The organism is Silvimonas sp. JCM 19000 (assembly GCF_054652575.1).
Genome location: NZ_BAAIHC010000015.1, coordinates 56164 through 108934, shown reverse-complemented (window position 1 = coordinate 108934; position 52771 = coordinate 56164). Strand labels below are relative to the sequence as shown.

Here is a 52771-nt window from a genome sequence, read left to right as displayed (position 1 = left end):
TACGTGCCCGAAGTGGGCGTTTATCACCACAGGGAGGCCGGTGTCAGTAGCCCATTGAGGTCGCAGGCCCCACTTGCTCAAGCTGAACTTGCCGTCCGGGATGCGATCAAGCGTATGGGCGATGACTATGCGATGACCCAGACTCGCGTTGTAGTTGGGATCTGGCCACCGCTTGCGCTGAGTGCGCGTTCTCCAGCCTAGCGCAGCGGCGTAGTCGTTCAGCTCGCGGCATTGGACGATCCGGGTACACATGATGGGCATCGAAGATTATGGCCCGCCATTGTAGAACGATCGTTCTTTTTGAGGGGTGTAAGCGGACGAGCGTTAGCGATCGTACGGGCCAATTTTGGGCCGAAATGCGTCTAATAGGGACGAAGAGAACCGCATTAAATTAGGCCCAGATACGGGTGCATAGGGCTCATTTTCTTAGACGAAATCTGCAGCGATTTTGAGGCGGGGCGGGGGTTTTGATAGCTACACGAAGGACGGACTGTTAAACCGTCCCTCGGTACTATTCGACATTGGCCTTTCTAACTATATTCACAATAGTGATGGTCAAGGCCAGCATCTGCCAAAGGCTACTGATAAAAAGTGCAATCATTAGCAGAAAAACAGAATGGAAGGCGGTTGTGCCCCCAAAACTGAAAATAGATAAAAATGCCGTCGCCACCAAAAAGAATACAGCAATGTAATACATTAAAAAAAGGCGTTTGTGGTGACCTTTCTGTTTGTAACGTATCCAGGATGACGAATTCGTTACCGAAAAAATGATCGTAATAATGGCAGCCAAAAACCCTAGCATTGTAAACGAGTAGCTGGCGACCATATTGGCGACATCTTTAGTATTAGCGGCCAACCTCAACGGCGGCAGCCAAAACGGCGGCGTTGTTATTTTGTAAATTACCAAAAGTAGCGGGCCAGGCATTATTAATAGAATGGCCAGCAATGCATTCGATATTTTGTTTACTGGATCCTTCAGCATTTTCGAATTCCGAAATCTTCTGACTTAAGATGGCGTTAGCCTCAATGGCTTGGACTATTTTCGCTTCCAACTGACTCTCGTCGCGAGCGTCAATAATGTCCGAGAGTCCTCCGTTGCCACGGATGTACATGTCTTGTAGAGTTCCCGACTCTTCGTCTTTAGCGCGCAGAACAAGTTTGTCTAGACCTTCATCTTTTACATTATTGAGCATATTAATTACTGGCGTCTTAATATTCCGACCGCGCTTCGGCTTCATGACAATTGTGAAGCTGTCCACATCAATATAATCTGCTGCGTCGCCTCCGAATGTCTCAACAATGTTTTGCCACACACCATTCGCACTATCAACCTGAATAGCACTTTCGCCAATAAAATCTAGCGACAACGCATCGGCCCGGGTTGCAGATCTCATTAAGGGTACCAAAATCATTTTATGTGTTCTATCGTTCAACGAATAGAGTATTTTGTTAAAAAACTCTACAAACGTCGCGTGGCGTGGAGCATGCAGTTGCGAAGCAAAGGCTATATGGTAATCGCCAATATATACGTAGGACGCAAAGCCAATTTTCTCGTCGGCCGCCAGTAAGCTTTGTAGATCGCCCACGCTTTTTCCTTCGGCGTTAATCCGCTTGATCAGATTGGCGTCTTTACTGGCAATAAACATAAATAAATTGCCAGAATGGTGAAGTAGATAAAGGTTGTCATCAAAATATTTAAATGAATTTTTATATTTATGGTCATCGTAGGCACAGAAGGCCTTCAAAAATTTGGAGATCGACGTCAGCTTGCGTTCGACCTTCCGAAAGGGCTTAAAATGATAACCAAAGTATGTAATTTTCATTTGACGATGATCCAGTGCGTCTAAGCTTATTTAGGCCCGGAATCTTAAGGCTGCAGGCACTCGTTCACAACGTCAGTTTACATTTGTGATGTATAGATGCATCAGTTAGCGGCAGCTCTTTCTTGCACGATGCGAAAGATTACTCCTTCAGCCGTGGCCCTTTGTGCGTCGCTGATAGTGCCTAAAAATCGAGTCCGCAGACGGGGGTTGCGGAACTGGTTGCGGAATTGCGGAAAGGATTTGCCGTTGAGGCCAACCTGATGATCAACAGCCGAAAACAAAAAAGCCCTGAATAATCAGGGCTTTTTGCATTCATTCTGGCGGAGGCCGTGAGATTCGAACTCACGGAGGACTCACATCCTCGGCAGTTTTCAAGACTGCTGGTTTAAACCACTCACCCAGACCTCCATTCAGACCGGCAGTGCGATCTGAGGCGCGTATTCTAGCCGCAAACTGCGCGGCTGCCCAGCGTGGATTCAATCGGGCCTGCCAAGGTTCAGGCTGCGATCTTTTCCAGCACCGAGAATGGCGCAATTGCTGTGCGTGGGCCGCGTTCGGTGGCTTGTTCCAGGCGGATGCGGTAGGCCTTGCCCTGGGCCGCCAGGCGGAACTCGCGGTGCTCGTCGGCGTGGTGCTGCGGCACGATCAAAAAACGGCCGGGCGCAGGGCTGACGCTGTCGGGGCAGTACAGCGCCAGCACGCGGCGTTGGTCCGGCAGTGAGGTCAGTTCAACCGCCACCGGGCTTTGTGACAGCGTCTCGATGCCGACGTGCACTTCGCCGTCGCGGTTGCGGTTGATGCGACGCACGGTGCCGATGGTGAACGGCTTGTTGCCGATGCCGCTCATGCAGACGATTTCGCCCACCAGCAGTTTGTCGTCGTTGGCGATGCGGTAGGTAATGCCAATGCCGCCGTCGCTTTCGTTTTCCAGTTCCCAGCGCGCAACGCCCATGCCGCTATCGGGGCGGCTGCCGCGCAAGAACTGAATGATTTCTTCGAGGCCACGCACCACATGTATCGGCTTCTGCGCGGCGCGGCGTTCGTATTTGCGGATGGGTGCGGGAATTTCGCGACACCACATATTGGCAAGGTGATTCAGTAACTGCACATTGGCGTCGACGCCGGTATCGGCGCGCAAACCCATCGCGGCCGGGGAGCCGCCTTGTTCCAGTTGGCTGGCGGCTTCGCGCATACGGGCGACCAGCGCATCGGTGCTCCAGTAGCGCCAGTTTTCGCCGACCATATCGCGGCGCAGGCGTTTGGGGGGCGTTGCGCCGCCGATGTTGACGCCAAACAGTTGATGGTTGGGCTGGATTTCGCTTTCGATTTCCAGCATGCCGCTCCAGCGCTTGAGAAACTGCGCGGTCATGCTGATTTGCACCGGTTGCATTTTGTCGGGCTGGGCCAGCGACAGCATCATGGCCTGCAGATATTCGCTGCGGACGTCGCTGAAGGGCGAGTCTTCATAGGCGGCGAGGCCTTCGCCCACGTAACCACCTTGCTCGGCATAGGTATACAGGCGATGCAGGCTGCGCCAGGTGCGGCTTTCCAGATCCAGATAACGCAAATAGCACCAGCGCGCTTGCGCCACGTAATAGCTCATGCCGCGCAGGCAGAACAGATGCAGTTGTTTATCCAGACCGCGCGCTTTGGTGGCCAGCGCCTGTTTGATGCAAACGCGGTAGGCGTCGCCCATTTCTTGCCAGAAGGCGAGCATGGTCGGCAGCACTTGTTGCGGGCTGGCGGTTTCGTCGAGGATGTTGCCTTCGCAGACATCGACCAGATGGCGCTGCAGATGGCGTGCTTTTTCGTCCAGATAAGGCACGGTGCGCAGCCGTTCTTTTAACGAGATATCCGCATTGGCGTTCATTTGCCGCAATGCTTTGACGATCTCGATCTGCGCTTGCAGGATGTCGCTTTCGGGCAGCACTTGCATCAGCTGCGTGGCTGACTGGAAATCATATACACCGTCTTGTTCTCGACGGTTCAGGAGGGCGCCTACCAGCCCTTTGAAATCGAACATTGAATTGGCCTCATTGAGCGGATGCCGAATGCCCTTTGCGGGTCAGATGCGCACAGTATGCGCGTGTCACGAATCTGGAACAACTGGGCCGCTTAAGCGGTTAGCTTACAGATTGCGGCCGCAAAACAAAGCGTTACGTCGCACCCGGCGGGCGAAGCCCGGTTTTACGCGGGCGCTGCTGTATGTATGTCGTAAGTATGTATCCGTCCCCGGCAGACCGCGTACACCACGCGCCTGTCATCTGGCCAGGCGCCTGTCATGTCGCTCTGCACGCGCCGCAAGCGGCCTATGTTAGAATCCGCCGTTTTGCAATGTCCTGAATTTGAATCGCTTTCGCCCCGCAAGCGCGTGGGCGGCGAAGGAAAACGCCAGAGATGATCAGTACTTCCAATATTACGATGCAGTTCGGCGCCAAGCCGCTGTTTGAAAAAGTCAGCGTCAAGTTTGGCGATGGCAACCGTTATGGCCTGATCGGTGCCAACGGCTGCGGTAAATCCACCTTTATGAAGATTCTGGGTGGTGATCTGGAGCCAACCGCGGGCAATGTGGCGCTGGACCCGGGCGTGCGGCTGGGCAAGCTGCGCCAGGATCAGTTTGCCTATGAAGACCAGCGCGTGATTGACGTGGTGATGCAGGGCCATGGCGAGCTGTGGGCCGCCATCGCCGAACGCGACGCGATTTACGCCAATGCTGAAGCCACCGAAGACGATTACATGCGCGCCGCCGAGCTCGAAGGCGTGGTGGCTGAATATGACGGCTACACCGCCGAAGCGCGCGCCGGTGCCTTGTTGCTGGGCGCGGGCATTCCGCTGGAACAACACAATGGTCCGATGAGCGATGTGGCACCGGGCTGGAAGCTGCGCGTGCTGCTGGCGCAGGCGCTGTTCAGCAATCCGGACGTGCTGTTGCTGGACGAGCCGACCAACAACCTGGATATCAACACCATTCGTTGGCTGGAAGACGCGCTGAACGAGCGTGATTCCACCATGGTGATCATTTCGCACGATCGGCACTTCTTGAACCAGGTGTGTACCCACATCGCCGACGTTGACTATCGCGAAATCCGCATCTATCCGGGCAATTACGACGACTACATGCTGGCCGCCACGCAAGCGCGCGCCCGTTTGTTGACCGACAACGCCAAGGCCAAGGAAAAAGTGCAAGAGCTGCAGGCATTTGCCCAGCGCTTTGCCGCCAACAAATCCAAGAGCCGTCAGGCCACCAGCCGTTTGAAGCTGGCCGACAAGATCAAAGAGAACATGGTCGAGGTCAAGCCGTCGTCACGGCAGAACCCGTACATCCGCTTTGATGTGGAAGACAAAGCCAAGCTGCACCGTTTTGCTTTTGATGCGGCCAATCTGTCCAAGTCCTTTGACAAGCCGTTGATCCAGAGCCTGACGCTGATTCTGGAAGCCGGTCAGAAGCTGGCCGTGATCGGTGGTAACGGCGTGGGTAAATCCACGCTGATGAAATTGCTGGTGGGCCAACTGGCGCCGGATGCCGGTACCGTCAAATGGGCCGAAAAAGCGCAGCCTGGCTACTTTGCCCAAGACCACGAAGCTGACTTCGAAGAAGACATCACGCTGTTTGACTGGATGAAGCAATGGTCGCAACCGGGTACGGACGATCAGGTCATCCGTGGCATTCTGGGCCGCCTGCTGTTTGGCGGTGACGATGTGCACAAGTCGGTCAAGGTGCTGTCGGGCGGTGAGAAGGGCCGCATGCTGTACGGCAAGCTGATCCTGGAAACGCCGAACGTGCTGGTGATGGACGAGCCGACCAACCATATGGATATGGAATCGATCGAATCGTTGAACCTGGCGCTGGAGCTGTACAAAGGCACGCTGATTTTTGTATCGCACGATCGCCAGTTTGTTACCTCGCTGGCCACGCAGATTCTGGAATTGAATGGCGATGGCAGCTACACGCATTACGTGGGTGGCTACGAGGAATATCTGCACAGCCGTGGCGTGGAATAAGCCGCGCACTGCACCCAATAAAAAACGCCCCGCGGGGCGTTTTTTTTACGTCAATGGTTAGCGCGATGGATGGGGCAAGCGCCGCAATCAGCGCGGCCCGGGCGCGACTAGCCAAAGTGCAGGGTATTGGTCAAATCGCCGGGCGGCTGCGCACCGCGTGCAGCAAAGGCGTCGTCACGCATCTTGATGCCTTCCAGTTTGGGCAGGCCATGAATGCGGCTGATCAGCCGCAGAATGGACGTAGTGTCGTAGAAGGTATGGTCAACCACGCCGCGTTTGGCAAACGGCGAAACCACAATCGCCGGAATGCGCGAGCCCGGCCCCCAGCGATCGCCCTTGGGCGGCGCCACGTGATCCCACCAGCCGCCGTTCTCGTCATGGGTAATGATCACCACCATGTTTTTCCATTGCGGGCCGCCCATCAAATGCGACAACACATTGGCCACATGGCGATCGCCCGATTCCACATCCGAATACCCGGCGTGCATATTCAGATTGCCCTGTGGTTTATAAAACGCCACCGCGGGCAATTTGCCGGCGATGGCATCGGCAATAAACTTGTTCGACAACGGGCTATCGCCAAGGCCGCCGTCTTTTAGATGTTGCGTCCGGGCCGCGGTACCGGGGCCGAATTGTTTGAAGTAATTAAACGGTTGATGGTGGTACTGGAAATTAGGCGCGTCCGGCCCGCCTTTGCCTTCGAGCGCAGCCTGCCAGCTGCCGGCATACCAGGCCCAACTGATATTTTTGCGGCTGAGCAAATCGCCGATGGTGTCATAGGTTTGCGGCGGGCAAACCGCGGCATCGGCCGGATCGGCGCTATTAGCATCGCCGCCTTCAGCCGGGGCAATCCAGCTGGGTTGATACGGCGGCGCCATGGTATTGACCGCGTAGCCATCGGGCGTAATGGCGCCGTTATTTACAAACCTGGGTGCGCCATCCAGTGCCGAAGCCGGGCTGTCTTTGGCTACGCTCAAACGCACGCCTTGTGGGCCATCATCCAGCACCGCAATCTTCTTTTTGGCGGCCGTTTGCGCGGCGTTGAAATATTCATTTGGACGGCTGGCAATCAGATATTGGTGGTTCATATAAGAACCGCCAAAGGCCGCCATAAAAAAGCGATCGCACAGCACGTATTTACGCGCGATCTGCCACATATTCAGGTTCTCGGCCGATTTGTCGTAATAACCCATGACCAGGCCACCAGAATCCGCCCATGCGGCAAATTGATCATTCTTGCCGCCATTAATCTGCATCTGGTTTTGATAGAACACATGCCATAAATCGCGCGTGACCACGGCTTCCGGCAGCGCTTTGCCTTCGGCATCTTTAAGCGGGAAGGGCGCATTGGGCAGATTGTTGATTTGGTCTTCTTTGATCAAATAGTACTTGCCGCCAACGGTCTGACCTTTTTGCACCAGGCCGCCCCAGATCCTGGGCAGGGTGGGCAGGGCTTTGCCATCGCGATCCAGCTGGGTGTATTGCTCGGGTTTGAGCGCAGACAAAGGCTGCTCCACGCCGGGGAAGTCACCGTACAGATTGTTAAAGCTGCGGTTTTCCAGGTAGATGACGACCACGTTCTTGATATGCGTCTTGAGCTGGGCATCGAGGGAGCCACCGTGGCTGGCGGGCGTGGCGGCAGCGGCTTCTTCGCTGGCCAGCACGGGCAGGACACCGGCGGCGCTCAGCGCGGCCAGGCTCTCCAGCATGCGACGACGCGACGGGTCGCTGGGTTGATCATCCATTTCGGTGGCGTTGCGGGTTTCAAATTCAGACGGGGTCATGGCAGGACTCGCGGCGTAGGGTAAAAGAAGACTTCCGGGGTCGGGTTGCGCGTTATTTTGCTCGCACGCACAGCCGGTATACGCGCCGATTGTTAAATAAATTTGTAATCTGCTTGCAGATACCACGCGCCGCCCTCATAACCCGGGCTTGAACCCGCGTAACGCTTGCCTTAGCCTCTGCCCATGTCCAAAACCCTGCCCCCAACGCGACGCCCGTATCAGGCCCCGGCCTGGTTGCCTGGCGGTCATTTGCAAACGCTGTATCCGGCGCTGGCTTTGCGCCGCGGTGGGCCGGTGTTCCGGCGCGAAACCTGGCATACGCCGGATGACGACCAGATTGTGGTTGACTGGATGGATGCGGCCGCGGCACAGGCGCCGGTGCTGGTGCTGTTTCACGGGCTGGAAGGAAGTTCGGCCAGCCACTATTCGCAGTCTTTGTTCGCGGCCACGCAGGCCTTGGGCTGGCGTGGGGTGGTGCCGCATTTTCGTTCGTGCGGCGAAGTCGAAAATCTGAAGCTGCGGGCTTATCACGCGGGCGATACCGACGAGATAGACTGGATCCTGGCGCGCATCCAGGCCGCGCACCCGGGGGCGCCGCTGTTTGCGGCGGGGGTGTCGCTGGGGGGCAATGCCTTGCTCAAGTGGCTGGGTGAGCAGGGCGCGCAGGCCCGTGCGCGGGTGCAAGCTGCCGCTGCCATCTGCGCGCCGCTGGATCTGGCGGCCTGCGGGGCCGTGCTCGACACCGGCCTTAACCGACATATCTATACCCGCGAATTCTTGCGCACGCTCAAGGCCAAAATGCTGCGCAAGCTTACCCTGCATGGCGATACGCAGATCGACCAGGCCGAAGTGCGGCGCGCCACCACGCTGCGCGCTTTCGATAACCTGGTGACAGCCCCCATCCACGGCTTTCGCGATGTCGATCACTATTGGCAGTCTTCCAGCAGCAAACCGCACCTGATCAATATTTGCGTGCCTACACTGGTCATCAACGCGCGCAACGATCCCTTTGTACCCGCCGCCAGCTTGCCGACGCAGGCCGAGGTGTCGGCGGCGGTGACCTTGCTGCAACCCGAGCACGGCGGCCATGTCGGCTTTGCCTCGCCCGGAATGAGTACGCGGCGCGTGCCGGGGCGGCTGGATTGGCTGCCAGGCACCTTGCTCGATTTCTTTAAAAGTAATCTCCCGACTCAGGAGTACGCATGATGGCGCAGATCGACCGCACTCTGTTCAAGGCTTACGACGTCCGCTCCACGGTCGACAAGCTCACGCCGCAGGCCGCTTATTACATCGGCCGCGCGGCGGGCACCATGGCCATCCGCGCGGGCCATACCCGCTTTGCGGTGGGCCGCGACGGCCGTTTGTCCAGCCCGGTGCTGGCGGACAATCTGATCAAGGGCCTGGCCGAATGTGGGCTGCATGTGCTTGATCTGGGTCTGGCGGCCACGCCGATGATGTATTACGCGGCGCTATATCGCGCCGATGGCTGCGGCGCGGTGGTCACCGGCAGCCACAATCCCCCGGATTACAACGGCATCAAGATCATGGACGGCGGCGTTACCGTGGGCGATGCCCGCCTGGCCAGCCTGGCTGATCTGATCGAAGCCGAGGATTTTGAAACCGCCGTCGGCAAGGTCGAGCCGCTGATTATCGCCACCGATTACAGCAACGGCGTGTGCGAGCAAAACGTGCTGGCCAAACCGCTGACCGTGGTGATTGATTGCGGCAATGGCGCGCCGGGCGCGTTTGCGCCGCAGCTATACCGGCAGCTGGGTTGCCACGTCATCGAGCTGTTTTGCGAAGTGGATGGCCATTTCCCTAACCATCATCCCGATCCGCAAGTGGCCGCCAATCTGGTCGATCTGCAAGCGGCGGTGGCAGCGCATAACGCTGATGTCGGGCTGGCCTTTGACGGCGACGGGGATCGCCTGGGCGTGGTAACCCGATCCGGCCGTACCGTACCGGGCGACCGCATCCTGATGCTGTTTGCCGAAGATTGCCTCAAGGCGCAACCGGGCGGCCACGTCTTGTATGACGTGAAATCATCGCGCGCGGTATCGGCCTGGGTGGAAGAACTGGGCGGCACCAGCGAGGCCATTGCCACCGGCCACACCCATATGAAAAAACGGCTGCAAGAAACCGGCGCGCTGGTGGCGGGCGAGTTGTCCGGCCATCTGGCGTTTGGGCAATGGAAGTTTGATGACGGCCTGTACGCTGGTGCGCGTATCGCCCGCATGATTGCCAGCGGCGTCGATCTGGACCAGTTGCTAGACGACATGCCGCAATATCAGTCGTCGCCCGAAGTGCAAGTGCACGTGGACGAAGACGGCCACAGCGTGGTGCGCCGCATTGCCACCAGCGCACAATTTCCGACTGCGCGCGAAATCATCACTATTGATGGTTTGCGCATTGAATACGCGGACGGCTTTGGCCTGATCCGCGCCTCTAACACCACGCCGGTGCTGACCTTGCGCTTTGAGGCCGAAACGCCTGAGGCACTGGCGCGGATCCGTAACGAAATCAAAGCCGCCATCGCCCCGTTGCAATGGCCCGAGGACGCCGCATGACTGCTGTTTTACCCGCTCGCCACATCATCGCCGCCCAGGTGGCCGCTACTTTGACTGAAGACGTCGGCGCCGCCGATTACACCGCCATGCTGATCCCGCCCGAGCGCCATGGCAGCGCGGCAGTGGTGGCGCGCGAGGCCGCCGTGATTTGCGGCCAGGCCTGGTTTGAAGAAGCGTTACATCAGGTCAACCCGGCGTGCCAGGTGGCGTGGCAAGTGGCTGAGGGCGAGCTGGTGGCGCCCAATACCGTCTTGTGTACGCTGCAAGGCCCGGCACGCAGCTTGTTGACCGCAGAACGTACGGCGCTCAATTTTTTGCAGCTACTGTCCAGCGTCGCCAGCGAAACCCGGCGTTACGCCGACGTGATCGCGGGGACGCGCGCCAAGGTTTACGACACGCGCAAAACGCTGCCCGGCCTGCGTCTGGCGCAGAAATATGCGGTGCGGGTAGGCGGCGGCGAAAACCAGCGCATTGGCTTGTACGACGGCATTCTGATCAAGGAAAACCACATCATGGCGGCGGGCGGCATTGCCCAGGCGCTGGCGGCAGCGCGCGAGATCGCCCCGGCGCATGTCAGCATCCAGATCGAAGTAGAAAACCTGGATGAGCTGGAGCAAGCGCTGGCTGGCGGCGCGGTTTCGATATTGCTCGACAATATGAGCCTGGCCGATATGCGCAGCGCGGTGGAACGCACTGCCGGCAAAGCGGCGCTGGAGGCTTCGGGCGGCATCGATCTGGAGCATATACGCGCCATTGCCGAAACCGGGGTTGACCGTATCTCGGTCGGCAAGCTGACCAAGGACGTGCGCGCCATCGATTTATCGATGCGATTCGCCCTGTAATAGTCGCGCTTCGGGCTGCGTCTGGCGGGCGATTGTCGCGTGGCAGTATGAAATTGCGGGACGGATGGTTTAGGCTCAAGGCGTTGTTTGCTTTGCCATAAGACCAAAACCAGAAACCCGAGAGGACATACCAGGATGGAGACCCGGCAACAGATGCAAGTCGATCATGAATGGCGCCGCTGGCTAGCGGAAAACCTGATTCTGGGCAGCAACCCGGCAGAACTGGTGGCCATCATGATCCACGCAGGCGTAGACCCCGATACCGCGCGCACTGAAGTCGATCAGGCGCTGGCCAGCCCCTATCTGGCCGGGGCCAATCGGCTTAAAAACCGCCTCGCTAAACGCGACTGGATATTGAACAGCCAACGCAAACTTAATCGGCAACGCGCGGCTGAAATTCCGCGCCGGCATCAATTGAGCGGCGCCGATTTCTTTAATGATTTCTATACCACCGGCCGCCCGGTAATCATCACCGGCATGATGGACCACTGGCCCGCCATGCAAAAATGGAATCTCGAATATTTTGCTGCGCGCTGTGGCGACAAAATGGTCGAGGTCCAAGGCGCGCGTAATGCCGATGATCATTACGAAATCAATAAATTGCAGCACAAGCAAACCATGCGCTTTGCCGATTATCTGGCCAAGGTGGCAAGCGCAGGCCGTACCAATGATTTCTATATGACGGCCAATAACACCGGGCAGAACCGGCGTGAGCTGGCGGTGCTGTGGCAAGACATTGTGCAAGTGCCGGATTATCTGGATACCGGTAGTCCGGATCAGGGCTTTTTATGGATAGGCCCGGCCGGCACCATTACCCCGTTTCACCATGATCTGACCAATAACTTTATGGCGCAGGTCATTGGGCGCAAACGTATTTTGTTAATGCCCGCGTGTGAATTGCCGGCTGTTTACAATCACGAGCATTGCTTTACCCATGTCGATGGCCGTGCCATTGATTACAACCGTTTTCCGATGATGCGCGGCGCGCAAGTGCTGGAATGCACGCTGGAGCCGGGCGAGATCCTGTTTTTGCCGGTGGGTTGCTGGCATTTTGTGGAAGGGCTGGATATCTCGGTGACGGTTTCATTTATCAACTTCAAATGGGATAACGACTTCACCAGTTTTTATCCTGAACAAAAAGCGTTTTAAGGTTGCCGCATGTTGCTTGATCCCGCCCAGTTCTACGGCTTTCTGGCCGCTGCTTTATTGATCACGCTGTCACCCGGCCCCGATAACCTGATGGTTTTGGGGATGGGCATGGCACGTGGGCGCAAGCAGGGCATTGCGTTTGGCCTGGGTTGCGCGCTGGGCTGCTTGTTCCACACGGCTTTGGCCACGCTGGGGATAAGCGCGCTGATCGCCGCGTCGCCGCTGGCATTTTCGGTGTTCAAGGTGGCGGGCGGTTTGTGGTTGATCTGGCTGGGTATTCAGGCCTGGCGGAGCCGGGGTGGCGCGCATGCGGCGGCACATGCCACGCAGGAATCGCCGTGGCGCTTGTTTGGCAAAGGCTTGTTGGCCAATGCCATCAATCCCAAGGTGGTGCTGTTCTTTCTGGCGTTTCTGCCCCAGTTTGTGCTGGCGGCGCACGGCCAGGTGGCGTGGCAAACCGCACAATTGGGGCTGCTGTTTACGCTACAGGCCTGCGTGGTATTCGGTGCGCTGGGATTTTTCTCAGGCGCGGTCGGGCAGTGGATTAATCGCCGGCCGCGCGCCGGGCTGTGGCTGGATCGCATCGCGGGCACGATTTTTTTGGGGCTGGGCCTGCGTTTGCTGGTTAGCCGCAGTTGAGCTGACTGTAAAGCCGGGCTTGCGGCGGCCCTGCCGCAAGCCACAGCCAGACGCCCGTCATTGACGCCCAAGCCGCGATTGGGCTAAGGTCGCGGGATTTTCCGCACGGTTTCCACCATGTCCAAAACCGTCAAACAGCCCGAGAATTTTGAAGCCGGGTATGCCGAACTCGAAACCCTGATTGCGCAACTGGAATCAGGCAATTTGTCGCTCGATGCCGCGCTTGCCGCGTATCAGCGTGGCCAGGGCCTGTTGCAATATTGCGAAGGCAAGCTGGCAGACGCTGAACGGCAACTGAAAGTGCTCGAAGGTGAACGCTTGCAGCCGCTTAACCCCGATACCGGGGATGCGGCATGAGCGATTTCAAACTCTGGATGAGCCAGACCCAGACCAGCATGGAAGACGTGCTGGCCCAGCTGCTGCCGGCACCGCACCATGTGCCATCGCGTCTGCATGATGCGATGCGCTATGCCGTGCTCGATGGCGGCAAACGCGTGCGTCCGCTGCTGGTGTTTGCTGCCGGTGAGCTGGTTAATGCCGATGTCGCCTGTATGCAGCGCGCCGCCGCAGCAGTCGAAATGATCCATGCCTATTCGCTGGTGCATGACGATATGCCGCCGATGGATAACGACAGCCTGCGCCGGGGCAAGCCCACGGTGCACGTCAAATACGACGAAGCCACCGCCTTGCTGGTGGGCGATGCCTTGCAGGCGCTGGCGTTTGAAGTATTAGCCGGTGCACCGCTGCAAAGCGGCCCGCAAGCGCTGGTCGAAATGCTGCAATTGCTGGCGCGTGCCGCCGGTAGCCAGGGCATGTGTGGTGGGCAGGGCATCGATCTGTACGGCGTTGGTCAGGCGTATACCTTGCCGCAGCTGGAGATGATGCACATCCTCAAGACGGGTGCACTGATCCGGGCCAGCGTATTGCTGGGTGCCAGCTGTGGCGCGCCGTTAAGTGCAGGACAACGCCAGCAGCTCGATCATTTTGCCAAGTGCATGGGCCTGGCGTTCCAGGTGGTGGATGACGTGCTGGACGAAGAGGCCGACACTGCCACGCTGGGCAAAACCGCAGGCAAAGATGCCGCCAATCACAAACCGACTTATGTGTCGCTGCTGGGGCTGAAAGGCGCCAAAGAAAAAGCGGCCGAATTGCTGGCCGAAGCGCGCGCCGCGCTGGCACCGTTTGGTGACCGTGGCCAGCGTCTGCAGCAACTGGCCGATTACATCGTCGACCGCCGCCACTAAAAGAACGCTCCATGACCTGTTTGCTCGATCAAATCAATCTGCCGGCTGATCTGCGCCGCTTGAACAAAGATGACCTGCCGCAGCTGGCCAGCGAGCTGCGCCAGTATCTGCTCGACTCGATCAGCAGCACCGGCGGCCACTTTGCTTCTAACCTGGGCGCGGTGGAACTGACCGTCGCGCTGCACTATGTGTTTGATACCCCGCATGACCGCCTGGTGTGGGATGTGGGCCATCAAAGCTATCCGCACAAGATACTGACCGGCCGCAAAGAGCGCATGAACACCATGCGCAAACAGCACGGCCTGGCGGGCTTTCCCAAACGCGAAGAAAGCGAATACGACACCTTTGGCGTCGGCCATTCCAGTACCTCGATCGGCGCGGCGTTGGGGTTTGCCGAAGCGGCCAAACTTAAAGGCGAACAACGTAAATCGATTGCGGTGATCGGCGATGGCTCGATGACGGCGGGCATGGCGTTTGAGGCGCTCAATAACGCGGGCGAGCGCGATGTTGATCTGCTGGTCATCCTGAACGACAACGAAATGTCGATCTCGCCCAATGTCGGCGCACTTAACAGCTATCTGGCGCGCTTGCTGTCGGGCAAGTTCTATAACGGTTTCCGCAATGTTTCGGACCGCGTGCTGACGGCGGTGCCGCCGTTGCGCGAGCTGGCCAAGCGCAGCGAAGAACACGTTAAAGGCCTGCTGACGCCGGGCACGCTGTTTGAAGAATTCGGCTTTAACTACATCGGCCCGATTGATGGCCACGATATCGATACGCTGGTTGCGACGCTGTCGAATATCAAAAAGCTGTCGGGCCCGCAGTTTCTGCATGTGGTCACCAAAAAAGGCCAGGGCTACAAGCTGGCGGTGGCCGACCCGGTCAAATATCACGCCGTTAGCCCGTTTACGCCGGAAAACGGCATGCCGGTGGCCAAGGCCGCCAGCAAGCCCAGCTATACGCAAATCTTTGGTGATTGGTTGTGCGATATGGCCGCGCAAGACGATCGCCTGGTCGGGGTTACACCCGCCATGCGCGAAGGCTCGGGCCTGGTGCGCTTTGCCGAAGAACATCCCACACGCTACTTTGATGTCGGCATCGCCGAGCAACACGCAGTGACCTTTGCCGCCGGCCTGGCCTGTGAGGGCATGAAGCCGGTGGTGGCGATCTATTCCACCTTCTTGCAGCGCGCCTACGACCAACTGGTGCATGACGTGGCGCTGCAGAATCTGCCGGTGGTGTTTGCCATCGACCGTGCTGGCCTGGTCGGCGCGGATGGTCCGACCCATGCGGGTGCTTACGATTTGTCGTTTATGCGCTGCATTCCCAACCTGGCCATTCTGGCGCCGGGCGACGAAAACGAATGCCGTCAGATGCTGTACACGGCGTACAAACACAACGGCCCGAGTGCAGTGCGTTATCCGCGCGGCAGCGGCAATGGCACGCCGGTGGAAACCACCATGACCGCCTTGCCGTGGGGCAAATCGGACACGCGCCGCGCAGGCAAGAACGTGGCCATCCTGAGCTTTGGCGCGCGTTTGCCCGCCGCACTGCAGGCCGGCGAGGCGCTGGATGCCACGGTGGTGAACATGCGCTTTATCAAACCGCTGGACGAAGCCCGCCTGCTGGAACTGGCCGCCACGCACGATCTGCTGGTGACGGTGGAAGACAACGCCATCATGGGCGGCGCGGGCAGCGCAGTGCTCGAAGTGCTATCAGCTCATCGTGTCAGCACCCAGACGCTGCTGCTGGGGCTGCCGGATACCTACGTCGAGCATGGCGAGCAGGGCCAGTTGCTGGCCGATTGCGGACTGGATGCGGCTGGGATTGAAGCCGCTATCAAGGCACGGCTGGGTTAAGCTCGCCCACACCTGCCTGCAACGGCGCACCCCGGTTATCCGGCGTGCGCCGTTTTGTTTGGGTACGGCGTTGGTACGCGTGGCGCCGCCCATGTGGATTTATGCAACGCTGGCGGGGCCGGATTTCCTGCACGTTGGCGCGCAAGATACACTTCGGCACTCTATGACGCCCATGTAAACGGCAGGTATTCATGTTAGGCAAGTTGCTCGGCATGTTGGACAAATCACTCGACGGCAACCGCGGCAGCAAGCCCGCGGCGATCAAACTGCTGCAAACAACACTGGCCAGCCTGGCGCTGGTGCACAAGGCGTTGCCCGACGCGGTATACCGTTTTGTGCTCAGCGGAGATGACCCTGCCGTATTAATCAAGCTGGGCCAGACGCCCATCGAAACGGCCGGGCTGTTGGGGAACCCGGGCAGCCCGCACGGCTACCGCTGGATCAACGACGACGCCCACCGTGCTGCCGCAGAAGCCAGCATGCATGCGCGGGCTGACCTGTATGCCGCGAATACGCTGGAAGATGCCCAGTTGCTGCGTCTGGCCAAAGTGTTTGCCACGCTCGACCGCAGTGGCAGCAGCACGGCCGCACCCAGCCTGCCACGCTGGGTGGGATGTCTGCTTAATGACTATCTGTTTGGTGCGGGGCAGCCGCATTGGCAGGCAAACAAACCTCTTGGCAAAAACGGCGACGAGGTCGCGGCCAAGCAGGACGTGCTGCAGTTTATGGACTTTGCGCGCATGCACCGCTTGCTGGAGCTGGATGGCCAGCCGGGTACGTTGGCGCTGGTTGCATTGCTCGATCATCGCGACGCGCCCAGCTATGAACGCGTACGCATGGATACGCTGATTTCAAGCGAAACCAATGATCAGTATCTGTTGCAGCATGCGGCCGAGGTGGCCGCGCTGCCGTCACGCATGTTGGCGGATGGCCGGTTCCGGTTAAGCCGGTGTCTGGGCCGGCTCGCGGTGGTAACCACCTTTGCGCCCACGCTGGCGTACCTGGCAGTGGACGGTAGCAAAACGGTGCGCGTTGAAGCCGGCAAGCAGCTTGAGGCCGTCCCCGCCGCCCAGCGCCTGACCCTGCTGGGCGCGCTGTTGCGTGACGGCGCGGTGGCCGAGCAAGAACAGGCGGCCGAATTACTGGCCCGCATCGCCAGCGCCGAGACAGCCCCGTTGCTGCAAGCGGCGCTCGAAACCAACAAAAGCCGAACCGTGCAACAAGCCATCCGCAATGCGTTGTCGCGGCTGGATGCCGTGGGCGGTCTGGATCAAACCGAAGTGCCGGTCGCCCGCCTTACAACGCGTTGCCCGATACTCCGCTCGACCACAACGCCACCGAGATGCTGCTCAAGCATTTTCGGGAACAACTGATCGAGCTTAAACGCGGTGCGGATCAGGAAGCGGCCGACAATCGCGAGCACAGCCGCGAATGGTCGTGGCGCGAGGCGGCATATACGCAGATGCGCAGGTTAACCGACGCGCATGTGGCCGATATCGTCGCCGTTCTGAATGGCGCGCCAGGCCAGCTTGATCGTGAGCAAAGCCAGTTGGTGGCGGGGTCGGGCCTGTTTGATCTGCCCGAGTTCAGCTTTTATCATTTTGTGCGCTGGGCCGATGGCAGCGAGCGCGAAATTCTGAGCTGGTTCTGGAATTTTCCGGGTTTTGTCCGGTGGCGCGCCGCTCACCCAGAGGCGGGCGAAGACTTGCGGATGTTTGCCGACGTGCTTGAGCGCCTCGGCAAAACGCCGGATAGCATCGCACATAGCTGCCTGCGCGAGTATTGGCAACAGCTTGATTTGCAAGCGCTGGGGTCCGCGGCCGTGTGGCCGTTCTTTGCGCGTTATCCAGGCTATATCGACGAGGCATTGGGCCTCACCCCCAACCGGCAACAGACCTATCGCGAATACGTGCCTGCCAAAGCCATTGAAGTGATCGGCGCGTTCCCGCAGGTGCCCGCGCGCTGGGTGCCTCGCTTGCTTGAAATCGCGCTAGGCGATTCCCGCAGCAACCGCGCCGAAGCTCAGCAGGTATTGGCGCGCGTTCCGGGCATAGCCCATCAGGCGATAGACGCTTTGGGTTCAACGCGCCAGGAAGTGCGGATCGTTGCTGCGGACTGGCTGGGCGATCTGAATTGCCAGGAGGCCATCCCCGCGTTGCAGGCCGCGCTGGCCAAAGAAAACCGCGAGACTGTGCGTGCCACGTTGCTGACTACACTCGAGCGGCTGGGCGCGGATATTCAGCCCCTGTTGTCGGCCGAAAACCTGCAGCGCGAGGCCAGCAAAGGCCTGAAAGGCAAACTGCCCGTGGGACTGGCGTGGTTTGCGTTTGACCACTTGCCGGGCTGCCAATGGGCGAGTGGCGGCGCGGTGGACGCTAGCATTATCAAATGGTGGGTGGTGCTGGCGTACAAGCTGAAAGAGCCGGGCGGCAACGCATTGCTCGACCGTTATCTAAGCCTGCTGGACGCCGCTAGCGCCGCGGCGCTGGCACGCTTTATCCTGCGGCAGTTTATTGCGCGCGATACGCTGCACCCCTCGCTGGACGAAGCCGTCGCGCACGCGCAAGCGAATGTAGCCGCGCGGCATCAGATGTACCAGGGCTGGGCCAGTTGGTCGCCTGCCTATGCGGCGATGACTCGGGAGCAGGTGTTTGAGCAGCTCAAACGCGAAAAGCTGGGGGAATACCTTGGCACCGCCATCGGTGAGAAGGGCATTCTGGGGTTGATCGGCCGCGGTACGGGCCACGAGATGGTGGCCACTCTGCAACCATTTATGCGTGATCATTACATCCGGCGTTTTCAGATTGAGGCGATTCTGGAAGGCCTGGCGAACAGTGCTGATCCGGCGGTTATCCAGCTGCTGCTAGCGATCTCGCGCCGCCATCGCACGGCTTCGGTCCAGACCCGGGCGCGCGCGCTGGTCGAACGTATCGCGCAGCGCAACCACTGGACGCAGGATGAGCTGGCTGACCGCACTATCCCCTCCGCCGGGTTTGACGACACGGGCCGCCTGGTGCTGTTTTATGGCGAGCGCGAATTTACCGTGGTGCTGGATGCGGGCATGAAGCCGGTTTTGCAAAACAGTGATGGCAAAGCCATCAAGGCGCTGCCCGAACCGCGTAAATCGGACGCGCCAGACAGCATCAAAGAAGCGAAAGCACTGTTTGCCGCGTGCAAAAAAGAACTGAAACAAGTGCTTGAGCTGCAGCAGGCGCGTTTGTACGAAGCGCTGTGCACGGGCCGCGTCTGGCCCGCGGCGGACTGGCTGGATTATCTGTATGGCCATCCGGTTATGGGGCGGTTGGTGCAACAACTGGTGTGGCAGGCGCTTGATGCCGATGGCCAACCGGTTACTTTGTTCCGGCCCACCGAGGATGGCAGCCTGATTGATCTGAACGATGACGAACTTGACGCCAGCACGCTTCATGCGGTGCGCCTTGCGCATATTGCTTTAGTGGATGCAGCCAGCGCCAAAGCGTGGCGCGCGCATCTGAAGGATTACAAAATCACGCCGCTGTTCGCCCAGTTTGCGCCGCAGCGGCCTGCCACGTGGACGCAAGACGCCGATGCCATCGATGACCGGCTGGGTTGGTTGGGCGACACATTCAGCTTTCGCGGCGCGTTTGCCAAACGCGGTTACCAGCGCAGCCAGGCCGAAGATGGCGGTATTTTCTACAGCTATTTCAAAGAGTTCGCGAGCAGCGGCATTCGCGTGGTGATCGAATTCAGCGGCAACACGCTGCCCGAAGAAAATGTACCGGCCGCGCTAAAAACGCTGATGTTTGAAAACACCCGTGTGCGTAATTACCGCGAGCGCCTGCTCAAGCTGGACCAGGTGCCCCACGTGCTGTTGGCCGAGGCGTACGCCGATTACCTGGCCGTGGCCGATGTGTGCAGTGGTTTTGATGCCGAATGGGACAAGAAAACACCGTGGTAAACCATGACTGAAATCAGCCCGTCTGTGGCCGAGGCCCTGCGCCCCGGCGTCGAACAACGTTACGCGGCCGAACTCGCGCGGTTGCGAGAGGCCGACCATGCCGACAAACCAGAAAACTGGTACTTGTCGCCTGTAGCGGTACGCCGTTTTATTCTGGGTGACCCCGCCCTGGATATCGCGCGCAAGTTTTATGGTGACGATGCGCTGGTCGAACGCGCCATTGTTACGCTGATGGGCAATCAGGGCCTGATGCTGGTCGGCGAGCCGGGTACCGCCAAGTCGCTGTTGTCTGAACTGCTGGCGGCGGCGATCTCGGGCGATTCCGGCTTGACCATCCAGGGCACGGCGGGCACGACTGAAGATCATCTTAAATACGCCTGGAATTACGCACTGCTGCTGGCTGAAGGGCCGGGCCCGCGTTCGCTGGTGCCGTCCGCGCTGTATACCGCCATGCAGACCGGCAAACTGGTGCGCTTTGAAGAAATCACGCGTTGCCCGCCCGAAATCCAGGATGTGCTGATCTCGTTGTTATCAGAAAAGCAGTTGATGGTGCCCGAGTTGGGCGATGCCGGCCGTGTGCATGCGCGCCGCGGCTTCAATATCATCGCCACCGCCAACTTGCGTGACCGCGGTGTGCACGAAATGTCTTCGGCGCTTAAGCGGCGGTTTAACTTTGAGACGGTGCGGCCGATCCGCGAGCACGCATTCGAAGTCGAACTGGTGATGTCGCAACTGGCCCGCGAGCTGGCAGCCGCGCAAACGCTGGTGCGCGTGGAGCGTGATGTGGTGGCGTTGTTGGTGACCACCTTCCAGGAGCTACGCGCGGGGCAGACGCAGGAGGGCACCGCCATCAAGACGCCGGATACGGTGATGTCGACGGCCGAGGCCGTTAACGTGGCCTACGCCGCCGCCCTGGAGGCACGCTATTTTGGCGATGGCACGCTCACCCCGCGAGAACTGGCTGCACAGCTGCAAGGTGTGGTGCTTAAAGACAACGCCGACGATCTGCGCAAGGTGCGCCACTATTTTGAAACGGTGGTGCGCGAGCGCGCGCGCAAAGACGCGTTGTGGAAGCGTTTTCATGACGCCGCCCGTACGCTATGGCAATAGCCGGAGTTGCGTTGCCGCCGCGGCTGCAGCAAGGGCTGAACGCGCTGTTTGCCGATAATCTGTATTTTGTGCCAGTGCGCCACCATAGCCCGGCCTGCGCGCGTGCCACTCAGGCATTGATCAGCGAGATCCGGCCTGTGGCTGTGCTGATCGAAGGGCCCGAAAGCTTTAGCGGACTGATTCCGCTGTTGCTGGATACGCAAACCCGGCCGCCGGTGGCCATTTTGTGCCAGACGCCTGCCCGACCCGCGGCTGCGATGGATGGCGGCGGGGCAAGCCCCGGGACCGCATTTTTTCCGTTTTGCGAATACAGCCCGGAATGGGTGGCGTTGCGCGAGGGCGCGGCCGTGGGCGCCACGCTGGCGTTTATTGATTTGCCATGGCGCGACAAAGCCTGGCTGGGCGATGCCGCCGCGCACACAACGCGCAACCTGATGGCGGAGCGTTATCTGGCGCATAGCGCATATCTCAGCGCGTTGGCGCAGCGCGCCGGCTGCCGGGATCAGTCCGATCTGTGGGACCACTTGTTTGAGCTGCGGCCGCTGGCCCAGCTGCGTGACTGGCGCACTTTATTAGCCGATGTCTTTAGCTATTGCGCAATGGCGCGGCTTGATTACGAAACTGAAGTGCTGGAGGCAGAAGGCAGTCTGCCGCGCGAACGCCATATGGCGGCGCACATCGCGCGGCTGCGCGCCTGTACTGATGGCCCTATTGTGGTGGTCACTGGCGGCTTTCATACCGCTGCATTGCTCGAACTGTTGCAACAACCGACCCCGGCCCTGGCCGCCGCTACGGCCCCGGCCACCGATGATGCATGGCTGATCCGCTATAGCGATGATCGGCTTGATGCGCTCAATGGCTATGCGTCAGGTATGCCATCTCCCGCTTATTACCGCCAGGTGTGGCAAGCGCAGGAGACGGGAGCCGCCAGCTATCTGCAGCAGGTGGCGCTTCATTTTCTGACCAGCATGGCGCGCGAAACACGCGAGCAGAACCTGCACGAACAGATTTCGGTAGCGGCTGTGCAAAACGCATTGCTGCAAGCGGTGCGGCTGGCGGCCTTGCGTGGCCATGCCGGGCCGGGCCGGTACGATTTGATCGACGCCATGCGCTCTTGTTTTATCAAAACGGCCGACCATGACGGCACGGCGGGCTTTAACCAGAGCCTGCATCGCTGGCTGGGTGGCAACCGGCTCGGGCAGATTCCGCCTTCGGCGGGCTCACCACCGTTGCTGGAAAACGTGCGCCAACAGGCGCGCGCGCTGGGTATCGCGTTGCAAGATACCGATGTGCGCGTCACGCGCCTGGACGTATATCGCAAGCGCGCCCATGTACGGCGAAGCCGCTTTTTTCATCTGATGCAATATCTGGATGCGCGGCTGGCACAGTGGCAAGGCGGCCCCGATTTTCTGCATGGCACGCGGCTGGAACTGTTGTTTGAAGAATGGCGCTACGCGTGGACGCCGACCGTCGAAGCGCGGCTAATCGAACTCTCTAGTTTGGGTCAGACCTTGGCCGATGCCGGCCTGGCGCGTTTGCGCGCAGAACAACAGGCGCTGGATGCGGCGGGTGCGGCGCGGTCGGCGGCCAGTGCGGTGCAACTGGTGATCCGTGCTTGCCTGGTGGGTCTGCACGATCAGGTGCCGTTGCTGCTCGATCGGCTTGGCGCTTATCTGAGCGAGGATGCAACATTTGAGTCGGTGGTGCTTTGCGGTCACCGGCTGGCCACATTGTGGCGCGCGCGCGAGCCATTAGGCGCGCAGCAGCACCCGACTATCCTCGCGCTGATGCGGCAATGCTGGACTGGAGCGCTGTATTTGTTGCCGGGTCTGGCGCAAGTCAGTGTCCAGCACGAAGCCGCGGCGATACGCGATCTGGGCCTGCTGCGAGAGTTTGGCCAGGCGTTACGCGAAGCCGCCACCGATGTGGGGCCGTCGGAACCGCCGCCCGACACGGCGCCACTGCATGCGCAGCTACTGCGCCTGCTGGATCAGCCTGAAGTGGCAGCCGGGCTGGCGGGTGCCGCGGGCGCAACGCTGGTGCTGGACAGCCAACTGGAAGAAATCGCCTTGGGCCAGCGGCTGCAAATACGGTTTGGCGCGGGCGCCGATCCGGCTGAGGCCGTACGTTTTCTGACCGGGTTGATGACCGTTGCACCCGAACTCTTGTTGCGTCGGACCGATATGCTGCAGGCGCTTAACCAATTGATCGCCAATTGGGACGAAGACCACTTTATTACCCATCTACCTGAATTGCGCGAAGCGTTTGCACGGCTAAAGCCCCAGGAAACCGCCGATATGGCGCGATGGCTGGCGGAACTGAACGGCGCGCCGGTGGTGCAGACCGATCTGGCCCACATGCAGGTAAGCGCCGCCGATTTGCCCACCACCACGCGCATCGACGCAGATCTGGCGCGCTTGCTGCAACGCGATGGTTTGGGTAGCTGGCTGCTTTCGCGGAATAGCCACGATGAGTGACGACAACACCCGCATCATGCTGCGGCGCTGGCGCTTGATGCTGGGGCACTTTGCGGCGGATAGCCTCGACCAATACGGGCTAAGTGCGCAAGAGCAGCGGCTGGATCAGGCGCTGGATTATTTATACGGTCGCGAATATGAGCGCCGGAGCGTGCGACGCGGTACAACGCCAGATGCATCCGCCGTGCGCGCGATTGACTGGTTACACCTCACGCGAAAGTTGTTTCCGCGCGACGTATACGAGCGCATCCAGGCGCAAGCCATCGAAAAGTATCAGCTGACTGATTTGCTGCATGACCCCGCCGCGTTGGCGACGCTGGAACCCAACCAGGCCCTGGTGCGCACGCTGCTTGGCTTGCGCGGCAAACTGGGCGCCGAAGTGATCGGCGTGTTGCGCACGCTGCTGCGCCAGGTGGTTGAAGACATTACGCGCCGCCTGCGCACCGATTTTGTTAACGCACTGCAAGGTCGTCGCAACCGCTTTCGCCGCTCCGCCTTGCGTAGCGCACAAAACTTTGACTGGCGTGCCACGCTGCATGCCAACCTCAAACACTATGATCCGGCACGTAAACAGTTGGTGATCGAGCGCGTGTTGTTTAACGCACGCACGCGGCGGGCCCTGCCGTGGGAGGTCATTCTGTGTGTCGATCAAAGTGGATCAATGACTGATTCGGTGATGTACGCAGCCATCGTCGCGGGCATTCTGGCCGGCCTGCCCGGTGTGCGCGTCAAGCTGGTGGTCTTCGATACCGCAGTGGTCGACCTGACCCAGATGGCGCATGACCCGGTTGAGGTATTGCTGACCGTGCAGCTGGGTGGCGGCACCGACATCGGCCGCGCAATGCGCTATTGCGAGCAGTGCGTCGACCAGCCCCACCGCAGCGTGGTGGCGTTGATCAGCGATTTTTTCGAAGGCATGCCCATCGGCCCGTTGCTGGACAGCGTGCGGCGCATGGCCGAAGCCCGCGTCACCTTGCTGGGTCTGGCCGCGCTGGATGAGACCGGCACGGCGGTCTACGACCGCGACATGGCGCAGCGACTGGGTAATCTGGGCATGCATGTCGCCGCGCTCACGCCGACGCATTTTGCCGAATGGCTGGCGGAGGTGATGGGATGAGTGACCTGCACATCCGCTATCGCGGCTATGACGATGAGGCACTGGCCACCCTGGCCAACGTAGGGCTGTTGCGCCGCGCACAGCGCGATGTCGAAGCCGGCAAGGTTGCCATTCTGGCTGCCACGGCTACCCAAATCAGCTTGTGTGCCGATGGGCAGACGGTATTGCTTGACGCACGTGGGCCAGCGCACGCGCGCTGTGATTGTCCCGCCCCCGGCATGTGTAAACATATTCTGGCCGCAGTGATATACGTGCGTGAGCAAGCCGCCACGGAACCGCCTATGCAAAAGCCAGGCGCTGCGGCCGCCAGCGCCGACCTTGCCGCGCCCAGTGCCTTGCAAAGCGCGTTGTCGCTGGTGCCGGCCGAAGTGTTTCGCGAAGCTGGCCGCGCTGCAGTCCGGCGTGCAGCCAGCCGTTTTGATCCTGTGCTTGCGCTAGTGTGGACGGAGCAGGCCGCCAGCCTGTTGATCGAACTGGCGCAACCGCCGTTGACGATTCGTTATATCGCGGGCGCAGGGTTTGCCGGCATGGTGTCGGATGCCGCGGCGGCTGACCAGCCTGCCTTGCATGTGCTGGCGCTCACCTTGCTGTGGCATGCGCACGGCCGCGCCTTTGCATGGCCGGCGGGCACGTTGCCCGATGCGCCGACTGCCGCGGCCGCTGCCGAGCTGACGGCAGCCGAATTATTGTTTCTGGACCATGTGCGACGGGCTTTGCAGGCACTGTTCGACAATGGGCTGGCGCATGTCAGCAGCATCACCGCGCAACGGCTGCAGGCGCTGAATATGTCGGCGCGCGCCAGCAATCTACCCCGTTTGGCCGCCTTGTTGCGGAGCCTGGCCGGTACGCTGGATTTGCTGGTGCAACGCGACGACCGCGTGGATGAAGGTCAGGCGTTGCAATTAATGGCGCAGGTTTACGCGCTGTGCGCTGCGCTGGAAGCCGGCGAGGCCGGCGAGGCCGGCTCGATGAGCGCATTGCGCGGTCAGGTGCGTCGCGACTTCGCCGAAGGTGCGGATCTGCAATTGCTGCCACTGGGCGCCTACTGGTGGCACACGCGCGGCGGCGCCCTTGGGCTCACGCTGTCTTTCTGGCATGCCGAGACTGCGCGCGTGCTGCAGGCGGTGCTGGCCCGGCCCGATGGCAGCGACGTTGGTTTTCATAAGATGGCGGCATGGCAATTTCTGCCGCTGTGGCAGGGCGGCAGCAGCGCGCAACGACTATGCGACAACGGCGAGGTGTTGTTACGCGGTGCACGCATGGCCGACGATGGCCGCATTGCCACTGCAGGGGCGACGCGCGCCGAGTCGTTGCCCGCGTGGCGCGATGGCGACGCCGGTCTGGCGCAACTGGGCCATCCTGACTGGCGCGTGCTGGACCAGGCATTGCGTGGCACGCTGGGTTTGCGCGGCGAGCCAGTCGATTGCGTGTTGCTGCGCCCCAGCGCGTGGGCGCCGCCGGTGCTGGACGAAATACGCCAATGCGTGGATTGGTGGGTGAACGACATCCACGGCGAACGCTTGCAGCTGGTGCTACCGTGCGAACCGCATAATCAGCCCGCCATCGAATATCTGCAGCAACTTGTGTTGCGTAAAGCCGATCTGCGCGCGGTATTGGTACGGCTACAATCGGCGCGCCACGCCGTTACGCTGCGCCCCGTGGCGGTGATGGTGATGCGTGATCACGTCCTGCAGCCGTTATCGCTCGACTATGCCGACGCACCCATTGACGACCAGAACACGCTGGGCGATCGATGGCGCGCCTGGTGGGGTAAAACACCCGCACCGCTGCCTGCCAGCGCGGCGAGTTCGATCAGCCAGCGGTTGTTGCAACCGGTGCTTGACCGGCTTGAATACCTGGCGATGCTGGGTCATGCGCGGCCCGACATCAGCCACGCCACCGAATTGCGCCAGCACAGCACCACCTTGCGCGCGGCCGGGCTTGATCACGTAAGCGATCTGATCGACGCCATGTTGGCCACGCCTGGGTTGGAAACGTTATTGCGCGTGGCCTACGTCGCCCAGCTGTGCATTGCGCTGGATGGATTGCCGCTGCAGCGGCACCCGGGCCGCGCCGCCCGTGCCGTCGTCAACCCAACGCCTTAGTGCGCGCCAGCGTGGCGTTGACCGCCTCGAACCACGCATTGCGCATGCCGGCTTTCTCCAGCGCCGCTACGCCTGCGATGGTGGTGCCGCCGGGTGAGCAGACCTGGTCTTTCAGCACGCCCGGATGCTGGCCGCTATCGCGCACCAGTTGCGCTGAGCCCAGCACCGCCTGGCTGATCACGGCATAGGCCTGGGCGCGCGGCATGCCGTTTTGCACGGCGGCGTCGGCCATGGCTTCGATCATCATGTACACCCACGCAGGCGAAGAACCCGCAACCGCCGAGAACACATCGAACTGGCCTTCGTCGATCCAGACCGCGCGGCCAAAACTTTCGAACACGGCGCTGACATCAGAGCGGGCCTGATCGGGCAGGGCCGCGCTGCCGCACAAGGCGCTCATCCCGGCGCTAACGCTGGCGGGGGTATTCGGCATGCTGCGCACCACGCGCGTTTGTGTGCCGATACGGGCTTGCACGCGCGCGATCGTATAACCCACCGCCACCGTCACCAGCGTGTGCCGCGCCTGCAGCAAGGGCGCCAGCGCATCCAGCATCGCATCGTAGCCTTGTGGCTTGACCGCCAGCACCAGGTAATCGGCGCGCGCCACCAGCTCTGGCAGGCTGTGCGCTACCTGCAGGGCATACCGCGTTTGCAGATCGCTCAGCTTGCTGGCGGAACGATTAAAACCGTGAATCTGCCAGGCGGGGTGGCTGCTGTGCAAACCGGCGATCATGGCGCTGGCCATGTTGCCGGTGCCGATAAAACCGATGTTCATGCGGAGACTCCCAGGATGTGGAAAACCGCATCTTACCCAGGCCGTCGCCTGGCCGCGCTGCGGGTTTTCCACAGTACGTTCGTTCTATATTCGGCGCGGCTTGCAGCCCGATTTTGTTATCCACGCCCAAGCATGCACAAGCATGTGCACGGGCTGTGGACAAGCCCATCAGAGCGCTGATCCGATAGCGTTTTTTTGCGCCGCCTGTTTTTTGATCCGCAGGCCATTAGCGGGCGATATGGGCCTGTTTTGCGGGTATTTCCGGCGGCTGGCTGCCTGGCCCGCCGTCGGCCTGGGGAAAACTGACGCTTATCCACCCCGGCGACCGCACAAGGGTGTGCGCGGCCTGTGGATACGCCAGCTAACTGCCTGAAGCGTCAGGCTTAATCGCAGCTGCCTAAATATTGGGCATTCGCCGCGGCTTTCTCACAGGCACGCCCGGTCGGGGTGTGTAGAGGCTGTGGACAAGCGGGCTAACTTACCGGCCCGCCTGGGTTTTTTTGTGCTGCCTGTTTTTTAGGCGGACAAGCTGGCCGGATCACGCGTGGCGAACAGCACCCATATGGCTTGGGGGTTTATCCCCGTTTATCCACCACCTTCTTGCAACAAGTCTGTGCGAGGCTTGTGGATAGCCCGGGTAAAGCCTTGTTTGCATAAGGGTTTTAGACACTGCCTAAAACACGGGCAGCGTAAAAGCGGATATAATCGCGGCCATTACACCTTCGCCCCGCAGCGCCACCGAGCGGGGCTTTGCTTTTGCTGGATACCGCCATGACCCTGAAAGCCCCTGAGCTATTGCTCCCCGCCGGCACGCTGGACAAGATGCGCGCCGCCTATGACTACGGCGCTGACGCCGTTTACGCTGGCCAGCCGCGTTACAGCCTGCGTGCGCGCAACAACGAATTCAAGCTGGAACAACTGCAACAAGGCATCGAAGAAGCGCACGCCCGCGGCAAAAAGCTGTTTGTGGCGTCCAACATCCTGCCGCACAACGCCAAGATCAAAACCTATCTGTCGGATATGGAACCGGTTATCGAAATGAAGCCGGACGCGCTGATCATGGCCGACCCCGGCCTGATCATGATGGTGCGTGAGAAATGGCCCGAAGTGCCGGTGCATCTGTCGGTGCAGGCCAACACGGTGAACTATATGGGCGTCAAGTTCTGGCAGAAGCTGGGCCTGACCCGCATTATCCTGTCGCGCGAACTGTCGCTGGATGAAGTGGCAGAAATCCGCCAGCAATGTCCGGATATGGAAATCGAAGTGTTTGTTCACGGCGCGCTGTGCATTGCGTATTCGGGCCGCTGCTTGCTGTCGGGCTACTTTAACCACCGCGATCCCAACCAGGGCACCTGTACCAACGCCTGCCGCTGGGATTACAAGGTGCATGAAACCAAAGATGATGACGCCGGCGACGTGCAAGTCATCAAGTTTGATTTCAACAAGGCGCTGGAAGAAGCCAACCAGGCGTTCTCGGCCTGTGGCGACGTGCCGCGCCATCCGGAAGCCGACAAGGTTTATCTGATTGAAGAGGGCAACCGCCCCGGCGAAATGATGCCGATCATGGAAGATGAACACGGCACCTACATCATGAACTCCAAAGATTTGCGCGCCGTGCAGCACGTCGAGCGCTTGGCGCAGATCGGGGTGGATTCGCTCAAGGTGGAAGGTCGTACCAAGTCGATGTATTACGTGGCACGCACCGCGCAGGTGTATCGCCAGGCAATCGATGATGCAGTGGCGGGGCGGCCGTTTAACCCGTCGCTGCTGGCTGATCTGGATGGCCTGGCTAACCGCGGCTATACCGATGGCTTTTTGCAACGCCATCAAAGCCAGGAAACGCAGAACTACATCAAGGGCCACTCCGAATCCAGGCGCAGCCAGTTTGTCGGCGAAGTGGCCAGCATTCGTGACGGTTGGGCCGATATCGAAGTCAAAAACCATTTTGAAGTGGGCGACCAGCTGGAAATCATTCATCCCAGCGGCAACCAGATCATCGATCTGACCTCGATGCGCGGCAAAGAAGGCGAGCCGGTGAAAGTGGCGGCAGGCAATGGCGTGAAAGTGTCGATTCCGCTGGACGCGCGCTTTGAGAAGGCCTTGATTGCACGTTTGATGTAATCGACCCTGGCATTACCCCGAACCCGGCCCTGCGCCGGGTTTTTTATGGCCGCGAGTTACAGCCCGCGCCACAGCCTTGCCCGCGGCGGTGACTGCATCGCGCGGGCGCTTTACACTTTGTGTCTGGGCCCCTCGGAGACACATCATGACAAACAGAGCCCGCGACCCGCACGGCGCCGGTATCCAGAATGCAGAATGGTTTCGCCTGACTTATGGCAACAATGCCAGCGCGCAATGCGAAGTCTGTGGCGATGAGCTGGTGCTGCGCGTCGCGCATCCGCCGCATACGGTGACGCACTTTGCACATAAATCCGGCAGCCAATGCAGTTCGATTGAAAGCGCGCGCCGACATTTTCTGGACATTCCCCCCTCAGCCAAAGACCCGCAAAACGGCCGCCGCGTGCGCGAACATTTGCTGGCTAACCTGTACCCCATTTATCTGAAGGCGTTTTCGATTTCAGGGCGCAAGCTGGCATGGGGTGATTTCCAGCGCGCGATTATCGATGCGCAACAACGCGGCCTGTTTGATTACGCCGGGCTGCCGGTGCATTACTTGCCGTATTTGCTGCTATGCATTTATCCGCAGAAATTTCACGACAAAACCACTTACGACACGCGCGATGCTTATTTTGTGTTGCAGAGCGGCCTGAAGCATTTTGACGATCTGTGGAACAAGCCGGATCAGGTGGCGCAAACCTTGTGGAAGGTGTCGCATATCGAGCGCCACGCCACGCGCGATCCCCAAGGCCCGGGTGAGCTGTTTACCGAGCTGGAGGCCATCGCCATCGACGACGCGCCGTTCTATATTCCGCCGTGGCTGGACAAGGCGCATGCCAAGCTGGCGCCGCATCTAGGGCTGTAACCTCGGCCGGCTTTGCCGGTGTTGTCGTCTATCGCACCTTTGCCCGTATCAACACCGCTGCGCGCTGGCCCCGCATCGGGATCAGCGCGTAGCCTTGCGCGGTGCCAAAAACAAGAAAGGGGTCTGCAATGAACCGTCCCGTACGACTGGGGTTGATCGGCTGTGGCGTGGCTGCGCGTGAGCTGCATTGGCCCGCCTTGCAACATTGCACTGACGACATCCAGTTGGTGGCCGTGTGCAATCGCACCGCGCAAAAAGCGCAGCACTTTGCCGCGATGGCGGGGGGCGTCGATTGGTACACCGATATGGCTGATTTGCTGGCGCGGCCCGATATCGATGCGGTCGACATTGTATTGCCTGCCACCGATAACCTGAGCGCGACGCGCGCTGCTTTGCAGGCGGGCAAACATATCCTGGTCGAAAAACCGCTGGCGCCCGATGCCGACCAGGCCGCCGAAATGCTGGCGCTGGCGGCGCAATATCCGCAATACGTGTGCATGGTGGCGGAAAACTTCCGCTATGCCAGCGCCTTCAGCCGCATTCAGGCCTGGCTGGTCAGCGGCCGTGCGGGTGCGGTGTATGCGCTGAACTGGAACGCCATGATGTCTATGCAGCCGGATAATCGCTATCTGGTGAGCGGATGGCGTTCCGGCCATGAATTCCCCGGCGGCTTGTTGCTGGACGCGGGCGTGCATTACGTGGCCGTGGCGCGCGATCTGCTCGGTGATATCGTGCGCGCCACCCTCAGCCCGACGCAGACCAATCCGCAACTGGGGCGGTTTGATGGCGGCGCGCTGACGCTGCAAAGCGCGGCCGGCGCGACGGCGCAAATCAATCTGTATTTTTCTTCGCACACGCACCAGCAATGGCAGTTGACCGTGCTGGCGGAAAACGGCGCGGCTACCTATGACGGCCGCACGCTGGTGCTGCAAGACCCGAGCGGCCAAACGCGCTGGGAACGTGACGATGACGATGGCTATATGGCGGAATTCCGCGCCTTTGCTCACGCCATTCGCATCCAGCGCGCGCCGCGCAGCGACTTTGACCAGGCATGGCGCGATATGCAGATTCTGACCAGCACGCTGGCGCAGCCGCAGCGCTGGATTGATTTTGCTTAAGCCGTGGCGGTGGGCGCACTCGGGCTGGCCGCCGCGAGGGCATTGATTTGCTGGCGGACGGTGGCGAGGATTTCATCCGACAAGCCGTGCGCGCCCCCCATCGCCCGCGCCATTGCCAGCGCGCCGACCAGCGCGCTCTGAATCAACATGCCTTGCGCGCGGCGCTGCTCTGGCGTCCATGCGCTGGGCAGCAGGTTTTGCAGCATCTCGAGATTGGTCTCGACTTGCGCCGCATAGGTCGCCCGCGTCGATGCACCGCAGCGGCCGACATCTGCCGCCAGCGCCGTCACTGCACAGCCTGTGGCGGGACCATCGCGATGCTCGGCATTCAGGTACACCGCTAATAAATCATCCAGCGTCACCTCAGGCTGAGCTGCCAGCGTTTGCCGCAGCGCGGTACCGCCATCGTGCAACGCCGCCGTTACCGCCTCATCCACCAGCGCTTCCCGTGATTCAAAGTGTTTGTAAAAGCCGCCGTGGGTGAGGCCGGCTTCTTTCATCAAATCGGCCACGCTCAAGCCATCCAGCCCCAGTTCACGAAACCGGGCTGCGGCCGTTTGCACGATGCGTGCGTGCGTGGCTGCTTTATCTGCGCGTGATGTGCCCATGGCGTGGCGGGTCCTTGTTCGGCTGGGGAATGCGGCGAAGTATCCGCTCGTCTGCTCGCCCCTGTCAAATTCTGGATTGTGTTTGACATCCTGATTGCCGGTGGTTAATTTGCTCGACAGATGACGGTCATCATCCAGATTGACCGCAAGGCACAAGCACAACAGCAACGCCTCACAACAGGAGCAACACCATGGCTGCACATCAAGGCACTGCCCTTATTACCGGCGCCTCCACCGGCATCGGCGCCACCTACGCACAACGTCTGGCCCAGCGCGGTTACGATCTGATCCTCGTGGCGCGCAACGAAGCAAAACTGCAAAGCCTGGCGCGGCAACTGGCCAGCGAAAGCGGCGTTAACGTCCGCATCGTGGTGGCAGATCTGACCCAACGCGCGGATACCGCCAAAGTGGAACAGCTGCTCGCCACCGATCCTGCCATCAGCCTGCTGGTAAACAACGCCGGCACGGCCACGCTGGAACCGCTCAAATCGGCCGATGTGGACAAGCTTGAGGCCGAAATCGTGCTGAATATCACCGCACCGACGCGTTTGTCGCATGCGGTGCTGCCTGGCCTGCTGGCGCGCGGCCATGGCGCAATTATCAATATCGCGTCGGTGATGTCGCAAATGGTGCAGCCGGGCAATACGGTCTATGGCGGCACCAAGGCGTATCTGCTGCATTTCAGTCAGGCGCTGGCCAAAGAAGTGGAGGGCAGCGGTGTGCATATCCAGGCGGTGTTGCCGGGCGCGACGCGCACGGAAATCTGGAGCAAGGGCACCACGCCGCTGGACGCGTTGCCGCCGGAAATCGTGATGGAGGTGGAGGATCTGGTTGATGCCGCGCTGGTCGGGCTGGACCAGAAAGAAGGCGTCACCATTCCGTCCTTGCCCGACGCGGGTGACTGGCAGCGCTTGGTGGATGCCCGCAATGCGCTGCAACCCAATCTGTCGCGCAACAAGCCCGCAGCGCGCTATACCGCTTGATGGCCTGAGGCAAAAAAAAACACCGCCCGGATGATCCGTGGCGGTGTTTTTGTTGGCGCTTGCAATGCGGAGGCGGTGTTACACGCGATAGCGTTCCACTTCGCGTTGCATTTCACCGGCCAGCATATGCAGTTGTTGCGCTGAACCGGCCGTGGTGCGCGCCGAGGCGCTGTTTTCTTCCGACATTTGCGCAATGCGTTCCACCAGTTGCGCAATATTGTTGCTGGCCGCGCTTTGCTCACTGATGGCGGTGCTGATGTCATCAACGCGATCCGCCATATCGGTAGCGCCATGGCGGATATCGACAATCGCGGCGCCCGCGCCCCGCGCCTGGTTAACCCCGTCTTCCATCTGGTTAACCACGGCTTGCATGCTGGTCACGGCGCGCACCGCGCCTTCCTGGATGGAGCCGACCGTGGCCGAGATTTCCTGGGTGGATGAGGAGGTCCGCTCAGCCAGTTTGCGCACTTCATCCGCCACCACCGCAAAGCCGCGGCCTTGTTCACCGGCGCGTGCGGCTTCGATGGCGGCGTTCAGCGCCAGCAAGTTGGTCTGATCGGCGATCTCCTTGATCACCTTGACCACGGCATTGATCTGCGCGCTCATGTTCTGCAGATCAGAAATCTGGCTGGCCGCCGAACGCACGGTGTCGGCAATGCCTTCGATCTTGTTGACGGTGGATTCGATCACTTGCGAGCCGGTTTGCGCCAGCTTGCCGGATTCGCGCGACAGGGTATTGGCTTCGTTGGCGCGATCGGACACATGGTTGATGCTGACCGTCACTTCTTCGACGGTGGCGGCCATGCTGCTGGCGGCTTCGCTGGTATTGCCCGCGTTCTGCGACATCTCGGCGGCGGCGCGCGACATATCCGTCGCAGCGGCGGATACCTGGCGGATTTGCGCGCTAACGCCGCGGAAGCTGTTTTGCAGGTTTTCCAGCAACAGATTGAACGATTTAACCGTGGTGCCGATTTCATCGTTGCGGCCCACCGGCGCACGCAAGGTAAAGTCGAGATTGCGACCCACATCGCTAACCACTTTCTGCATGGCATTCAACGGCTTGCGGATGGCGGTAACGGTGATGCTGCCAAAGATGATCAGCGCCACGCTGGCCAGCAAGGCAATCCCGATAAAGATCAGGCGCGATTGCTGCTGCTCGCGCACCATCTCGTCGCGGCTGACTTTGGCCATCTTGACGTTGTAATCGCGCAATGCGGTCAAGGCTTTTTCAGTGCTGGAGGCCAGATCGACGCCCTGGCCATTGGCCAGCATGACTGCGGTGGCCATATCGCCCTGGTCGGTGGCTTTCATCACCTTGTCCAGCAGCGCGTGCAAGGCGGTCAGCTGGCTGGCAAAGCTCTCGTAGTTGGCCTTGTCGGTGGCGTCGAGATAGGTGGCGGAGTACTTCTTGCCCGACTCTTCCAGCTGTTGGCGTAGCAGGGCCACCTGCTTGATGCCGGCGGTGCGGGCATCCGGGTTTTGTTCCAGCAGCAATCGTTCAACGACGATCTGCTCGACCTTGTAATCGTTGTTGAGCGCGCTTGCGACCACAATGCCGTCAACGTTGTTGTCCATCAAATCATCAAGGCTGGCCGCTTCGCGCTGAAACTGCACGATGCCTACCGCCGAGATGACCGCCAGCGCGGCAATAGCGGCGACGATCATCGCCACCAGACGTTGTCCGATACTCATGCAAAGCTCCCTTCGAGTTCCATTTACTTACGGCTTGGTTGCCGCGTTTTTGCGAGTGGTATCGCTTATCCGTGTCCGGCCTGATGTTTTTTTGTAGTGCCGCAGCCGGGGTTTCAATATAAGCCAGTTCTGTTGTAGCGCCGGCTGCCATCGAACAGATGGCAGGGCGGCCATGACGCAAATGCAACATATCAGTACATGGCCGACATCAAACCCTGATGTCCTCCCGCTGCCGCGGTCTCTGTCATGGTGTGTAATGGCAGCAGCAAAATCCAGGCGGGCATTACCTTACAGGCTCGCCGCATCGTGAAGCAGGCTCGCCAGACTGACAAGCCTGGGTTTAACCTTAGCGCGGCGGGCACACAGACGGCCCGACTCAGGAGCATGGCAGTGGAAAAACAATACAAACATTTTTCGATGATTCGCACGTTTCATCTGGCGGACTGGATTACCCTGGCCAACGCGCTCTGCGGCGTCGGCGCGGTGTTCTCGGTGATGACCTGGCTACAACAAGGCGTGGTGGCGCATCTGCTGATTGCCTGCGCCTTGCTGCCGCTGGCGTTGGTATTTGATATTGCCGACGGCCATGTCGCTCGCTTCCGCCATGCCCAATCCGCATTGGGTCGCGAGCTGGATTCATTGGCCGACGTGATCTCGTTTGGCGTTGCCCCTGCTGCCATCGCCTACGGCATGGGCATGGACGGCTTTTGGGATCGTATCGCCCTGGGCTACTTTGTCGCTTGCGGGGTTAGCCGCCTGGCGCGTTACAACGTCACCGCCGAAACGCTCAAAGGCGACAGCGGCAAGGTCAAATACTACGAAGGCACGCCCATCCCCACCTCGCTGGTGCTGGTACTGGTAATGGCTATCGCCGCGTGGCAACACGCCATCGGCCCCATGCTCTGGTTGGGCAGCATCGAAATCGGCCCGGGCTTTTTGCACCCGCTGGTGCTGATGTTTGCCTTGTCCGGCTCGCTGATGATCAGCCGCACCTTGCATATTCCCAAGCCGTAAGCCCGCACGGGTAAACCTTGTGGCGGGGTGTGGCCGGGCATCCCGTCCGGCCCATCCGCTCGCGCCCCACCGGGCGCTGTAACCCTGGTGCAAACCCGGCGCGCTGCGGGCATCGGGTGGGCGCTCCGGTCTATCCGCTTGAATTTGCTGCGAATGCACAGCATCTCATCCCACTGTTATAATCAACGCCTTTCGTGTGGGAGACCTCCATGCCTATTTACGCTTATCGCTGCGCCGCCTGTGGCCATCAGAACGACCATATGCAGAAGATGGCAGACCCGGTGCTGACGGAATGCCCGGTATGCCACGCCGATGCGTATCAAAAACAAGTGACGGCCGCAGGCTTTCAGTTGAAAGGCACCGGTTGGTATGTCACTGATTTCAAAGGCGGCAGTGGCGGCACTACGACGGCTGCGCCGTCCACCCCCAGCAGCGCCGAAGCCTAGTGCGCACACGGCTTGGGGTTGCCACGGCTGACGCTGTGGCGGTCGGTTTACCCATCCCTTTACCAAAGCTGGCAAGAGGTTAGAGCCGTTACATGGCGAGTATGAAGAAATATCTGTTAACGGGTTTGCTGGTCTGGGTGCCGCTGGGTATCACGCTGTGGGTACTGCAATTGATCATAGGCACCATGGATCAGCTGGGCGCTTTTGTGCCCACACCGTGGCGGCCGGATTACTGGTTGTTGCGTTTTGTTTCGCCCTACGCGCCGTTTCTGAACGACGCGCACCATATCCCGGGCTTTGGGGTGGTGCTGACGGTGTTTGTGGTGTTGTTTACCGGCATGGTGGCGACCAATGTGCTGGGCCGCCGTTTGTTGCGCCTGGGCGAACATGTGCTCAACCGCATTCCGATCGTGCGTTCGATTTATTCGAGCGTTAAACAAGTGTCCGATACCGTGTTCAGTGATTCGGGCCAGGCATTTCGTCAGGCCTTGCTGGTACAGTTTCCGCATCAGGGCACCTGGGCTGTGGGTTTCATGACCGGCGTGCCGGGCGGTGAAATCGCCGAAAAACTTGATGCCGAACTGGTCTCCGTGTTTGTGCCGACCACGCCGAACCCGACCTCCGGGTTTCTGTTCATGGCGCGGCGCAGTGATATTCGCGAACTCGATATGAGCGTGGACGAAGCGCTCAAATATGTCATTTCGATGGGGGTGGTGGTGCCGGCAAATCGCACCGTACCCGCTCCTCAGATTGTGTTGCCTGATACGCTTTGATGCACGCCAGGCCATACCGTCTTCTGTGAAAGTCTTTTACAAAAATCTCGAAAAGCAGGTTCATTTATGCGTACCGATTACTGTGGCTTGATTGACAAGCGTTTTCTCGGCCAGTCCGTAACCGTTAAAGGTTGGGCGCATCGTCGCCGCGACCACGGCGGTGTGATCTTTATCGACTTGCGCGACCGCGAAGGTCTGCTGCAAGTGGTGATCGATCCTGATACCCCCGAAGCCTTTGCGACCGCTGATGCCAGCCGCAATGAATTCGTGCTGGAAATTACCGGCATTGTGCGTGAGCGTCCGGCCGGTACGGCCAACAGCAAGATGGTGTCTGGCGAGATTGAATTGCTGGCCAAGACCATCACCGTGCTGAACAGCGCTGCCACCCCGCCGTTCCAGATCGACGATGAAAACCTGTCGGAAAACGTGCGTCTGCAAAACCGCGTGATCGATCTGCGCCGCCCGGTCATGCAAAAGAACCTGCGTCTGCGCTACAAGGTGGCGCTGCTGGTACGTAACTTCCTCGACAGCCGTGGCTTTATCGATATTGAAACGCCGATGCTGACGCGCTCGACGCCCGAAGGCGCGCGTGATTATCTGGTGCCCAGCCGCGTGCATGACGGCATGTTCTTTGCGTTGCCGCAATCGCCGCAGCTGTTTAAACAGCTGCTGATGGTGGCGGGCTTTGACCGTTACTACCAGATCACCAAATGCTTCCGCGACGAAGATTTGCGCGCTGATCGTCAGCCCGAATTCACCCAGATCGATATCGAGACTTCGTTCCTGGACGAAGACGAAATCATGGACATCACCGAAGACATGGCGCGCCATGTGTTTATGGAAGCCATCGGGGTAGACCTGGGCAAGTTCCCGCGTATGAAGTACGACGACGCGATGTTCTATTACGGTTCGGACAAGCCGGACATGCGCATCTCGCTCAAGTTTACCGAGCTGACCGATGTGATGAAGGACGTGACGTTCAAGGTATTCAGCGGCGCGGCCAATATGGACGGCGGCCGTGTAGTGGGCTTGCGCGTACCGAACGGTGCGGCTTTCAGCCGTTCCGAAATTGATGCCTACACCCAGTTTGTCGGTATCTACGGTGCCAAGGGTCTGGCGTATATCAAGGTCAACGACATCAGCCAGCTGAACGAAGAAGGCCTGCAATCGCCTATCGTCAAGCACCTGACGCCCGCCGCACTGCAAGCCATGGTTGAGCGCACCGGTGCGCAAAACGGCGACATCGTGTTCTTTGGCGCCGACCGCGAGAAGGTGGTGAACGAAGCCATCGGCGCGCTGCGTCTGAAAATTGGTCTGGAGAAGGGCGAGAAGGACGGCTACTTTGTGCGCGAATGGCGTCCGCTGTGGGTGGTGGACTTCCCGATGTTTGAATACGACGATGACGGCAAACGCTGGAACGCCTGCCACCATCCGTTTACCAGCCCGAAAGCCGAACACCTGGCGCTGCTGAAAGAGCAGCCGGGTGCGTGCCGTGCGCGTGCTTACGATATGGTGCTGAACGGTTGGGAAATCGGCGGCGGCTCCATCCGTATCCACCGCGCTGACGTGCAGTCCACCGTGTTTGAAGCGCTGGGCATCGGCGCGGAAGAAGCGCAGAACAAGTTCGGCTTCTTGCTGGACAACCTGCAATACGGCGCCCCGCCGCACGGTGGTCTGGCCTTTGGCCTGGACCGTCTGGTGACTCTGATGGCTGGTGCTGAGTCGATCCGCGACGTGATTGCCTTCCCGAAAACGCAACGTGCACAGTGTCTGCTGACTAACGCGCCGAACGCCGTGGATGACAAGCAACTGCGCGAACTGCACATCCGCTTGCGTAATCCAGCCCCCACTGCCTGACAATTAGTGTTGTAGATTACTAATTCCTGTTGCAAAAACGCCAAGATCGCGTAAGCTTTCTTGGCGTTTTTTTATAGTTTAGTCGTAGTATTTGTCAACAAACTACAAAACCAACAGGACCAGGGAGATGGATCGACTAGGCGTCAATATGGTTTACCGCTGTGGCCACAAGGCCCAGCCGGGTTTGCCCGTGCCGGATACGCACGACGCCTCGCTGATGCGGATCGCTTTTTCCTGTCCCCACTGTTTGTCCGAGCTGGCGCGGCGCTACGTGCTGGACACCCGCATTTTTGTAAACTTGCAGCAACTTTCACCCGGCATGTCAGCCTTTGTGATCGAAGTGGCCGATGCGGTAGAAGAAGTGGGCGAGATGCTGGCCGCGGTCGGTTACGGCTGTACCGGCAAATCACAAGATGAATTAACGCCCGGCATGCAGACCGTGGTGATGGGTGATCAGGTCTGGCGCAAGGAATTGTGGTTTGCCAATAACACCGATCCGCGCCACGTGGTTGCGCTGATCGCGCACGTCAAATCCGAAATGGTCTGGTTGGAGCCTTATCTGCCCATGGGCCAGGAAGCGATCGAGTACTGCACGTTTCCAGTTTGACCTGGGTGGCGTCTTGGGCCGCTGCACTCCGAATCACTGGCTTTGAAAGGTGGGTCACGACCCACCCTATGCCCGCGCCGTCCCATAGGGTGGGTCTGGACCCACCGCCCAAAGTGGTATCCTCGGCCGCTGCACTCCGAATCACTGGCTTTGAAAGGTGGGTCATGACCCACCCTATGCCCGCGCCTTCCCCATAGGGTGGGTCTGGACCCACCGCCCAAAGTGGCATCCTGGGCCGCTGCACTGCGAATCATTGGCTTTGAATGGTGGGTCACGACCCACCCTATGCCCGCGCCGTCCCTATAGGGTGGGTCTGGACCCACCGCCCAAAGTGGCATCCTCGGCCGCTGCACTCCGAATCATTGGCTTTGAAAGGTGGGTCACGACCCACCCTATGCCCGCGCCGTCCCTATAGGGTGGGTCTGGACCCACCGCCCAAAGTGGCATCCTCGGCCGCAGCACTCGCAATCATTGGCTTCGAAAGGTGGATCATGGCGGGGAAGCCGAGTCACCCGTGCCTGGTCACGCTTCGGCGTCGTCCTCAAACAGCGTTTGCCACAAGTGGCGGATGCTGGCCATATAGGTTCCCAGACCTTCGAGTGTCTCTGCGCTGGGCGCGGTGCCATTGAGTCGGCTTTTGTGTTGCAGCCGGCGCAGCTCGCGGTAGCCAACGCGCGCATCTTCGGCCGCCCATTGTTCAATCAAGCCGTGTTCGGCCGCGGTGCCCAGCAGCGCGATATTGCCGCGATTGGCGGTCAGATCAACAAATTGCTGCGCATAGCCCAGCACCAGAAACTGCACGATAAATTCCACATCAACAATGCCGCCACGGCGATGTTTAACGTCGTCGGGTTTGTCCGGATGCGTTTCCAGCATGCGTTGGCGCATATCCCGTACTTCGGCGCGCAAGGCGGCGATATCACGCGGACGGCGCAGCACTTCGCAGCGCACCCGCTCGAACGCCTTGCCCACCGCACCAGCGCCCGCCACATAACGCGCCCGGCTTAGCGCCTGGTGTTCCCACATCCACGCGGCCTCGTTCTGGTACTGGATAAACGCGTCAATGCTGGACACCAGAAAGCCCGAAGCCCCATTCGGCCGTAACCGTAAATCCACGTCATACAGCAAGCCTGCTGGCGTCAGCGTGGTCAGCCAGTTCACCACGCGCTTGGCATAGCGGCCATAGGTTTCACTGGCGTCCGGATGCTCGTCCTGGTACAGAAATACCAGATCCAGATCCGAGGCATAACCCAGCTCTTTGCCTCCCAGTTTGCCGTAGCCAATCACCGCAAAAGCCGGGGTTTCGCAGTGCTTTTTGTTCAGATCGCGCCAGGTTTGCTCCAGGGTCACCTGCAAGCATAAATCGGCCAGATCAGATAAATGATCCGACAGCGTTTCCAGCGGCAACAGCCCGGCGATGTCTTGCGCCACCAGGCGGAAGACCTGCGTGTGCTGAAAATGCCGCAGCAAATCCATCCGTGCTTCGGTGTCGTCGGCGTGCTCGTCCATTTGCGCGCGCAACTGGCGGCCGAGCTCGCTCCAGTCGGGGGCCTGGTACAACAGCCGCACATCAAGCAGTTCATCCAGCAAGATCGGGTGGCGGGTCAGATAGCTGGACACCCAGTCGCTGGCGCTATACAGGCCGGCCAGGCGCTTGAGCGTTTGCGGATGTTCCGCCAGCAGCGCCAGATAGGACTCGCGGCGGCTGATGGCTTCCAGCAGATCCAGAATGCGGCTGAGCGTGGCGTCCGGATTGGGATATCCGGCGGCGACCTCGATCAGCGGCGGCAAAATGCTGTCCATGCGCTGGCGGCTGCGCTCCGGCATTTGCTGGTAGCGGCCACTGTTTTGCAGCGCGGCCAGGCGGCGGCGGATTTCGGGCGGGTCTTTGTAGCCCAGGTCGGCCAGACGCGGATCTATGCCTTCGCCTTCTTGCGCGTGTTGCCACAAGGCAGCTTGCGGATGGTTTTCGTCTTCGCTTTGCGGCGCGGTAAAGACTTGCTCAAAGTGGCGGCTGACCAGACTGCGCCAGTAGGCCAGCGTGTTATAGAACTGATCCCACGCCACAAAGCCCATGCTACGTGCCAGCCGCATGCGGTCATCGTCGCCGGTGGGCAACATCTGCGTTTGCGCGTCGTCGATATACATCAAACGGTGCTCGACATTCCGCAAAAAGGTATACGCGCCCAGCAATTCGCGCACCGCATCGGCCGGCACCAGGCCCTGGCGCGCCAGTTCATTCAGAATGGTGCGGGTAGGGCGCTCGCGCAGCGGTTTGTCGCGGCCGCCGCGGATCAGCTGAAACACCTGGCCGATAAACTCGACTTCGCGGATGCCACCAGGCCCCAGTTTGATATTGTCGTGCCGGTCTTTGCGCAGGACTTCATGGCGGATCTGGCTATGCAGTTCGCGCATCGAGCGATACGCGCCGTAATCAAGGTATTTGCGATAAACAAACGGCGTCACCAGTTGCATCAACGCTTCGGCATCGCCGGTCAAGGCGCGGCCTTTGATCCAGGCATAGCGTTCCCATTCCCGGCCCTGCGTCAGCAGATAGTTTTCCAGCGCGGCAAAGCTGGAGACCAGTGGGCCGGAGTCGCCAAATGGCCGCAGCCGCATATCCACCCGGAATACAAAGCCATCGTCGGTCGGGTGGGCAATCAGCTGGATCAGCGCTTTGCCCACATAGGCAAAGTATTCATGATTGCTGATCGTGCGCGGACCTGTGGTTTCGCCGTCTTCGGGATAAACAAAAATCAGATCGATATCGGACGAGACATTCAGCTCGCGACCGCCCAGCTTGCCCATGCCCACCACAATCAACGTTTGCGGCGTGCCGGTTTCTTCGCCTATGGGCTGACCGTAGCGTGCTTCGGTTTGCACTTGCGCATTGGCCAAGGCGGCGGCAACGGCGACTTCGGCCAGATCGCTGACCGTGGTGACGGCCTCGTCCAGATTACTCAGCCCGGCCAGTTCACGACAGATCAGCCGCGCCATCACGGCGGTGCGCAAAGCACGCAGGCGCTGGCGTGCCACGCTGTCTTCGTCGTGTGCCAGCCCGGCCAGCGCGTGTTCCATCGCCGCGCGACTGAACGGCTGCGCCAGCGTGGCGGCGGTATGTTCGGCCAAGGCCGGATCGCGCGTAAAAACACGTTGCAGATAGCGGCTATGTTGCAGACCGGCATTAAGGGTGGGGCAGTTCACTGGGTCCATCCTGACACTCTTGGTGGGGGCGGGTAGAATCCGGAGCCCGGCTACGGGCGGCGCGGCGCTAGTGCATTGTAAACAGCCCGGCGCGCCGCAGCGTGAGCGCATTGCAAAGCACCAGCTCGGCATTGCGTGCGCACGGGGCCGGCGAAACGTGGCGTAAACAAAGCGGATACTGAATTTCTGCTGCACTGCACGCTCGCATCCCGGCACAATATCCCACGTTCGCGCTTGCGCCGGACATCCCCTTTAACGCTTGCCAGGCCGCCGTTCCATCCATGCCGCGTCTTACCGCCCTCAAATCGGCCGCCCTGACTGTACGCCAGCGAGTATCGGCGTTTCTGCACTGGCACTATCGCCTGCTGTTGCGCCTGCTGCTGGGCGTGGGCCTGGTTTTGCTGACGGCCGCGCTGGGCTGGCAGTTTTATGTTTTGCCGCGCCTTAACGATTTCCGGCCGCTGTTGCAGGCGCGGTTTCATGCCAGCACCGGCGGCTATCTGGACTTCAGCCAGCTCTCGGGTGGCTGGCATGGCATGCAGCCTTCATTTCGGGTTGAACACCTGGTGGTCAGCAATCGCGATCACGTGCCCGCGCTCAAGCTGGACGCGCTGGATGCCGAGGTGTCGTGGCTGTCGCTAGCGGCATGGCAATTGCGTTTTGCCCGCTTGCAACTGCAGGCCCCGGCGCTGGATGTGCTGCGCGATGCGCAGGGCGTGTGGCATGTGGCCGGGTTTACTGTCGAACCGCGGGCCGGTGGCGGTGATAACACCCAGCTCAACTGGTTGCTTAACCAGCGCGAAGTCGACATCAATGGCGGCAGCGTGCGCTATCAGGATCTGCTGAGCGGCGCGCCCGTGTTTGAGGCGCACGATCTGCATCTGCAAATCAAATCACTGTTCGGTCGCCATCGTTTCAATCTGGCGGCCAGCCCGGCCACTAACCTGGCCCGCACCCTGAGCGCCTCCGGCAGTTGGTATGGCAGCGACGTGGCCGACTGGCGTCATTGGTCCGGCCAGATGCAGCTGGCGCTGCCGGGCCTTGATCTGGGCACGCTGTGGACCTTGTTGCCGCCCGATGTCCGCCCGATTCCGCAACTGGCAGGCACCGCGCAAGGCCAGGCCCAGTTCAGCTTTGGCGATGGCCAGATGCAGGATGCCGACCTGGATATGCAGGTGCAGCGGCTATTGGCCAGTTACGGTGGCCGCACGCTGTCGGTGCCGACCTTTGATGGCCGTTTGCGCTGGCACCAACAAGATCGCAATCAAACGCTGCGCTTTGATGGCCGCCAACTGACCACCGCCGCCGGAACCGTATGCCAACCCTGTAGCGCCCAATACACGCAAAGCGCCAAAGGCCAGCGCACGGTGTCGTTTGCCGGTTGGCAGCTTGATCATCTGGCCGAACTACGCGCCGGTTTGCCGCAAAGCCTGCTGGCGCGGATTCCGGATGGCTCGATGGCGGGCCAGGTCAGCACGGCCGAGTTTGCGTGGCAGGGCGATTGGGATGATCCGCAGCACTATCACGGCAAAGTGGTGATCAGCGGGCTGGCGCTGCGCTGGCCTGGCGTGCTGCCGCAAGCCGGGCCGGTTAATCTGAGTACCGATTTTGACGATCAGGGCGGCCACGCTTCGCTGGGTAGCCCGCAATTTGCGCTGGATTTGCCCAGCCAGTTTGTGGAGCCAATCAAGCTGGAGCGGCTGGATATGGCCACCCACTGGCAGCGCAAAGGCGCGGGTTGGGATATCGCGCTGGATTCGGTGCATTTGAGCAATCGCGATATGAGCATCGACGTGGCGGGCAAATATGCGTGGCCGGGCCATGACGCCGGGCCGGGCCGGATCGATCTGGATGGCAGCATTACCAACGTGGCGGCTAACCGCGTGTATGCCTATCTGCCACGTGGGGTGGGCGACGCCACGCTGGAATGGCTCAAGACCTCACTCAAGCAGGGCCGGGCCATGGGCGGGCGGGCTACGGTGCACGGCAATCTGCATGATTTTCCGTTTGTAGGCGATCAAAAAGGCATCTTCCGCATTACCGCAGCGGCGCAAGACACCACGCTCAATTACGCGCAGGGCTGGCCCGATATCAACCATATTGACGGCACGCTGGATTTTCACGGCAACGCCATGCTGATCAAATCCACGCGCGGGCAAATCCTGGGCGCGCAGACCGGCAATGTCAGCGTCAGCATTCCCGATCTGGAACACGCGGTGGTGCTGGTGGATGGCCATGCCAGTGGCCCCACGCCCGAATTCATCAAGTTTGTGCAGGCCTCGCCGCTGCAAAAGCTGGCCGGGGCCTATACCGACAATCTGCACGCGCAAGGCAATGGCGCCCTGGCCCTGAAGCTGGAAATTCCGGTTGAGAATGTCGATGCCAGCAAAGTAGATGGCCACTATCAGTTTGCCGCCAATACCCTGGATTTTGGTAGCGGCGTGCCCGCGCTGAGCAATGCCAGCGGCCAGCTCGGCTTTACGGAAAAATCAATGACCATCAAGGATGCGGCGGGCCAGGCCTTGGGCGGCAATGTGGTGGTCAACGGCGGCACCGGCAAGGATGGCAGCCTGAATGTCAGTGTGTCCGGGCGTACCCCGGTGGCGGAACTGGCCACGCATTTTGATCTGGCCGAAATCGCTCGCATCCACGGCACGGCCAGCTGGCAGGCGCAAATGAAGGCGTGGGCCGGCAAATATGATCTGAGCGTGCAATCGCCGTTGAATGGCGTTTCGCTCGACTTTCCCGCCCCGGTGGGCAAGGCCGCCAACAGCACGCGGCCGCTGCGGGTGCATGTGGCGGGCGACAAGAATGGCAGCAATATCGACTTTGATTACGATCGCACCGTGCAGGGCGCTTTGCTGCGTGCGGCCAGCAACGGTCAGTTGAGCGGCAGCATCAGCCTCGGCGCGGGCGCGCCGCCGTCCGCAGCCGGTCGTAGCGGCCTGGCGCTGGTGGGCGGCTGGCCCGAGATCAATCTGCAAGACTGGTTGGCGCTGCAACCCAAGGATGACGCCAGTAACACAGGTGCCCCGCCCATTACCGCCATCGACGTCGCGTTTGACCACTTTGGCGGCTGGGGCAAGCAGCTGAGCGAATTCCGTCTCAAAGCCAGTAGTAGCGGCGATAGCTGGAATGGCGAGGTCAATGCCAAAGAACTGGCGGGCAAGTTCAGCTGGAATAGCCAGGGTAAAGGCAAAGTCTCGGCGCGGCTGAGCCGGGTGTGGATGCCGCTACCCAGCGTCGGCAATGCCCCCGCGCAAACCTCTCCGCTGCATTCCTTGCCCGCGCTGGATCTGACGGTGGACGACTTCCGCTACCACGATGTGCCACTGGGCAAACTGGCGGTCGATGGCGTGCAGCAAGGCGACAACTGGCGGCTTAACAATGTGTCGATCGATAATCCCGACGGCCGTTTTGCCATGAGCGGGCTGTGGACGCAGAAGGCGGGTCGCTCGCGCGTCAGCGCCCGCATGAATCTGGAAAGCAGCGACTTTGGCAAACTGCTGACGCGCTGGGGCTATCCCGACACACTCAAGCGCGCGCCCGGCAAGATCAGCGGCGATGCCGCATGGGACGGCGAGCCGTTTCCGCCGGATTTCAACAGCATGCAGGGTTCGCTGGCGGTGGATATCGGCGCCGGCCAGTTTGCCAAAATTGATCCGGGCGCCGGGCGCTTGCTGTCCATACTGAGCCTGCAGTCGCTCTCGCGGCGGGTACGCCTCGATTTTCGTGATGTGTTCTCGGATGGCTTTGAATTCGACAGCATCAAAGGCGATGCCAATATTGAACGGGGTGTGGCACGCACCAATAATCTGGTGATTGCGGGCTCGGCGGCGCAGGTGTTGTTCCGCGGCGAGACTAATTTTGAGGCAGGTACCCAGAACGTACATGTGCGCATCGTGCCCGTGATCGGGGACTCGGTGGCCGTGGCCACCACCATCCTCAATCCGGTTGCCGGGGCGGCAGTGTTCTTGCTGCAACGTGCGCTGAAAGACCCGCTCGGCCAGTTGATCGCCTATGAATATGACATCACCGGCACCATCAAAGACCCGCGTATCGAGCGCGTGCAGGAAACCCGTCCCAGCCTGGGTAATTTGCGCAAAGCCCAGTAAACGCCATCCGTTTCAGGAACCGCCATGCAGACACTGACCGCCGCAGCCATACAGATTATTTCGACGCCCGATGTGGCGCAAAACCTGGCTACGGCCGGACGTTTGATTGCGCAAGCGGCGGAGCAGGGTGCCAGCCTGATTGCCTTGCCGGAATATTTCGCCATCATGGGCCGTGATCCGCGCGACAAGATTGCGGTGCGTGAACAAGACGGCCACGGTCCGATCCAGGATTTTCTGGCACAAACCGCCGCCCGCCACGGTATCTGGCTGGTGGGGGGCACGGCGCCGCTGGTCAGCCAGGTCGACCACAAAGTGCGCAACAGTACGCTTGTGTACAACCCGGCCGGCGATCGCGTGGCGCGCTACGACAAGATCCACTTGTTTGGTTTTGATAACGGCGAAGAAAAATTCGCCGAAGCCGACACCATCGAGCCTGGCCAGGACGTGGTGACGTTTGATGCGCCGTTTGGTCGGGTTGGCCTGGCGGTTTGCTACGATCTGCGTTTTCCCGAGCTGTTCCGTTCGGCCGGGCCGGTGGATATCTGGTTGCTGCCGTCGGCGTTTACCGCCACCACCGGCCAGGCGCATTGGGAACCGCTGATTCGCGCGCGCGCCATCGAAAACCAGTGTTTCTTTATTGCGCCGGGTCAGGGCGGCATGCACGCCACCGGCCGCGAAACCCATGGCCACAGCATGATCGTCGATCCGTGGGGCGTGATCCTGGCGCAGCAAGACAAGGGTGAAGGCGTGGTGCTGGCCGAACTCAAAGCCAGCCAGCAAGACCGCGTGCGGCGGATTCTGCCAGCGCTGCAGCACCGCATGCTATAAGCGTGGCTTGTGAAATCATCATGGCGATGGCATGTTGACTGCTTGTCGCCCCCGCAATTCTTGAAAAGTGAATCCCGGCATGAGCATCCTGCAAACCGCCCAATCGACCCTGCTGGCCCCATATCAACTGGACGAAGCGCAACTTGAGCGCGTGTTCGGCGAGATGATGCAGCATGATCTGGACTACGCCGATCTGTACTTTCAGAGCACACGCTCAGAGGGCTGGAGTCTGGACGAAGGCATCGTCAAATCAGGCAGTTTCTCGATTGATCAGGGCGTTGGCGTGCGCGTGGTTTCGGGCGAGAAGACCGCATTTGCCTATTCGGACGAAATCGGCTTTGCGCCTTTGCTGGAAGCCGCACGCGCCACCCGTGCCATCGGCCGCCAGGGCGGTAATGGCACCGCCGCCCTCGTCAAACAAGGCCAGGGCCGCGCGCTGTATCAGCCGGTGGATCCGCTGGCCAGCCTGAACGCCACGCAAAAAGTAGCGCTGCTGGAAAAAATCGAGAAGATTGCGCGCGCGCTGGACCCGCGTGTGGTGCAAGTCATGGCCAGTCTGGCCTCGGAATACGACGTTATTTATATTGCGCGCCACGATGGCCATCGCGCCGCCGATGTGCGCCCGCTGGTGCGCTTGTCGCTGAACGTCATCGTTGAAGAAAACGGCCGGCGTGAGCAAGGTAGCGCCGGTGGCGGGGGGCGTTTTGATTACGCTTATTTCAGTGACGAGATCATCGAAACCTATGCGCGTGAAGCTGTGGCGCTGGCGGTGCTTAATCTGACCGCGCGCCCGGCCCCGGCTGGCGAAATGACGGTGGTGCTGGGCAATGGCTGGCCAGGTATCCTGCTGCACGAAGCCATAGGCCATGGTCTGGAAGGCGATTTCAATCGCAAGGGCAGCTCGGCCTTTAGTGATCGCCTGGGCGAACGCGTGGCAGCACCCGGTGTGACCGTGGTGGATGACGGCACCATCACCGACCGCCGTGGCTCACTCAATATCGATGACGAAGGCAATCCAACGCAGCGCACCGTGCTGATTGAAGATGGCATCCTCAAGGGTTACATCCAGGACAGCCTGAACGCGCGGCTGATGGATATGCCGCTGACCGGCAATGGTCGGCGCGAATCCTATGCCCATCTGCCCATGCCACGCATGACCAATACGCTGATGATGGGCGGCGATCGCGATCCGCAGGAAATCATCGCCTCAGTCAAACGCGGTCTGTACGCCGTTAATTTTGGTGGCGGCCAGGTCGATATCACCAGCGGCAAGTTTGTATTCTCGGCCTCGGAAGCGTGGTGGGTGGAAGACGGCAAGCTGCAATATCCGGTCAAAGGCGCCACCTTGATCGGCAACGGCCCGGATGTGCTGACCCGCGTTTCGATGATCGGTAACGACATGGCGCTCGACCCTGGCGTAGGCACTTGTGGCAAAGAAGGCCAGAGCGTGCCGGTGGGCGTAGGCCAGCCGACTATGCGCATAGATGGCGGCTTGACCGTGGGCGGCACGGCTTGATTGCGCGCTCGGCCCTGTCGTTTCGACCAGATAGTCAGGACATGTGCATATTATTGATTTGAATACAGGGCCTTAGCCGGAAATCAGATCGCACCGAGGGGCGGGATTTTGCTAAAATCCCGCCCCTTGTTTGTTTAAATAAAACGATAGCTGATGACTCCTGCCCCCAACGCCGACCGCAAGCCCGCGCTGCATCGGCAACTCAAAGCCCGCCACCTGAGCATGATTGCCATTGGCGGTTCCATCGGCACCGGCCTGTTTGTGGCCTCCGGCGCCACCATTTCGCAGGCGGGCCCGGGCGGCGCTTTGCTGGCCTACGCGCTGATCGGCCTGATGGTTTATTTCTTGATGACCAGCCTCGGCGAACTGGCTGCCTTCATGCCGGTGTCGGGCTCGTTTGCCACTTATGGCGCGCATTATGTCGAAGAAGGCTTTGGCTTCGCGCTGGGCTGGAACTACTGGTACAACTGGGCGGTGACGATTGCCGTCGACCTGGTCGCCTCGCAACTGGTCATGAACTACTGGTTTCCCGGCACGCCCGGCTGGATCTGGAGCGCGCTGTTTCTTGCCATCATGTTTGGCATCAATTACGTCTCGGTCAAAGGCTTTGGTGAAGCGGAATACTGGTTCTCGCTGATCAAGGTGGTCACCGTCATCGTGTTTATCGCGCTGGGTACGGCCATGATCTTTGGCATCATCCACGGCGGCGAAAGCGCTGGCCTGCATAACTTCAGCGTGGGCGACGGCCCCTTTGCCGGTGGCTTTGCCGCCCTGATCGGCGTGGCAATGGTGGTGGGGTTTTCTTTTCAGGGCACCGAGCTGATCGGCATAGCCGCGGGCGAATCGGAAGATCCGGGCAAGAATATTCCACGCGCCGTTCGCCAGGTGTTCTGGCGCATTTTGCTGTTCTATATCTTTGCGATTCTGGTGATCAGCCTGCTGATCCCCTACAACGACCCCAGCCTGCTCAAAAACGAAGTCAGCGATATTGCGGTCAGCCCGTTCACGCTGGTGTTCCGCCACGCCGGCCTGGCTTTTGCGGCGGCGGTCATGAATGCGGTGATTTTGACGGCGGTATTGTCGGCAGGTAACTCGGGTATGTATGCCTCCACCCGCATGCTTTACACCCTGGCGCAGGACGGCAAAGCACCGCGCATCTTTGCGCAGCTGTCCGCCAATGGCGTGCCTCGCAATGCGCTGTATGCCACGACCGTGGTCGCTGCCCTGTGCTTTTTGACGTCGATGTTTGGTAAGCAACAGGTCTATCTGTGGCTGCTGAATACCTCGGGCATGACCGGCTTTATTGCATGGCTGGGTATTGCCATCAGCCACTACCGGTTTCGCAAAGGCTATGTGGCGCAGGGCCGGGATCTGCGCGAACTGCCTTATCGCTCGGGTTTTTTCCCGTTTGGGCCGATGTTTGCCTTTGGCCTGTGTCTGGTCATCACGCTCGGACAGAACTACCAGGCTTTTCTGCATGACAAGATCGACTGGATCGGCGTGCTGGCCACCTATATCGGTATTCCGGTGTTTCTGTTGATCTGGTTGGGGTATCGCATTGCACGCGGCGGCAAGCTGGTGAAATACAGCGAAATGACTTTTCCCGACGCCAATCCGCGCCACAAGCAATAAGCGCAAGGCACCCAGCGCACCGGCGATGTGGCCGTCGTTGCTGTCAACTGACATACACAGAAATATTTATGTAACTGACTGTTACGCGTTTGTATTTTTCGTATAGCATTACCACGCATGTAAGTACACAAAACATCTTGTGGGGATAGCGATATGGAAAATAACGCAGCGCGCACGCTGTGCGCAGGTCTGTTGCTGAGCGCTTTGGCGGCATGTGGTGGCGGGGGTGGGGATGGCAGCAGCAATAATTCGAGCGGCACCACGCCGACGCCCAGCCCGACAACAACGCCAACGCCCGCACCCGGCAGTGGCAGCGTAACGCCGCCGACTGTGCTGGCGGCAACGGTGGTCGAAGGGCAGAGCACACCGATACCGGCCGCATTGACCTATAGCGGCCAATTGCCCGCCAACCCCACGCTGCAAGTCAGCGCCGATGGCGATCTGCTCAGCAGCGCCGCCAGCGCGACTGTTTCTGGCAACACGCTGAATGTCACCCTCAACAGCAATGCGCAGATCCTGCCGGGTTATTACAGCGGTACCGTTACGCTGAATGTCTGTAGCGACGCCAGCTGCAGCGCGTCTCTGAGCGGCTTTCCGGTCAAATTTCCCTATCAGATTTCGGTGGGCTTCGGCAGCCATCTGACGACGCTGAGCGCACTGAGCGGGGCGACCGACTGGAGCACGCTGCAAGGCAATAATGCGCACAACGGCTACGTGCCGGTAACGGTTGATGCCAGCCACTTCAGCACGCGCTGGGCCTGGCAAGATCCGCAAACCATCGATAAAACCTCGCTGTCGCCGCAAGTGGTGGTGACCGGCGCTGGCCGCGCCTACGTCAATTCGAGCAATCAGCTGGAAGCGGTGGATGAGGCCAGCGGTAACCTGGCATGGTCGCGCACTTTTGCCGCTTTCCCGATTGCGGCACCGGCCACTGCAGGTAGCTCGGTCTATGTACTGGGCATTGACGCCCTGAGCGGTGTGACCAACTACGGCTTGTGGAATGTCAGCAACGCCAGCGGCGCGACCGTCGCCACAACCACCAGCGCTTCGACCACGTTTTCGACCGGTCTGGGCCTGACGCCGGTCATCGATAGCGGCACGGTGTATGTGGGCGATTACAGCGGCAAGCTGATCAGCGGCAACGCCAGCACTGGCGCGGTCAATTACGCGACCGCGCTGTACAACAACTTTGCCAACTGGGCGCCGACGCTGGATGGCCAGAATATCTATGCCTGGAGCAATGCCGGCCTGAACACCTGGCAGTTGAAGGTGCTGGACAAGAGCACGGGTACCGCCAGCCGCACCGTCAATATCAGTGGCTTTACCGTGGCAAGCAGCCCGGGCGCTTCGCAATCCACACCCGTGCTGGGCAGTGCCAATTCGCTGGTGGTGTTGGGCGATGCCGACACGTCGGGCGTACGTCAGCTGGGCGATCTGGATATCACGGCCGGCACCGCGCGCTGGACCGCTAACGGCCAGTTCGCTTCGACTGTCGCAGTCGGCAATAACGTGGTCTATGCCTATGACGCCGCCACCAGCACACTGCAGGCGCGCGACGAAATGGCAGGTACGGTGCTGTGGACCTGGACACTGCCCGCTCAGGAAGTGGGCGTCAGTGCCACTAGCAGCGCCAAAGGTCTGCGCGGCTTGTTGCTGACCAATAATGTGGTGTTCTTCAGCTCGGCGGTGCGCACTTATGCGATCAGCCTGACCACGCATCAAGCGTTGTGGTCGACACCGGCTGCTGGCTCGCTGGCGCTCTCGGCCAATGGCGTGCTGTATATCAATGCGCCAGACCTGGCGGGCGCGCACGGCATTGTGGCGGTTAACCTGCAGTAAGTAGCTTGACCATGTAAAAGAGGGCGTTGCGCAGTCGGGCAACGCCTTTTTTGTTCTGGTCCAAACATCGCAGTCGGTAACTTCCCGGATGCACTGCAACAGCGGCGTGGTTAAGCTGGGCGTCTTCTT

At 60.2% G+C, this 52771-nt stretch carries 37 protein-coding genes and 1 tRNA gene; 29 read left to right on the top strand and 9 right to left on the bottom strand.

The genetic code is table 11. The features are described from left to right. From ACYQ1A_RS14325 to ACYQ1A_RS14310, 4 genes are all read right to left on the bottom strand, one after another. Window positions 1–252 (bottom strand): SOS response-associated peptidase family protein (locus ACYQ1A_RS14325; RefSeq protein WP_499363028.1); only part of this gene is annotated, 252 nt, incomplete at its 3' end. A 593-nt stretch (window positions 253–845) separates the two neighbouring features. After that, a complete protein-coding gene (locus ACYQ1A_RS14320; RefSeq protein ID WP_499363026.1) occupies window positions 846–1823 on the bottom strand; it encodes a RexA family antiphage protein in 978 nt (325 codons plus the stop codon). 318 nt (window positions 1824–2141) lie between these two features. Further along, window positions 2142–2231: transfer RNA gene (locus ACYQ1A_RS14315), tRNA-Ser, on the bottom strand. Window positions 2232–2319: 88 nt separating this feature from the next. Then, window positions 2320–3846, bottom strand: a complete 1527-nt coding sequence (locus tag ACYQ1A_RS14310; RefSeq protein WP_499363024.1) for a cyclic-di-GMP receptor FimW-related protein — start codon at window positions 3844–3846, stop codon at window positions 2320–2322. Window positions 3847–4220: 374 nt separating this feature from the next. Between ACYQ1A_RS14310 and ACYQ1A_RS14305 the strand changes: the two genes are divergently transcribed. Continuing rightward, window positions 4221–5825 (top strand): ABC-F family ATPase, encoded by a 1605-nt coding sequence (locus ACYQ1A_RS14305; protein WP_053936283.1) that lies wholly within the window; start codon window positions 4221–4223, stop codon window positions 5823–5825. 107 nt (window positions 5826–5932) lie between these two features. Here ACYQ1A_RS14305 and ACYQ1A_RS14300 read toward each other — a convergent pair whose 3' ends face one another. Beyond that, the gene (locus tag ACYQ1A_RS14300; protein ID WP_499363022.1) at window positions 5933–7609 is read right to left on the bottom strand and encodes an acid phosphatase; all 1677 of its coding nucleotides are present in this window, start codon (window positions 7607–7609) and stop codon (window positions 5933–5935) included. Window positions 7610–7792: 183 nt separating this feature from the next. Here ACYQ1A_RS14300 and ACYQ1A_RS14295 point away from each other — a divergent pair, with 183 nt between their 5' ends. From ACYQ1A_RS14295 to ACYQ1A_RS14230, 14 genes are all read left to right on the top strand, one after another. Further along, window positions 7793–8815, top strand: coding sequence for a YheT family hydrolase (locus ACYQ1A_RS14295; RefSeq protein ID WP_499363020.1), 1023 nt, complete (start codon window positions 7793–7795; stop codon window positions 8813–8815). Then, window positions 8815–10176: a phosphomannomutase/phosphoglucomutase gene (locus tag ACYQ1A_RS14290; RefSeq protein WP_499363033.1), complete on the top strand. Its 1362-nt coding sequence runs from the start codon at window positions 8815–8817 to the stop codon at window positions 10174–10176. The genes ACYQ1A_RS14295 and ACYQ1A_RS14290 overlap by 1 nt, the downstream gene beginning before the upstream one ends. Continuing rightward, window positions 10173–11018: a carboxylating nicotinate-nucleotide diphosphorylase gene (nadC, locus tag ACYQ1A_RS14285; protein WP_499363019.1), complete on the top strand. Its 846-nt coding sequence runs from the start codon at window positions 10173–10175 to the stop codon at window positions 11016–11018. Before ACYQ1A_RS14290 ends, nadC begins: the two co-directional genes overlap by 4 nt. A gap of 153 nt (window positions 11019–11171) precedes the next feature. Beyond that, window positions 11172–12167, top strand: coding sequence for a cupin-like domain-containing protein (locus ACYQ1A_RS14280; RefSeq protein WP_499363017.1), 996 nt, complete (start codon window positions 11172–11174; stop codon window positions 12165–12167). Window positions 12168–12176: 9 nt separating this feature from the next. Continuing rightward, window positions 12177–12806: a LysE family translocator gene (locus ACYQ1A_RS14275; RefSeq protein ID WP_499363015.1), complete on the top strand. Its 630-nt coding sequence runs from the start codon at window positions 12177–12179 to the stop codon at window positions 12804–12806. A 117-nt stretch (window positions 12807–12923) separates the two neighbouring features. Continuing rightward, window positions 12924–13163 carry an exodeoxyribonuclease VII small subunit gene (locus ACYQ1A_RS14270; protein WP_062223085.1) on the top strand — a complete coding sequence of 80 codons (240 nt, stop codon included), beginning with the start codon at window positions 12924–12926 and terminating at the stop codon, window positions 13161–13163. Further along, window positions 13160–14050, top strand: coding sequence for a polyprenyl synthetase family protein (locus ACYQ1A_RS14265; protein WP_499363013.1), 891 nt, complete (start codon window positions 13160–13162; stop codon window positions 14048–14050). Before ACYQ1A_RS14270 ends, ACYQ1A_RS14265 begins: the two co-directional genes overlap by 4 nt. 11 nt (window positions 14051–14061) lie before the next feature. After that, window positions 14062–15906 carry a 1-deoxy-D-xylulose-5-phosphate synthase gene (dxs, locus tag ACYQ1A_RS14260; protein WP_499363012.1) on the top strand — a complete coding sequence of 615 codons (1845 nt, stop codon included), beginning with the start codon at window positions 14062–14064 and terminating at the stop codon, window positions 15904–15906. Between the two features lie 191 nt (window positions 15907–16097). Continuing rightward, window positions 16098–17279 (top strand): HEAT repeat domain-containing protein, encoded by a 1182-nt coding sequence (locus ACYQ1A_RS14255; protein WP_499363010.1) that lies wholly within the window; start codon window positions 16098–16100, stop codon window positions 17277–17279. Continuing rightward, on the top strand, window positions 17213–19843 hold the full coding sequence (locus ACYQ1A_RS14250; protein ID WP_499363008.1) for a DUF4132 domain-containing protein: 2631 nt from the start codon (window positions 17213–17215) through the stop codon (window positions 19841–19843). Before ACYQ1A_RS14255 ends, ACYQ1A_RS14250 begins: the two co-directional genes overlap by 67 nt. Window positions 19844–19846: 3 nt before the next feature. Continuing rightward, window positions 19847–20953 (top strand): ATP-binding protein, encoded by a 1107-nt coding sequence (locus tag ACYQ1A_RS14245; protein ID WP_062223069.1) that lies wholly within the window; start codon window positions 19847–19849, stop codon window positions 20951–20953. 11 nt (window positions 20954–20964) lie between these two features. Next, entirely contained in the window at window positions 20965–23430 is a 2466-nt protein-coding gene (locus ACYQ1A_RS14240) for a DUF5682 family protein (protein WP_499363006.1), read from the top strand. Further along, the gene (locus tag ACYQ1A_RS14235; RefSeq protein WP_499363004.1) at window positions 23423–24547 is read left to right on the top strand and encodes a VWA domain-containing protein; all 1125 of its coding nucleotides are present in this window, start codon (window positions 23423–23425) and stop codon (window positions 24545–24547) included. Before ACYQ1A_RS14240 ends, ACYQ1A_RS14235 begins: the two co-directional genes overlap by 8 nt. After that, on the top strand, window positions 24544–26652 hold the full coding sequence (locus ACYQ1A_RS14230) for an SWIM zinc finger family protein (protein ID WP_499363002.1): 2109 nt from the start codon (window positions 24544–24546) through the stop codon (window positions 26650–26652). The genes ACYQ1A_RS14235 and ACYQ1A_RS14230 overlap by 4 nt, the downstream gene beginning before the upstream one ends. Here ACYQ1A_RS14230 and proC read toward each other — a convergent pair. Next, entirely contained in the window at window positions 26636–27427 is a 792-nt protein-coding gene (gene proC, locus ACYQ1A_RS14225) for a pyrroline-5-carboxylate reductase (protein WP_499363000.1), read from the bottom strand. The genes ACYQ1A_RS14230 and proC overlap by 17 nt on opposite strands. Window positions 27428–28204: 777 nt before the next feature. Between proC and trhP the strand changes: the two genes are divergently transcribed. From trhP to ACYQ1A_RS14210, 3 genes are all read left to right on the top strand, one after another. Then, window positions 28205–29548 carry a prephenate-dependent tRNA uridine(34) hydroxylase TrhP gene (trhP, locus tag ACYQ1A_RS14220; protein ID WP_499363031.1) on the top strand — a complete coding sequence of 448 codons (1344 nt, stop codon included), beginning with the start codon at window positions 28205–28207 and terminating at the stop codon, window positions 29546–29548. A 145-nt stretch (window positions 29549–29693) separates the two neighbouring features. Beyond that, on the top strand, window positions 29694–30410 hold the full coding sequence (locus ACYQ1A_RS14215) for a hypothetical protein (protein WP_062223561.1): 717 nt from the start codon (window positions 29694–29696) through the stop codon (window positions 30408–30410). 128 nt (window positions 30411–30538) lie between these two features. Next, window positions 30539–31528 (top strand): Gfo/Idh/MocA family protein, encoded by a 990-nt coding sequence (locus tag ACYQ1A_RS14210; protein ID WP_499362998.1) that lies wholly within the window; start codon window positions 30539–30541, stop codon window positions 31526–31528. On the opposite strand, the gene ACYQ1A_RS14205 is transcribed toward ACYQ1A_RS14210, so the two are convergent. Then, entirely contained in the window at window positions 31525–32136 is a 612-nt protein-coding gene (locus ACYQ1A_RS14205; protein ID WP_499362996.1) for a TetR/AcrR family transcriptional regulator, read from the bottom strand. The genes ACYQ1A_RS14210 and ACYQ1A_RS14205 overlap by 4 nt on opposite strands. 191 nt (window positions 32137–32327) lie before the next feature. Here ACYQ1A_RS14205 and ACYQ1A_RS14200 point away from each other — a divergent pair, with 191 nt between their 5' ends. Then, a complete protein-coding gene (locus ACYQ1A_RS14200) occupies window positions 32328–33119 on the top strand; it encodes an SDR family NAD(P)-dependent oxidoreductase (RefSeq protein WP_499362994.1) in 792 nt (263 codons plus the stop codon). A 78-nt stretch (window positions 33120–33197) separates the two neighbouring features. Here the strand turns inward: ACYQ1A_RS14200 and ACYQ1A_RS14195 are convergent, their stop codons facing one another. After that, entirely contained in the window at window positions 33198–34811 is a 1614-nt protein-coding gene (locus ACYQ1A_RS14195) for a methyl-accepting chemotaxis protein (RefSeq protein WP_499362992.1), read from the bottom strand. Window positions 34812–35201: 390 nt separating this feature from the next. Between ACYQ1A_RS14195 and ACYQ1A_RS14190 the strand changes: the two genes are divergently transcribed. From ACYQ1A_RS14190 to ACYQ1A_RS14170, 5 genes are all read left to right on the top strand, one after another. Beyond that, the gene (locus ACYQ1A_RS14190; protein WP_499362991.1) at window positions 35202–35825 is read left to right on the top strand and encodes a CDP-alcohol phosphatidyltransferase family protein; all 624 of its coding nucleotides are present in this window, start codon (window positions 35202–35204) and stop codon (window positions 35823–35825) included. Window positions 35826–36034: 209 nt separating this feature from the next. Continuing rightward, window positions 36035–36271, top strand: a complete 237-nt coding sequence (locus ACYQ1A_RS14185; protein ID WP_499362989.1) for an FmdB family zinc ribbon protein — start codon at window positions 36035–36037, stop codon at window positions 36269–36271. 92 nt (window positions 36272–36363) lie between these two features. Next, the gene (locus tag ACYQ1A_RS14180; RefSeq protein ID WP_499362987.1) at window positions 36364–37044 is read left to right on the top strand and encodes a DUF502 domain-containing protein; all 681 of its coding nucleotides are present in this window, start codon (window positions 36364–36366) and stop codon (window positions 37042–37044) included. Between the two features lie 66 nt (window positions 37045–37110). Then, window positions 37111–38901, top strand: a complete 1791-nt coding sequence (gene aspS, locus ACYQ1A_RS14175; RefSeq protein ID WP_499362985.1) for an aspartate--tRNA ligase — start codon at window positions 37111–37113, stop codon at window positions 38899–38901. A 127-nt stretch (window positions 38902–39028) separates the two neighbouring features. Further along, entirely contained in the window at window positions 39029–39508 is a 480-nt protein-coding gene (locus ACYQ1A_RS14170) for a hypothetical protein (RefSeq protein ID WP_499362984.1), read from the top strand. Window positions 39509–40030: 522 nt separating this feature from the next. Here the strand turns inward: ACYQ1A_RS14170 and glnE are convergent. Continuing rightward, entirely contained in the window at window positions 40031–42721 is a 2691-nt protein-coding gene (glnE, locus tag ACYQ1A_RS14165) for a bifunctional [glutamate--ammonia ligase]-adenylyl-L-tyrosine phosphorylase/[glutamate--ammonia-ligase] adenylyltransferase (protein WP_499362981.1), read from the bottom strand. A 272-nt stretch (window positions 42722–42993) separates the two neighbouring features. Between glnE and ACYQ1A_RS14160 the strand changes: the two genes are divergently transcribed. The 5 genes from ACYQ1A_RS14160 to ACYQ1A_RS14140 all read left to right on the top strand — a co-directional run bounded on the left by ACYQ1A_RS14160 (window position 42994) and on the right by ACYQ1A_RS14140 (window position 52642). Then, entirely contained in the window at window positions 42994–46827 is a 3834-nt protein-coding gene (locus ACYQ1A_RS14160; RefSeq protein WP_499362979.1) for a YhdP family protein, read from the top strand. A 24-nt stretch (window positions 46828–46851) separates the two neighbouring features. After that, window positions 46852–47655 carry a carbon-nitrogen hydrolase family protein gene (locus ACYQ1A_RS14155; protein ID WP_499362976.1) on the top strand — a complete coding sequence of 268 codons (804 nt, stop codon included), beginning with the start codon at window positions 46852–46854 and terminating at the stop codon, window positions 47653–47655. Between the two features lie 79 nt (window positions 47656–47734). Continuing rightward, window positions 47735–49171 carry a metalloprotease TldD gene (gene tldD, locus ACYQ1A_RS14150; RefSeq protein ID WP_499362974.1) on the top strand — a complete coding sequence of 479 codons (1437 nt, stop codon included), beginning with the start codon at window positions 47735–47737 and terminating at the stop codon, window positions 49169–49171. Window positions 49172–49324: 153 nt separating this feature from the next. Next, complete coding sequence (locus tag ACYQ1A_RS14145) at window positions 49325–50803, top strand: amino acid permease (RefSeq protein ID WP_499362972.1); 1479 nt, start codon at window positions 49325–49327, stop codon at window positions 50801–50803. A gap of 153 nt (window positions 50804–50956) precedes the next feature. Continuing rightward, on the top strand, window positions 50957–52642 hold the full coding sequence (locus ACYQ1A_RS14140; RefSeq protein ID WP_499362969.1) for an outer membrane protein assembly factor BamB family protein: 1686 nt from the start codon (window positions 50957–50959) through the stop codon (window positions 52640–52642). The last annotated feature ends 129 nt before the right edge of the window (window positions 52643–52771 follow it).

Excerpts from the sequence above, each read along its gene's own strand:
- ACYQ1A_RS14320 (WP_499363026.1), bottom strand. The coding sequence starts at position 1,823 with ATGAAAATTACATACTTTGGTTATCATTTTAAGCCCTTTCGGAAGGTC.
- ACYQ1A_RS14310 (WP_499363024.1), bottom strand. The coding sequence starts at position 3,846 with ATGTTCGATTTCAAAGGGCTGGTAGGCGCCCTCCTGAACCGTCGAGAA.
- ACYQ1A_RS14305 (WP_053936283.1), top strand. The coding sequence starts at position 4,221 with ATGATCAGTACTTCCAATATTACGATGCAGTTCGGCGCCAAGCCGCTG.
- ACYQ1A_RS14300 (WP_499363022.1), bottom strand. The coding sequence starts at position 7,609 with ATGACCCCGTCTGAATTTGAAACCCGCAACGCCACCGAAATGGATGAT.
- ACYQ1A_RS14295 (WP_499363020.1), top strand. The coding sequence starts at position 7,793 with ATGTCCAAAACCCTGCCCCCAACGCGACGCCCGTATCAGGCCCCGGCC.
- ACYQ1A_RS14290 (WP_499363033.1), top strand. The coding sequence starts at position 8,815 with ATGGCGCAGATCGACCGCACTCTGTTCAAGGCTTACGACGTCCGCTCC.
- nadC (WP_499363019.1), top strand. The coding sequence starts at position 10,173 with ATGACTGCTGTTTTACCCGCTCGCCACATCATCGCCGCCCAGGTGGCC.
- ACYQ1A_RS14280 (WP_499363017.1), top strand. The coding sequence starts at position 11,172 with ATGCAAGTCGATCATGAATGGCGCCGCTGGCTAGCGGAAAACCTGATT.
- ACYQ1A_RS14275 (WP_499363015.1), top strand. The coding sequence starts at position 12,177 with ATGTTGCTTGATCCCGCCCAGTTCTACGGCTTTCTGGCCGCTGCTTTA.
- ACYQ1A_RS14270 (WP_062223085.1), top strand. The coding sequence starts at position 12,924 with ATGTCCAAAACCGTCAAACAGCCCGAGAATTTTGAAGCCGGGTATGCC.
- ACYQ1A_RS14265 (WP_499363013.1), top strand. The coding sequence starts at position 13,160 with ATGAGCGATTTCAAACTCTGGATGAGCCAGACCCAGACCAGCATGGAA.
- dxs (WP_499363012.1), top strand. The coding sequence starts at position 14,062 with ATGACCTGTTTGCTCGATCAAATCAATCTGCCGGCTGATCTGCGCCGC.
- ACYQ1A_RS14255 (WP_499363010.1), top strand. The coding sequence starts at position 16,098 with ATGTTAGGCAAGTTGCTCGGCATGTTGGACAAATCACTCGACGGCAAC.
- ACYQ1A_RS14245 (WP_062223069.1), top strand. The coding sequence starts at position 19,847 with ATGACTGAAATCAGCCCGTCTGTGGCCGAGGCCCTGCGCCCCGGCGTC.
- ACYQ1A_RS14235 (WP_499363004.1), top strand. The coding sequence starts at position 23,423 with ATGAGTGACGACAACACCCGCATCATGCTGCGGCGCTGGCGCTTGATG.
- ACYQ1A_RS14230 (WP_499363002.1), top strand. The coding sequence starts at position 24,544 with ATGAGTGACCTGCACATCCGCTATCGCGGCTATGACGATGAGGCACTG.
- proC (WP_499363000.1), bottom strand. The coding sequence starts at position 27,427 with ATGAACATCGGTTTTATCGGCACCGGCAACATGGCCAGCGCCATGATC.
- ACYQ1A_RS14215 (WP_062223561.1), top strand. The coding sequence starts at position 29,694 with ATGACAAACAGAGCCCGCGACCCGCACGGCGCCGGTATCCAGAATGCA.
- ACYQ1A_RS14210 (WP_499362998.1), top strand. The coding sequence starts at position 30,539 with ATGAACCGTCCCGTACGACTGGGGTTGATCGGCTGTGGCGTGGCTGCG.
- ACYQ1A_RS14205 (WP_499362996.1), bottom strand. The coding sequence starts at position 32,136 with ATGGGCACATCACGCGCAGATAAAGCAGCCACGCACGCACGCATCGTG.
- ACYQ1A_RS14200 (WP_499362994.1), top strand. The coding sequence starts at position 32,328 with ATGGCTGCACATCAAGGCACTGCCCTTATTACCGGCGCCTCCACCGGC.
- ACYQ1A_RS14195 (WP_499362992.1), bottom strand. The coding sequence starts at position 34,811 with ATGAGTATCGGACAACGTCTGGTGGCGATGATCGTCGCCGCTATTGCC.
- ACYQ1A_RS14185 (WP_499362989.1), top strand. The coding sequence starts at position 36,035 with ATGCCTATTTACGCTTATCGCTGCGCCGCCTGTGGCCATCAGAACGAC.
- ACYQ1A_RS14180 (WP_499362987.1), top strand. The coding sequence starts at position 36,364 with ATGGCGAGTATGAAGAAATATCTGTTAACGGGTTTGCTGGTCTGGGTG.
- aspS (WP_499362985.1), top strand. The coding sequence starts at position 37,111 with ATGCGTACCGATTACTGTGGCTTGATTGACAAGCGTTTTCTCGGCCAG.
- ACYQ1A_RS14170 (WP_499362984.1), top strand. The coding sequence starts at position 39,029 with ATGGATCGACTAGGCGTCAATATGGTTTACCGCTGTGGCCACAAGGCC.
- glnE (WP_499362981.1), bottom strand. The coding sequence starts at position 42,721 with ATGGACCCAGTGAACTGCCCCACCCTTAATGCCGGTCTGCAACATAGC.
- ACYQ1A_RS14160 (WP_499362979.1), top strand. The coding sequence starts at position 42,994 with ATGCCGCGTCTTACCGCCCTCAAATCGGCCGCCCTGACTGTACGCCAG.
- ACYQ1A_RS14155 (WP_499362976.1), top strand. The coding sequence starts at position 46,852 with ATGCAGACACTGACCGCCGCAGCCATACAGATTATTTCGACGCCCGAT.
- tldD (WP_499362974.1), top strand. The coding sequence starts at position 47,735 with ATGAGCATCCTGCAAACCGCCCAATCGACCCTGCTGGCCCCATATCAA.
- ACYQ1A_RS14145 (WP_499362972.1), top strand. The coding sequence starts at position 49,325 with ATGACTCCTGCCCCCAACGCCGACCGCAAGCCCGCGCTGCATCGGCAA.
- ACYQ1A_RS14140 (WP_499362969.1), top strand. The coding sequence starts at position 50,957 with ATGGAAAATAACGCAGCGCGCACGCTGTGCGCAGGTCTGTTGCTGAGC.